At 68.7% G+C, this 55,824-nt stretch carries 54 protein-coding genes and 1 pseudogene (2 of these 55 running past the window's edge); 27 read left to right on the top strand and 28 right to left on the bottom strand.

Annotation, left to right across the window (positions count from 1 at the left end; all coding sequences use genetic code 11):
• The 4 genes from ABT313_RS23535 to ABT313_RS23520 form a co-directional block, all read left to right on the top strand.
• A protein-coding gene (locus tag ABT313_RS23535) for a pilus assembly protein TadG-related protein (RefSeq protein ID WP_350857533.1) crosses the window boundary here: on the top strand, positions 1-92 show its final stretch. Its footprint begins 586 nt before the window's first position; only the last 92 of its 678 coding nucleotides appear in the window; its start codon lies beyond the left edge, outside the window; it ends in the stop codon at positions 90-92.
• A 20-nt stretch (positions 93-112) separates the two neighbouring features.
• Entirely contained in the window at positions 113-754 is a 642-nt protein-coding gene (locus ABT313_RS23530) for a hypothetical protein (RefSeq protein WP_350857530.1), read from the top strand.
• A 112-nt stretch (positions 755-866) separates the two neighbouring features.
• A complete protein-coding gene (locus ABT313_RS23525; protein ID WP_350857527.1) occupies positions 867-1,811 on the top strand; it encodes a hypothetical protein in 945 nt (314 codons plus the stop codon).
• A 21-nt stretch (positions 1,812-1,832) separates the two neighbouring features.
• Positions 1,833-4,826 (top strand): AfsR/SARP family transcriptional regulator, encoded by a 2,994-nt coding sequence (locus ABT313_RS23520; RefSeq protein WP_350857524.1) that lies wholly within the window; start codon positions 1,833-1,835, stop codon positions 4,824-4,826.
• A 51-nt stretch (positions 4,827-4,877) separates the two neighbouring features.
• Here the strand turns inward: ABT313_RS23520 and ypfJ are convergent, their stop codons facing one another.
• Positions 4,878-5,783 (bottom strand): KPN_02809 family neutral zinc metallopeptidase, encoded by a 906-nt coding sequence (ypfJ, locus tag ABT313_RS23515; RefSeq protein WP_350857521.1) that lies wholly within the window; start codon positions 5,781-5,783, stop codon positions 4,878-4,880.
• 64 nt (positions 5,784-5,847) lie between these two features.
• On the opposite strand from ypfJ, the gene ABT313_RS23510 reads away from it, so the two are divergent.
• Positions 5,848-7,446: an ABC-F family ATP-binding cassette domain-containing protein gene (locus ABT313_RS23510; protein WP_350857518.1), complete on the top strand. Its 1,599-nt coding sequence runs from the start codon at positions 5,848-5,850 to the stop codon at positions 7,444-7,446.
• 25 nt (positions 7,447-7,471) lie between these two features.
• Positions 7,472-8,242, top strand: a complete 771-nt coding sequence (locus ABT313_RS23505; RefSeq protein WP_350857515.1) for an enoyl-CoA hydratase/isomerase family protein — start codon at positions 7,472-7,474, stop codon at positions 8,240-8,242.
• On the opposite strand, the gene ABT313_RS23500 is transcribed toward ABT313_RS23505, so the two are convergent.
• Genes ABT313_RS23500 through ABT313_RS23490 form a run of 3 tightly spaced genes read right to left on the bottom strand, consistent with a single transcriptional unit; the run spans position 8,239 to position 9,454 of the window.
• On the bottom strand, positions 8,239-8,682 hold the full coding sequence (locus ABT313_RS23500; protein WP_350857512.1) for an SRPBCC family protein: 444 nt from the start codon (positions 8,680-8,682) through the stop codon (positions 8,239-8,241). The genes ABT313_RS23505 and ABT313_RS23500 overlap by 4 nt on opposite strands.
• A complete protein-coding gene (locus tag ABT313_RS23495) occupies positions 8,679-9,017 on the bottom strand; it encodes an ArsR/SmtB family transcription factor (RefSeq protein WP_350857509.1) in 339 nt (112 codons plus the stop codon). The genes ABT313_RS23500 and ABT313_RS23495 overlap by 4 nt, the downstream gene beginning before the upstream one ends.
• A complete protein-coding gene (locus ABT313_RS23490) occupies positions 9,014-9,454 on the bottom strand; it encodes an SRPBCC domain-containing protein (RefSeq protein ID WP_350857507.1) in 441 nt (146 codons plus the stop codon). Before ABT313_RS23490 ends, ABT313_RS23495 begins: the two co-directional genes overlap by 4 nt.
• A 130-nt stretch (positions 9,455-9,584) precedes the next feature.
• Between ABT313_RS23490 and ABT313_RS23485 the strand changes: the two genes are divergently transcribed.
• Together ABT313_RS23485 and ABT313_RS23480 are read left to right on the top strand one after the other, a co-directional pair.
• Positions 9,585-11,483, top strand: coding sequence for an ABC transporter ATP-binding protein (locus tag ABT313_RS23485; RefSeq protein WP_502884012.1), 1,899 nt, complete (start codon positions 9,585-9,587; stop codon positions 11,481-11,483).
• Complete coding sequence (locus ABT313_RS23480) at positions 11,483-11,659, top strand: hypothetical protein (protein ID WP_350857504.1); 177 nt, start codon at positions 11,483-11,485, stop codon at positions 11,657-11,659. Before ABT313_RS23485 ends, ABT313_RS23480 begins: the two co-directional genes overlap by 1 nt.
• Here ABT313_RS23480 and ABT313_RS23475 read toward each other — a convergent pair.
• The 3 genes and pseudogenes from ABT313_RS23475 to ABT313_RS23465 form a co-directional block, all read right to left on the bottom strand.
• Complete coding sequence (locus ABT313_RS23475) at positions 11,600-12,154, bottom strand: hypothetical protein (protein ID WP_350857502.1); 555 nt, start codon at positions 12,152-12,154, stop codon at positions 11,600-11,602. The genes ABT313_RS23480 and ABT313_RS23475 overlap by 60 nt on opposite strands.
• 67 nt (positions 12,155-12,221) lie before the next feature.
• Positions 12,222-12,899: pseudogene (gene uppS, locus ABT313_RS23470) on the bottom strand (polyprenyl diphosphate synthase).
• Positions 12,900-12,976: 77 nt separating this feature from the next.
• Entirely contained in the window at positions 12,977-14,053 is a 1,077-nt protein-coding gene (locus tag ABT313_RS23465) for an ATP-dependent DNA ligase (protein ID WP_350857499.1), read from the bottom strand.
• Positions 14,054-14,257: 204 nt separating this feature from the next.
• Here ABT313_RS23465 and ABT313_RS23460 point away from each other — a divergent pair, with 204 nt between their 5' ends.
• The 5 genes from ABT313_RS23460 (at position 14,258) to ABT313_RS23440 (ending at position 16,711) form a co-directional block, all read left to right on the top strand.
• Positions 14,258-15,184, top strand: a complete 927-nt coding sequence (locus ABT313_RS23460) for an FHA domain-containing protein (protein ID WP_350857497.1) — start codon at positions 14,258-14,260, stop codon at positions 15,182-15,184.
• A gap of 44 nt (positions 15,185-15,228) precedes the next feature.
• Positions 15,229-15,528: a hypothetical protein gene (locus tag ABT313_RS23455; RefSeq protein WP_350857494.1), complete on the top strand. Its 300-nt coding sequence runs from the start codon at positions 15,229-15,231 to the stop codon at positions 15,526-15,528.
• Positions 15,525-15,938, top strand: a complete 414-nt coding sequence (locus ABT313_RS23450; protein ID WP_350857491.1) for a MerR family transcriptional regulator — start codon at positions 15,525-15,527, stop codon at positions 15,936-15,938. The genes ABT313_RS23455 and ABT313_RS23450 overlap by 4 nt, the downstream gene beginning before the upstream one ends.
• Positions 15,935-16,270, top strand: a complete 336-nt coding sequence (locus tag ABT313_RS23445) for a YnfA family protein (RefSeq protein ID WP_350857488.1) — start codon at positions 15,935-15,937, stop codon at positions 16,268-16,270. Before ABT313_RS23450 ends, ABT313_RS23445 begins: the two co-directional genes overlap by 4 nt.
• A gap of 150 nt (positions 16,271-16,420) precedes the next feature.
• Positions 16,421-16,711 carry a hypothetical protein gene (locus tag ABT313_RS23440; protein ID WP_350857485.1) on the top strand — a complete coding sequence of 97 codons (291 nt, stop codon included), beginning with the start codon at positions 16,421-16,423 and terminating at the stop codon, positions 16,709-16,711.
• A 503-nt stretch (positions 16,712-17,214) separates the two neighbouring features.
• On the opposite strand, the gene ABT313_RS23435 is transcribed toward ABT313_RS23440, so the two are convergent.
• Positions 17,215-17,967, bottom strand: coding sequence for a phytanoyl-CoA dioxygenase family protein (locus tag ABT313_RS23435; protein ID WP_350857482.1), 753 nt, complete (start codon positions 17,965-17,967; stop codon positions 17,215-17,217).
• A 107-nt stretch (positions 17,968-18,074) separates the two neighbouring features.
• On the opposite strand from ABT313_RS23435, the gene ABT313_RS23430 reads away from it, so the two are divergent.
• Positions 18,075-18,866 carry a helix-turn-helix transcriptional regulator gene (locus ABT313_RS23430; protein ID WP_350857479.1) on the top strand — a complete coding sequence of 264 codons (792 nt, stop codon included), beginning with the start codon at positions 18,075-18,077 and terminating at the stop codon, positions 18,864-18,866.
• On the opposite strand, the gene ABT313_RS23425 is transcribed toward ABT313_RS23430, so the two are convergent.
• From ABT313_RS23425 to ABT313_RS23405, 5 genes are all read right to left on the bottom strand, one after another.
• Entirely contained in the window at positions 18,810-20,684 is a 1,875-nt protein-coding gene (locus ABT313_RS23425; RefSeq protein ID WP_350857476.1) for an ABC transporter ATP-binding protein, read from the bottom strand. The two genes, ABT313_RS23430 and ABT313_RS23425, sit on opposite strands and share 57 nt — an antisense overlap.
• A 1-nt stretch (position 20,685) precedes the next feature.
• On the bottom strand, positions 20,686-21,513 hold the full coding sequence (locus ABT313_RS23420) for an ABC transporter permease (protein ID WP_350857473.1): 828 nt from the start codon (positions 21,511-21,513) through the stop codon (positions 20,686-20,688).
• Complete coding sequence (locus ABT313_RS23415; RefSeq protein WP_350857470.1) at positions 21,510-22,505, bottom strand: ABC transporter permease; 996 nt, start codon at positions 22,503-22,505, stop codon at positions 21,510-21,512. Before ABT313_RS23415 ends, ABT313_RS23420 begins: the two co-directional genes overlap by 4 nt.
• Positions 22,506-22,509: 4 nt before the next feature.
• Positions 22,510-24,180, bottom strand: a complete 1,671-nt coding sequence (locus tag ABT313_RS23410; protein WP_350857467.1) for an ABC transporter substrate-binding protein — start codon at positions 24,178-24,180, stop codon at positions 22,510-22,512.
• Positions 24,181-24,259: 79 nt separating this feature from the next.
• Positions 24,260-25,255: a LacI family DNA-binding transcriptional regulator gene (locus ABT313_RS23405; RefSeq protein ID WP_350857464.1), complete on the bottom strand. Its 996-nt coding sequence runs from the start codon at positions 25,253-25,255 to the stop codon at positions 24,260-24,262.
• Between the two features lie 145 nt (positions 25,256-25,400).
• Here ABT313_RS23405 and ABT313_RS23400 point away from each other — a divergent pair, with 145 nt between their 5' ends.
• Positions 25,401-27,857 (top strand): beta-galactosidase, encoded by a 2,457-nt coding sequence (locus tag ABT313_RS23400; protein ID WP_350857461.1) that lies wholly within the window; start codon positions 25,401-25,403, stop codon positions 27,855-27,857.
• Positions 27,854-28,939, top strand: coding sequence for a Gfo/Idh/MocA family protein (locus tag ABT313_RS23395; RefSeq protein ID WP_350857458.1), 1,086 nt, complete (start codon positions 27,854-27,856; stop codon positions 28,937-28,939). Before ABT313_RS23400 ends, ABT313_RS23395 begins: the two co-directional genes overlap by 4 nt.
• A 1-nt stretch (position 28,940) precedes the next feature.
• On the opposite strand, the gene ABT313_RS23390 is transcribed toward ABT313_RS23395, so the two are convergent.
• Positions 28,941-29,906: a zinc-binding dehydrogenase gene (locus tag ABT313_RS23390; protein WP_350857455.1), complete on the bottom strand. Its 966-nt coding sequence runs from the start codon at positions 29,904-29,906 to the stop codon at positions 28,941-28,943.
• 92 nt (positions 29,907-29,998) lie between these two features.
• Here ABT313_RS23390 and ABT313_RS23385 point away from each other — a divergent pair, with 92 nt between their 5' ends.
• The gene (locus tag ABT313_RS23385) at positions 29,999-31,219 is read left to right on the top strand and encodes an ROK family transcriptional regulator (RefSeq protein ID WP_350857452.1); all 1,221 of its coding nucleotides are present in this window, start codon (positions 29,999-30,001) and stop codon (positions 31,217-31,219) included.
• A 29-nt stretch (positions 31,220-31,248) separates the two neighbouring features.
• On the opposite strand, the gene ABT313_RS23380 is transcribed toward ABT313_RS23385, so the two are convergent.
• From ABT313_RS23380 to ABT313_RS23355, 6 genes are read right to left on the bottom strand one after another with little or no spacing between them, the layout of a single operon-like run.
• The gene (locus ABT313_RS23380; RefSeq protein WP_350857449.1) at positions 31,249-32,583 is read right to left on the bottom strand and encodes a GH1 family beta-glucosidase; all 1,335 of its coding nucleotides are present in this window, start codon (positions 32,581-32,583) and stop codon (positions 31,249-31,251) included.
• On the bottom strand, positions 32,580-33,521 hold the full coding sequence (locus ABT313_RS23375) for an aldo/keto reductase (RefSeq protein WP_350857446.1): 942 nt from the start codon (positions 33,519-33,521) through the stop codon (positions 32,580-32,582). The genes ABT313_RS23380 and ABT313_RS23375 overlap by 4 nt, the downstream gene beginning before the upstream one ends.
• Positions 33,518-34,294 carry a VOC family protein gene (locus ABT313_RS23370; RefSeq protein ID WP_350857443.1) on the bottom strand — a complete coding sequence of 259 codons (777 nt, stop codon included), beginning with the start codon at positions 34,292-34,294 and terminating at the stop codon, positions 33,518-33,520. Before ABT313_RS23370 ends, ABT313_RS23375 begins: the two co-directional genes overlap by 4 nt.
• A gap of 10 nt (positions 34,295-34,304) precedes the next feature.
• A complete protein-coding gene (locus tag ABT313_RS23365) occupies positions 34,305-35,126 on the bottom strand; it encodes a carbohydrate ABC transporter permease (RefSeq protein ID WP_350857440.1) in 822 nt (273 codons plus the stop codon).
• Positions 35,123-36,085, bottom strand: coding sequence for a carbohydrate ABC transporter permease (locus tag ABT313_RS23360; RefSeq protein ID WP_350857437.1), 963 nt, complete (start codon positions 36,083-36,085; stop codon positions 35,123-35,125). The genes ABT313_RS23365 and ABT313_RS23360 overlap by 4 nt, the downstream gene beginning before the upstream one ends.
• Positions 36,086-36,089: 4 nt before the next feature.
• Complete coding sequence (locus tag ABT313_RS23355) at positions 36,090-37,388, bottom strand: ABC transporter substrate-binding protein (RefSeq protein WP_350857434.1); 1,299 nt, start codon at positions 37,386-37,388, stop codon at positions 36,090-36,092.
• 105 nt (positions 37,389-37,493) lie between these two features.
• Here ABT313_RS23355 and zapE point away from each other — a divergent pair, with 105 nt between their 5' ends.
• The 4 genes from zapE to ABT313_RS23335 all read left to right on the top strand — a co-directional run bounded on the left by zapE (position 37,494) and on the right by ABT313_RS23335 (position 40,602).
• On the top strand, positions 37,494-38,504 hold the full coding sequence (gene zapE, locus ABT313_RS23350) for a cell division protein ZapE (protein WP_350857431.1): 1,011 nt from the start codon (positions 37,494-37,496) through the stop codon (positions 38,502-38,504).
• Positions 38,505-38,749: 245 nt separating this feature from the next.
• On the top strand, positions 38,750-39,067 hold the full coding sequence (locus ABT313_RS23345) for a hypothetical protein (protein WP_350857428.1): 318 nt from the start codon (positions 38,750-38,752) through the stop codon (positions 39,065-39,067).
• A gap of 14 nt (positions 39,068-39,081) precedes the next feature.
• Positions 39,082-39,951, top strand: coding sequence for a PPK2 family polyphosphate kinase (locus ABT313_RS23340; protein ID WP_350857425.1), 870 nt, complete (start codon positions 39,082-39,084; stop codon positions 39,949-39,951).
• Between the two features lie 45 nt (positions 39,952-39,996).
• Positions 39,997-40,602, top strand: coding sequence for a DUF998 domain-containing protein (locus ABT313_RS23335; RefSeq protein WP_350857422.1), 606 nt, complete (start codon positions 39,997-39,999; stop codon positions 40,600-40,602).
• Between the two features lie 2 nt (positions 40,603-40,604).
• On the opposite strand, the gene ABT313_RS23330 is transcribed toward ABT313_RS23335, so the two are convergent.
• Together ABT313_RS23330 and ABT313_RS23325 are read right to left on the bottom strand one after the other, a co-directional pair.
• Entirely contained in the window at positions 40,605-41,699 is a 1,095-nt protein-coding gene (locus ABT313_RS23330; RefSeq protein WP_350857419.1) for a Clp protease N-terminal domain-containing protein, read from the bottom strand.
• A complete protein-coding gene (locus tag ABT313_RS23325; RefSeq protein ID WP_350857416.1) occupies positions 41,699-41,926 on the bottom strand; it encodes a ribbon-helix-helix protein, CopG family in 228 nt (75 codons plus the stop codon). The genes ABT313_RS23330 and ABT313_RS23325 overlap by 1 nt, the downstream gene beginning before the upstream one ends.
• A 52-nt stretch (positions 41,927-41,978) precedes the next feature.
• Between ABT313_RS23325 and solA the strand changes: the two genes are divergently transcribed.
• Entirely contained in the window at positions 41,979-43,103 is a 1,125-nt protein-coding gene (gene solA / locus ABT313_RS23320) for an N-methyl-L-tryptophan oxidase (protein WP_350857413.1), read from the top strand.
• Here the strand turns inward: solA and ABT313_RS23315 are convergent.
• The 5 genes from ABT313_RS23315 to ABT313_RS23295 form a co-directional block, all read right to left on the bottom strand.
• Positions 43,100-43,894, bottom strand: a complete 795-nt coding sequence (locus ABT313_RS23315) for a sirohydrochlorin chelatase (protein ID WP_350857410.1) — start codon at positions 43,892-43,894, stop codon at positions 43,100-43,102. The genes solA and ABT313_RS23315 overlap by 4 nt on opposite strands.
• Complete coding sequence (locus ABT313_RS23310) at positions 43,891-45,177, bottom strand: sulfate adenylyltransferase subunit 1 (RefSeq protein ID WP_350857407.1); 1,287 nt, start codon at positions 45,175-45,177, stop codon at positions 43,891-43,893. Before ABT313_RS23310 ends, ABT313_RS23315 begins: the two co-directional genes overlap by 4 nt.
• Positions 45,177-46,076: a sulfate adenylyltransferase subunit CysD gene (gene cysD / locus ABT313_RS23305; protein ID WP_350857404.1), complete on the bottom strand. Its 900-nt coding sequence runs from the start codon at positions 46,074-46,076 to the stop codon at positions 45,177-45,179. Before cysD ends, ABT313_RS23310 begins: the two co-directional genes overlap by 1 nt.
• A complete protein-coding gene (locus ABT313_RS23300) occupies positions 46,073-46,756 on the bottom strand; it encodes a phosphoadenylyl-sulfate reductase (RefSeq protein ID WP_350857401.1) in 684 nt (227 codons plus the stop codon). Before ABT313_RS23300 ends, cysD begins: the two co-directional genes overlap by 4 nt.
• Positions 46,757-46,898: 142 nt before the next feature.
• Positions 46,899-48,590 carry a nitrite/sulfite reductase gene (locus ABT313_RS23295; RefSeq protein ID WP_350857398.1) on the bottom strand — a complete coding sequence of 564 codons (1,692 nt, stop codon included), beginning with the start codon at positions 48,588-48,590 and terminating at the stop codon, positions 46,899-46,901.
• Positions 48,591-49,004: 414 nt separating this feature from the next.
• Between ABT313_RS23295 and ABT313_RS23290 the strand changes: the two genes are divergently transcribed.
• The 5 genes from ABT313_RS23290 (at position 49,005) to ABT313_RS23270 (ending at position 54,467) form a co-directional block, all read left to right on the top strand.
• Positions 49,005-49,574 carry an ArsR/SmtB family transcription factor gene (locus tag ABT313_RS23290; RefSeq protein ID WP_350857395.1) on the top strand — a complete coding sequence of 190 codons (570 nt, stop codon included), beginning with the start codon at positions 49,005-49,007 and terminating at the stop codon, positions 49,572-49,574.
• On the top strand, positions 49,571-50,764 hold the full coding sequence (locus ABT313_RS23285; RefSeq protein ID WP_350857392.1) for an MFS transporter: 1,194 nt from the start codon (positions 49,571-49,573) through the stop codon (positions 50,762-50,764). The genes ABT313_RS23290 and ABT313_RS23285 overlap by 4 nt, the downstream gene beginning before the upstream one ends.
• Positions 50,765-50,846: 82 nt before the next feature.
• A complete protein-coding gene (locus ABT313_RS23280) occupies positions 50,847-52,631 on the top strand; it encodes a glycoside hydrolase family 9 protein (protein ID WP_350857389.1) in 1,785 nt (594 codons plus the stop codon).
• Positions 52,632-52,641: 10 nt separating this feature from the next.
• Positions 52,642-53,235 carry a hypothetical protein gene (locus ABT313_RS23275; protein ID WP_350857386.1) on the top strand — a complete coding sequence of 198 codons (594 nt, stop codon included), beginning with the start codon at positions 52,642-52,644 and terminating at the stop codon, positions 53,233-53,235.
• Entirely contained in the window at positions 53,232-54,467 is a 1,236-nt protein-coding gene (locus ABT313_RS23270; protein ID WP_350857383.1) for an amidase, read from the top strand. The genes ABT313_RS23275 and ABT313_RS23270 overlap by 4 nt, the downstream gene beginning before the upstream one ends.
• A 951-nt stretch (positions 54,468-55,418) precedes the next feature.
• On the opposite strand, the gene ABT313_RS23265 is transcribed toward ABT313_RS23270, so the two are convergent.
• On the bottom strand, positions 55,419-55,824 hold the 3' portion of the coding sequence (locus ABT313_RS23265; protein WP_350857380.1) for a GbsR/MarR family transcriptional regulator. It continues 65 nt past the right edge of the window; only the last 406 of its 471 coding nucleotides appear in the window; the start codon falls outside the window, past its right edge; it ends in the stop codon at positions 55,419-55,421.

Genomic DNA, 55,824 nt, shown 5'->3' with positions numbered 1-55,824 from the left:
ACACCAACTCGTCGCCGCCGCCGACCGGCGAACCGTCCGGCCCGCCGTCCAGTTCGGGGCCGCCGTCGTCCACGAAGCCGCCCGGCCGCTAGAGATCAAAGGATTGCCTCTCGTGCGTAGGTTTGCCCTCCCCGCCTTGCTGGCCGGCGTCCTGCTGCTGAGCGCCTGCAGCAAGAACTCCAACGACGGCACCCTCCCGGTCCCCGCCGGCGGCTCCGACACGAGCTCGTCCTCCGACACCCCGTCCACCGAGCCGACCGAGCCTTCGAGCGCGCCCACCCAGCCCGCGACGACCGCCAAGCCGACCACGACGGCGAAGGCGCAAATCATCATCAAAGCCGGGAACTTCGCCTCGAACCCCGCCGTCCAAGGCCTCGTGACCAGCTACCCGCTCTACTTCCAGGCTCTCGTCTCGAAAGACGACACGGTCCTGAGGAAGAAGTTCCCGTCGTTCTTCTACTCCGACGTGTCGCAGGGCATCTACGACGCCCAGCGCAATGGCTGGATCATGAAGCCGCCGGGCAGCGTCGTCGTCGTTGGCGCCAAGCGCACGGCCGACGGCACGGTGGCAGTGCAGACCTGCCGCTCCCAGACCACGCAGTATTGGGACCCGAAGGGGAAGGCGTGGACGGTGGTGACGCCGAACGGGTCCGCGGAGGTCATTGAGATGATCCAGACCGGCGTCGGATGGCTGCCCTACCGGCTGGCCACGCCGAAGGGCGTCGACTGCGCCCGGGTGCACTATCCGGCCTAGACCTGAACCGGTGAATTCACATTCCGAATAGGTGACGGGGCACTGAGCAACGGGCATGATGCACCTGGTCGAAGATAACCTGCCGAAGAGCTGTCGAGTCTGGGGAGTGAGGATGCAGAACCGAGTAGGCCGTGGGCTGCTGGTCCTGAGTGCCGTACTCGCATTACTCATGGTCGGCCCGGCCACCACGGCGTCCGCCGAGACGATCCAGACCGGCACGTCGGTGTGCAGCATGTACGTCAACTCGATCGGTTTCGGCGCGTACTGCAGCAACGGCGCGGCCTATGTGGGGGGTGGAGACCCGCCACCGACGTGGCGCAAGCGGCTCGCCGGCCGACCCTTCATTCCGTGCCGCGACTTCGACATCCCGGACGGCATTCGGCTCCCGAAGGCTCCGGACGGCAAGAAGTGGGTGATGCGGATCACGATCACCGACTACAACCTCGACACCTACGACGGTGGCGACAACGCCCACCTCGAGCGCGCTTATGTCCCGGTAGGCCCGGTGGAGGAGGCGCAGTGCCCGTTCCCGAATTACATGGCGCCGTTCTGGCATGACTTCAGGAGCGACTATCCGCCGCCGGCGCTGGTTGTCATGCCGACGTACACACCGCGCGTCAACGTTCCCGCCTTCTTCTCACTGACTCCGAAGAGTTCGAAGGTCGAAGCAGACAAGGTGGCGAACCCGGGAGAGTACAGCGGCTACATCGACCCGACGCACAACCTGACGATGCGCGGCCTGGTCGTCGAGATGACGGTCGATCCGGGTGACGGGACCAAGCCCTTCAAGTGTGCGATGGGTGTGACTCCGGAGGACGATCCGGACGGGTATGACGAGACGCAGGATCCGTTCCATCAGATCAACACGTGCAAGCACACATACGAGCGATCCAGTGCGAACCAGCCCGACGACATGTACACCGTGAAGCTGACCATCACGTGGGAAGTGTCGTACTGGGTCGGTAAGGGCGCAGGCGGCTGGCAGCCGATCGGGCAGGCGAATGTGACAGCAGTACAGCGGCTTCCGGTTCAGGAAGCGCAGGCCATTGGTGGCTGATGGTGGGGGTATGGAGGAGCGATGGTAAGGACGAATGAGCCGGTGCGTGCGGCGCGGTTGCCGCAGCGGCGGGCGGGGAGTCCGGGCGCGGACCGGTTGAAGGGGTTCGTCGCGCTGCTCGCGATCCTCGCGATCGTCGGCGGTGTGCCGTACATCTTGCTGCGGTTCTTCGGTACGCCGTGGCCGGACAAGATGCCGACCAGCAGCATGCTGTTCGACGAGCTGAGCATCCGGACCGTCCTCGGCATCATCGCGTTCTTCATCTGGGTCGCCTGGCTGCACTTCGTGGTCTGCCTGATCGCGGAAGCGGTCGCCGAGATCCGCGGGCACGGGTTGTCGCCGCGGATCCCGTTCGGCGGCGGTTCGCAGACGATCGCGCGCCGGCTGATCGGCACCGTCGTACTGATCGCCGCCGGCGCAGGCGTGAGCCTGCCGGTCGCGAGCGCGGTCACCACGGCGGGCCCAGCCGCCCCGACGTCCGTGTCCGCGCGGCACGAGAGCTCGACGTCGCAGTTCCGTCAGACCGAGGCCGCGAGCAAGATCCTCGCGGGCAACCAGAAGACGACCACCGGCGTACGGACGAACCACGACCACCACGGTCAGGTCATCAAGTACACCGAGGTCCGTCCGCCGCAGGGACGCAACTACGACTGCCTGTGGGACATCGCGGAGCGGTACCTGGGCGAGGGTCGCCGGTACAAGGAGATCTACGACCTCAACAAGAACAAGCTGCAGCCCGACGGCCGCCGGCTGACCAACCCGGATCTGATCATGCCGGGCTGGCAGGTTCGCCTGCCGAGCGACGCGAAGGGCCCGGGTGTGCACACGGTGCGGGTCAGCATCGACGACCGCACCGGCAAGACCACGGTCAGCACGAAGACCACCACCGAGACCCGCACCGCCGTCAAGCCCACGGTCAAGGCGAAGACCGAGACCAAGACCGGCGGCAAGACCGAGACCGGAGCTCCGACCCGGTACTCCGAGCAGGGCATCGAGCCGGGTTCGTCGGTCGTCATCGGGACCAGCCAGAGCGACCCGGGCGCGAAGAACGTCAAGCCGGGGGAGCCGAGCGTTTCCGTCGAGCCGCACGTTCCGGGGACCGGGCAGTCCGCGCAGGGCGAGCCCGCCGGCGGCGGCATCCAGGTGCCGGAGGCCACGCCGGTCGCAACCGACGACGGCGGTATCAGCCTGCAGCAGGCCGGCATCTACGGCTTCGGTGCGGCGTTGCTCGCGGCCGGTCTGGCGCTGGCGCTGAAGCGGCGCCGCGGCTGGGCGCAGGGTCCGGGCCCGAAGGCTGCCGGTCACCGGCAGACCGAGGTCGGCCTGCGACTCGCGTCCGATGTTCCGACCGCGCAGTTCGTCGACAACGCGCTGCGCAAGCTCGGCGCCGACATGACACAGCAGCAGCGGCCGATGCCGAAGGTCGTCGCCGCGCTGGTGACCGACCGGGCGCTGACCCTCGTGCTCGACCCGTACGAGGCGCAGCCCGAGCCGCCGGGTCCGTGGCAGGCGATTGCCGAAGGCACCCGTTGGACGCTGCGCCGCGCGTACGGTCCGACCGGCGAGGTGAACGCGCCCGCGCCGTACCCGACGCTCGTCACTGTCGGCCAGAACGCCGACGGCGCCACGGTGCTGATCGACCTCGACACCGCGAACGGGATCGTCTCGTTCGGCGGCGTCACGAACGCCTCCCGCGACGTGGTCGGCTCGCTCGCCGTCGAGCTGGCGACCAACCTGTGGTCCGAAGGTGCGCACATCAGCATGGTCGGATTCGGCGACGACCTGTCGTCGCTGGCGCCGTCGCGACTGAGCTACTGGATCCGTCTCGACGACGCGATGGGCGAAGTTGCCCGGCGTACCGAGGCGCAGGTGCAGGCGTGCCAGCGACGCAACGTCGACTCGGTCGCGGACGCCCGGATGTCGCACCCGGACGCGGCGCTATGGGGCTCGGAGATCATCTTCGTGTCCGCACCGCCGTCGCCCGAGGAGCAGGACCAGCTGAACCGGCTGGCCGCGGACGCGCAGCGCAGCATCGCGGTCGTCGTGGTCGGCGACGTGATCAACTCGCCGTGGCGGTTCGTCGTGGACGAGAAGAACCAGGCCGTCTGCCGGCTGCTCGGCCTCGAGGTCGACGCGCACAGCGTCAACCCGGAGCAGTTCGCCGACCTGGTCGCGCTGTTCGACGCGGCCGAGGTGGACGCGCGCGACAAGCGCCGCGCGGAGCAGGACATGCCGGCGTACGAGTTCTCGACCACCGACCTCAGCCAGCCGGCTCCGGTCGAGGTCGACCTGCTCGGTCCGGTCGAGGTCGACGCTCGCGGTGTGATCGACGACGGCCGGGTCTCGCTGTCGACGGAGATCATCGCGTTCCTGGCCAGCCAGGACTACGGCGTACACCCGAACGTGCTCGCCGGTGCGATCTGGCCGCGCGGCATCAGCGAGGAGCTGCGGGACGCCGCGCTGGAGCACACCCGCCGCTGGGTCGGGGTGGACGCGATGTACGCCGACGAGTCGGGCCGCTGGATGCTGAACCGCAGCGTGGTCCGGGTCGACTGGGACGTGTTCCGGACCCTGGCGAAGCAGGCGACGATGGTGGACGACCCGCGTGGTCCGCTGTCGACGGCGCTCAGCCTGGTCCACGGCCCCGCCTGGTCGAACCTGCCCGGCGGCCGCTACTCGTGGCTCGCCGCGTCCGGGATCGAGCGCCGGATGGCCGAGGCCGTCGTCGACGCCGCCCTGCGGCTGGCCGAGGCGTCCCTCAGCCACAACGACGGCAACCTGGCCCGCACGGCCCTCCAGACCGGCCTCAGCTTCTCGCCGGCCTCGGAGGAACTGTGGCGAGCCACGCTCCGCCTGGCCTCCCACTTCGGTACGACGGCCGACGTCACCAACGTCGCCGGCCAGATGTACGCCGCCCTCACCAAACACGGCGCCCCCCGCGGCCCGGAAGCCGAGACCGACGCCCTCGTCGACGAACTCCTCCCCGGCTACCACCGCCCCGCCCAGGTCGCCTGACAGCTCCAGCACGAAGAACCCGCCCGGCAGCGTTGCTGCCGGGCGGTTCTGTTAGAGCGGGTTGGCGGACCAGGTGTCGCAGGCGGTCATGTCGCCGGAGTCCATGCCTTTCTGGAACCACTTCATGCGTTGGGCGGCGGTGCCGTGGCTGAAGGACTCGGGGGTTACCTGGCCCTGGGTCTTCTGCTGGATGCGGTCGTCGCCGACGGAGGCGGCGGCGTCGAGGCCGCGGGCGATGTCGTCGTCGGAGAGCTCGGTGATGAGCGGCTGGCCGCTCTTGTTCGGGACCGTGGTGGCGTGGTTGGTCCAGATGCCGGCCAGGCAGTCGGCCTGGAGTTCGGAGCGGACCGAATCCGAGGACGGGCCGTTGCGGGTCTTGATCCGGTCGAGGATGCCGTACAGGTTCTGGATGTGGTGGCCGTACTCGTGCGCCACGACGTACGCCTCGGCGAACTCGCCGCCGCGGGCGCCGAGGTCGGTCTGCAGCGTCTCGAAGAAGCCGAGGTCGAGGTACACGCGCATGTCCGGCGGGCAGTAGAACGGGCCGACCGCGCTGGTGGCCGGGCCGCAGCCGGTGTTCACCGAGCCGTCGAAGACCCGCATCGGCGCCCGGGTGTACTTCTTGCCGCGCCGGGGCAGCTCCGCGGCCCAGAAGCTCTCGATCGAGTTCTGGTAGAAGACGAACCGGCAGTTCGAGTTGGCCTGCAGGTCGGTGCCCTTCTTGCAGGCGCTCAGGTTGCCGGGTGCCGTGTTCTGCGAGACCGGTTCGTCGGCGCTGCCACCTCCGCCTGGCAGGCCGCCGGTCAGCAACAGGATGACGACCAGCAGGATGATGCCGCCGATGCCGCCGCCGACCGGGATCATCCCGCCGGGCAGCCCGCCGCCACGTCCGCCGCCGCTCCCGCGGGTGTCCTCGACACCGCTGGTGTCGAGATCCGCGTCCGGATTGAATTTCATGCCACATACACTAGATGAGCAAACGCGGCTGAAGCTCTAGCGAAAAGGACCCCTGCGAACCCCGATGATCACTGTTTCCAATCTCGAGGTTCGCGTCGGTGCCCGGCAGTTGCTGGCGCCTGCGTCGTTCCGGGTCGGTCCCGGCGACAAGGTCGGGCTGGTCGGCCGCAACGGCGCCGGCAAGACGACCCTCACGAAGATCCTGGCCGGTGAAGGCCTGCCCGCCAGCGGTTCGGTGACCAAGTCGGGCGAGATCGGCTACCTGCCGCAGGACCCGCGCACCGGCGACCTCGAAGTACTCGCCCGGGACCGGATCCTGTCCGCGCGCGGCCTCGACGACGTCGTACGACGCCTGCGCAGCGCCGAGAAGTCGATGGCCAGCGCCGACGAGAAGACCCGCGCCAAGGGCATGCGCCGCTACGAGCGCGCCGAGGCCGACCTGCACGCCGCCGGCGGGTACGCCGCGGAGTCCGAGGCCGCCCGGATCGCGGCCAACCTCGGCCTCCCGGACCGCGTCCTCGGCCAGCCGCTGGCGACCCTGTCCGGCGGTCAGCGCCGCCGCGTCGAGCTGGCCCGGATCCTGTTCGCGCAGGCCGAGACGCTGCTGCTCGACGAGCCGACCAACCACCTGGACGCGGACTCGATCATCTGGCTGCGCGACTTCCTCAAGTCGTACGCCGGTGGCGTGATCATGATCAGCCACGACGTGAACCTGCTCGAGGAGACCGTCACCCGGGTCTTCCACCTGGACGCGAACCGGGCCGAGATCGACGTCTACAACGTCGGCTGGAAGGCGTACCTGACCCAGCGCGAAACCGACGAGCGCCGGCGTAAGCGCGAGCGCGCGAACGCCGAGAAGAAGGCCGACCAGCTGGTCAGCCAGGCGAACAAGATGCGCGCCAAGGCGACCAAGGCCGCGGCGGCCCAGCAGATGCTCCGCCGCGCCGAGCGGCTGATGTCCTCGCTCGAGGACGAGCGCCAGGCGGACCGCGTCGCGAAGATCTCGTTCCCGACGCCGGCCCCGTGCGGCAAGACGCCGCTGATGGCGCGCGAGCTGTCGAAGTCGTACGGCTCGCTGGAGATCTTCACCGACGTCGACCTCGCGATCGACAAGGGCTCCCGCGTCGTCGTGCTCGGGCTGAACGGCGCCGGCAAGACCACGCTGCTGCGGATCCTCGGCGGGATCGAGAAGGCCGACACCGGCGAGATCGTCGACGGCCACGGCCTCAAGCTCGGGTACTACGCCCAGGAGCACGAGACCCTCGACGTGAACCGGACCGTGCTGGAGAACATGAAGTCCGCCGCTCCGGACCTGAACGAGACGCAGGCCCGCAGCGTGCTCGGCTCGTTCCTGTTCACCGGCGACGACTCGGACAAGCCGGCCAGCGTGCTGTCCGGCGGCGAGAAGACCCGGCTCGCCCTGGCGACCCTGGTCGTGTCGGCGGCGAACGTACTGCTCCTCGACGAGCCGACCAACAACCTGGATCCGGCCTCACGGGCCGAGGTGCTGAACGCGATCCGCTCGTACACCGGCGCGATCGTCCTCGTCACCCACGACGAGGGTGCCGTCGAGGCGCTGGAGCCGGAGCGCGTCGTACTGCTCCCGGACGGCGTCGAGGACCTCTGGTCGAACGACTACGCAGACCTGGTCTCGCTCGCCTGATTACTTCCGAGTAATATCCGGTGCCATGACGGATCTCGGACTGCGGTTCTCGGTGGACGGCCCGGTTGCGCGCGTGGTGCTGGACCGGCCGGAGGTGCGCAACGCGCAGACGCCGGCGATGTGGAGCGCGCTGGCCGACTTCGGTACGTCGTTGCCGCCCGAGGTGCGCGTGGTCGTGGTGTCGGGGGAGGGGCCGTCGTTCTCGGCCGGCCTCGACCGCCGGCTGATGGTGGGTGCTCCCGTCGACGGCCAGGAGCCGCTGCTCACCCTCGGCGCGAAGCCCGAGCCCGAGCTGCTGGAGCTGATCGCCGCGTTCCAGGGCGGGTTCTCCTGGCTGCGGCGCCCGGAGGTCATCAGCATCGCGGCGGTCCAGGGGCACGCGGTTGGCGCCGGGTTCCAGCTCGCGCTGGCCTGCGACTTGCGCGTGGTGACCCCGGATGCCCGCTTCAGCATGCGCGAGCCCGCGCTCGGCCTGGTCCCCGACCTGGGTGGCACGCAGCCGCTGGTCCAGCTCGTCGGCTACTCGCGGGCGCTCGAGCTGTGCGCGACGTCCCGCTGGGTGGAGGCGGCCGAGGCGCGGGAGATCGGTCTGGCGAACCTCGTCGTACCCGCCGAGGAGTTGGCGGCGACCGTGAAGGACCTCACCGACGCGCTGCTCGGCCCGCTGCCGGGTGCGATCCGCGAGACGAAGGCGTTGCTGCTCGGTGCCGCGGACCGCACCTACGAGGACCAGCTGAAGGCCGAGCGCGAGGCTCAGTCGCGGCGACTGAAGGAGCTCATCGCCGCGCTGGGCTAGTGCCAGTTGCTGACGAGTACGTCGTTCGGCGCGGGCTCGCCCTTGCCGGTCTCGACGTACTGCTTGAGGCTCATCAGGAACGTGGCCCACTTGGTGCTGCAGTGGTACATGAACTCGACGGGCTCACGCCAGCCCGCCTGCTTGAAGAGCACGATCGTGTACTCGTCGGTCTGGGAGAGCTCGAAGGTCACGTGGGTGCCGATCCATTCGTCGGGGCCGCCAACGACCTCCCAGTGGACGAGCTCGCCCGGGGTGGTTTCGAGAACCTTCATGTCGAACCCGTCGCCGCCCGCGGTGGCGAAGCGGAACGCGATGACATCGTCGACGTCGCCGGTGGTGTCCTCGGTCCACCAGCCGGCCAGGCCGTCGAGGGTGGTCAGTGCGGAGTACACGTCCTTCGGGGACGCGATGATGCCTACGCGGTGCAGGATGTCGTTCATTGCTGTGCCTCATCTCTGGTTTTCTGGATCGTCTCGGCGATCCGCTTGATGCGCTGCAGCCGCCGGTCCCAGGCGTCGGTGACGTCGGTCAGCTGGTTGATCGCGCGGGCGAGTTGCGACTCGTCCACGGTGTAGCGGCGTTCGCGTCCGGACGGTGCGGAGTGCACCAGCCCGGTCCGCTCTAGTACGGCGAGGTGCTTGGCGACTGCCTGGCGGGTGACGGGCAGCTGGTCGCTGAGGCTGGTCGACGTACCGCCGCCGTCGGCGAGCAGCAGGTCGAGCATCCGTCGCCGGGTGGGGTCACCGATCGCCGACCAGAGCTCGTCGTCGATCACGGCCGGTTCGCCAGTCCTTCGGCGTACGGCGTGAGGCGGGGCAGGAAGTAGTTCCAGCCGCTGGTGTGGTCCTCGAACTGGGCGTCGGACTTGGCGGCCTCGTCCCACCCGGTCTCGGCGAACCGGACGAGGGTGCCGCCGTCGACCGGAACGAGGTCGAAGGTCACGAGCAGCGAGTTCTCCGGGGTAGCGGTCTCGCCGTCGTAGTCCCAGCGGAAGGTGAACCGGCGCGGCGGCTCCGCCTCGACCACCGTGACCGGCACGACCAACGTGTCGTCGGCCTGCCGAAAGCCGACCGTCCCGCTGGCGCCGGCGACCGGCTTGAGGTCAACCTCGTCCGGCCACCACTCGCGCAGGTGCTCCGGCGAGCTGACCACCTCGTAGACCACCTCCGGGGTAGCCTCCACCCGAATCTCCCGCTCGATGCTTCTGGCCATGACCCTCATCCTTTCGCAACCTTTTGTTGCACATGACTGTAGCTGACGGGTCGGCGGATGCGCAACCATAAGTTGCGGGAAGCGTGGATGGGGCTCAGGCGTTGGCAACGTTCAGACAGGGAGGAGCGGGATGTCCGGAATGATGCGTCCCCCGATGGGCGCGATGGGCTGGCGGCGGCAGGACGCGTCGATCGCCGGGCAGAAGCTGGCGAAGGGCACGCTGCCGCGGATCGCGCGGTTCGCGAAGCCGTTCCGCTGGCACATCGCGGCGTTCCTGCTGCTGGTGATCGTGTCCGCGGTGCTGGTGATCGCGTCGCCGCTGCTGTTCAAGAAGATCGTCGACGACGGGATCTCGAAGGGCAACGCGGGCCTGGTGACCGCGCTGGCGCTGGTGGTCGCCGTACTCGCGGTCTTCGAGGCGCTGCTCGGCCTGATCCAGCGCTGGTTCTCGGCGCGGATCGGGGAGGGGCTGATCTTCGACCTGCGGACGCGGGTGTTCACGCACGTCCAGCGGATGCCGATCGCGTTCTTCACCCGCACCCAGACCGGTGCGCTGGTGTCCCGCCTCAACAACGACGTCATCGGCGCCCAGCAGGCCTTCACCTCCACGCTGTCCGGCGTGGTCTCGAACATCATCAGCCTGATCCTGGTCGTCGGCGCGATGCTGGCCCTGAGCTGGCAGCTGACCGTGGTCGCGATCCTGATGCTGCCGATCTTCCTGATCCCGGCGCGGGTCCTCGGCCGCCGGCTGGCCGCGATGACGCGTGAGCAGATGAATCTGAACGCCGAGATGTCGACCGCGATGACCGAGCGGTTCAGCGTCGGCGGCGCGTTGCTCGTCACGCTGTTCGGCAAGCCGCAGCTCGAGACCGCGGACTTCGGCGAGCGCGCCGGCCGGGTCCGCGACCTGGGTATCCGGATCGCGATGCTCGGTCGGGTGTTCTTCACGGCACTGACGCTGGTCGCGGCGCTGGCGACGGCCCTGGTGTACGGCGTGGGCGGCAACCTCGCCGTACGGCAGACGCTGACCGTCGGGACACTGCTCGCACTCGTCGCGCTGCTCGGCCGGCTCTACGGGCCGCTGACCGCACTGTCGAACATCCGCGTCGACGTGATGACCGCGCTGATCTCGTTCGAGCGTGTCTTCGAGGTGCTCGATCTCGAGCCGATGATCAAGGACGCGCCGGACGCGGTCGACGTACCCGACGAAGCAGCCGGCGTCGAGTTCGAGCATGTGGCGTTCGCCTATCCGACCGCGGAGCAGGTCTCACTGGCCAGCCTCGAGGCCGTCGCCGTACTGGACAAGCGGGTCTCGGCCCAGGTCCTCGAGGACGTCAGCTTCGTCATCCGCCCCGGCCAGATGGTCGCGCTCGTCGGCCCGTCCGGCGCGGGCAAGACCACGATCACCAACCTGGTCGCACGGCTGTACGACGTGACCGGGGGAGTCGTCCGGGTCGGCGGCAAGGATGTCCGCGACGTCACGCTGCAGTCGCTGCACGACACGATCGGGTACGTCACGCAGGACGCCCACATGTTCCACGACACGATTCGCGCCAACCTGCTGTACGCCAAGCCGGACGCGACCGAGGACGAGATGATCGGCGCGCTCACCGCGGCCCAGATCTGGGATCTCGTCTCCGCCCTGCCGGACGGTCTCGACACGGTCGTCGGCGACCGCGGTCACCGGCTGTCCGGTGGCGAGCGGCAACGACTCGCGATCGCCAGGTTGTTGCTGAAGGCACCGAAGATCGTCGTACTCGACGAAGCGACCGCACACCTGGACTCCGAGTCGGAGGTCGCCGTTCAGCGCGCGCTCGACACCGCGCTGGAGGGGCGCACCTCGCTGGTCATCGCGCACCGGCTGTCGACCGTGCGGGACGCCGACCTGATCCTGGTCGTTGACCACGGCAACATCGTCGAGCGCGGCACGCACGAGCAGCTGCTCGCCGCGGGCGGCGAGTACGCTGATCTGTACCACACGCAGTTCACAGAATCCGGTGCAGTGTCCGGCACGGCGGCAGGTGTCTGATGATCAGGTTCGGGCTCGTTCTCGCAGCGGGGTACGCCGGCTTCAAGCTCGCGTACCACTCCGAGGACGGCCGCCACTACGGCCGCACGGGTGAGCGTGCGGTCAGGACGACGCTGTCATTGCTGATCGCGAGTCTCGCCGGCGGCGTCACCTACGCGGCCCTGCTGTCGCACTGACGCGACCTTCTCGGTGTCGTGCTCGAGCAGATGGAGCACGGGGACGCCGAGATGCCGGCGCGCCGAGTTGGTCCAGTCCAGATGGAAGAACTCGGCCACGATGTGCGGGCGGGTCAGGATGATGACCTCCCGCCCCTGGGCCTGTTGCACGGTCGCGACCAGGGCGTCGATCGGCCGCTCGTGCGAGATCCCGCCTTCGGCGTGCTGGCCGAGGTCGCGGAGCCGCTGGACGCTGCGCCCGCTGCAGCCCTTGGCCTCGGTGTCGATCGCCTTCTGGGCCTCGGCGAGGTCCTCACGCTGACCGGCTAGTCCAGGCCCGTAGAGGTCCGCGGTGCCGAGCGCGCTGATCGAGGCCTCGACGCCGGCTTCGGCGTTGTGGCATGGCACGAGCACGTGGTACGTGACCGGCTCCGGCATGTCGTTGTGCAGTTCGACGACGCGTTTCGCGTCGGGCTCGGACAGTTCCTGTTCGACGAGCAGTACGACGTCGTACATCGCGCAAACCTCCGATGCTTACCAGTCGGTATACCTCCCATAGTGCCCCGAACCGGTCCGAAAATGTTCAACTGGAACGTTGCAGTTTGCGTCTGCCGTAGGTCCTGAGGGCGCGGAGCAGATCGACCTCGCGGAACGCGGGCCAGTACAGGTCGCAGAACTCGATCTCGGAGCGAGTTGCCTGCCACAGCAGGAAGTCCGACATGCGTAGCTCGCCGCTGGTCCGGATCACCAGGTCGGTGTCCGGCAGGCCCGGCACGTAGAGATGCCGGCCGATGTCCTCCTCGCTCAATGAGTCTGCGACGTCGTCGAGTCACCGGCCGTTGGCCGCGGCCTCGTCGAGCAGCGACCGGACGGCGTCCACAAGCTCGAGCCGTCCGCTGTAGCCGATCGCGATCGTGAGGTCTCCCGCCTCACGACCCCGGCTGAGCTCAACCGCTTCCTTCAACGCCCGAGCTGTTGAATCAGGCAACAAATCCAGCTGGCCCGCCAGGTGCAGTCGCCAGCGATGGTCGCGGCGGACATGATCCGCGAGGACGGTCTCGGTCAGTTCCATCAAGTAGCCGACCTCACCTGACTCCCGCTTACGCAAGTTGTCGGCCGACGCGACCCAGGCGGTGACACACCGGACCCCGGCATCCGCACTCCATTGCAGGAACTGCTCGAGATGCTTGGCGCCGAAGCGGTGACCGACACGCACGTCGTCGTAGCCGGCTCCGCGCGCCCACCGGCGGTTGCCGTCCATGACGATCGCCACATGTTCAGGCCGCGGTAGTCGGGCGAGCTGACGGCGCAGTCGCGCGTTGTAGATGCTGTAGAGCATCAGCGTTGCGCGCTCGAGAGGACGTCGGCCAGGTCGAACTTCACCGGCTCCTCCAGCTGCTCGTACGTGCAGGACTCCGGTGTGCGGTCCGGACGCCAGCGGACGAACTGCGCGGTGTGGCGGAAGCGGATGCCTTCCATGTGGTCGTAGCGGACCTCGACGACGAGCTCCGGCCGCAGCGGGACGAACGACAGGTCCTTGCCGGCCTGCCAGCGGCTGCCTTCCGCGTTCCGCGGCGTACGGACGCCTTCCTCCTGTTTCGCCCACGCCCACGGGTGCTCGTCGAAGGTCGTGACGAGCGGCTGCATCTCCTGGAACAGCTCCTTGCGCCGCTCGAGCGGGAACGCGCCGATCACGCCGACGCTCGCGAGGGTGCCGTCCTCGTTGTAGAGCCCGAGCAGGAGCGAGCCGATCCGGTCCTCGCCGCTCTTGTGCACGCGGTAGCCGGCGACGACGCAGTCCGCCGTACGCTCCGGCTTGATCTTGAACATCGTCCGCTTGTCCGGGATGTAGGTCCCGTCGAGCGGCTTCGCGATCAGCCCGTCCAGGCCGGCGCCCTCGAACTGCTCGAACCACTGCGTGGCGATCTCGTGGTCGGCCGTCGCGGGGGTGACGTGGATCGGCGCCTTCACGCCGGCGAGCGCGTCGATCAGCGCCGTACGACGCTCGGCGAATGGTCGCTCCATGTAGTCGTCGTCACCGAGCGCGAGCAGATCGAACGCGACGAACCGGGCCGGGGTCTTCTCGGACAGCATGTTCACCCGGCTCGCGGCCGGGTGGATCCGCTGTTGCAGCACCTCGAAGTCGAGCCGGTCGCCGGACTCGCCGATCACGATGATCTCGCCGTCGATCGCGCAGCGCTCGGGGAGATTCGCCTTCACCGCCTCGACCAGCTCGGGGAAGTACCGCGTCATCGGCTTCTCGTTCCGGCTGCCGATCTCCACCTCGTCGCCGTCGCGGAAGATGATCGACCGGAATCCGTCCCACTTCGGCTCGTAGCTCATCTCGCCGCGCGGGATCTCCTTCACCGGCTTGGCGAGCATCGGTTTCACCGGCGGCATGACAGGCAGTCGCATCCCTGCATTCTGTCCCACCCCACCGACAGTCTCCAGCAACGCCTCTGGTGGACAGTGAACCTGACCGCCACGGACAATGAGGTGTATGACCCTACTGATGCCACGCCTCCGGCGCGGCGGGTCATGGGGCTGTGACTCCCGGTCTTCCCTCGTCGCTCCGGTCGCTTCGCTCCCTACGCTCCTCAGTCCAGACCGGGAGGCCCCATGACCTCCGTGCCGGTGGAGGGGACGCGTCCGTCGGACGCGGAGCGCGACCGCGCCCTCGCCGTACTGCGCGACGGCGCCGGCACCGGGCGACTGTCGCACGACACCTTCATCCGCCGGATGAACTTCGTCCTGCGAGCCCAGAGCCGCGGCGAACTGGCCGACGCCATCCGGGACCTCCCACCCACCGAACCCCGCCTCCGCACGTGGACCCGCGCATTCCGCGCCCAACTGCCCCGCCTGAAGGTACAGCGCCCCACAACCCCGAACGCCCGAACCAGCGCCCACCCCCACAACCCCACCGCCTACGGCGGTACCGCCCCGACCTACCGTCCGTCGGCCCATGACGCCTCGGCCTACGGTCCGCCGGTCTCGGACGGCCCCGCCTCGGCCTACGGGGCGGCTGCCCATGGCGGCCCGGCCTCGGCGTACGGAGCGGGTGCCGACGGCCGCCTGGTCCCGGGCGGACGGGCAGGGGAGCGCCCGCAGTACCCCGCCTACGGTCCTGCCGCCCATGGCGGCGCGGCTGGGACGGCGCAGCCGGCGCGGGTTGCGCCGCGCGCGTCGCGTGGTGCCCGGTTTGATCCGGTTGGGGTTGTTGCCTCGTGGCTCGACAGGCTGCCGCAGGTGAGCTTGGTGCGGCCGACGGCCGCCGTACCGCTGCCCGGTCTGGCGCTGCCCGCGCCGGGCTCGCCGACGGTACGGATCGGGCGCGCCGCCGGTGCGACGCTGCGGATGCCCGACGAGTCCGTGTCGCGGCACCACGCCGAGCTGCGGTACGTCGACGACGGCTGGATGCTCCGCGACCTCGGCTCGATGAACGGCACCACCGTCAACGGTCTCCGCATCACCACCACGGTCCGCGTCCGGCCGGGGGACCGGGTCAGTTTCGGCGCGGTCGCGTACGTGCTGACGTGGACCGGCTGACGGGCTTGCATCCGGTACTTGGGTACAGGTTTACCGTCGATCTCATGGACGATCTGATCTGGGCACCCGACGCCTGCACGTTGCCGACCGCGGAACGCCCGTTCCGCGTCGCCGAGTTCGACCAGCTGTTCGCCGAGCATCTCCGCGGTTCCGACCGCGTGGACGCGCAGACCCTCGAGCTGACCCTCGATCCCGCATCCCGCGCGACTGTCGAGGACCTCACCGCCCGCGAGACCGAATGCTGCTCGTTCTTCACCTTCACGCTGACCTCGGACGCCGACCACCTGCTGCTGCGAATCACAGTCCCACCCACGCAAACCGCCGTACTCGACGGACTGCTATGAGATCGAGCGAGCTAGCCGCCGCAGCCGGCGTCAACCTCCAGACCCTGCGGTACTACGAACGCCGCGGCCTACTCGACGAACCCGCGCGCAGCCTCGGCGGGCACCGCATGTACCCGTCGGAAGCGGTGACGACGTTGCGAGTGATCAAGGCCGCCCAGCGACTCGGCTTCACGCTCACCGAGGTGTCCGACCTGCTCGACACTGCCCGCCACCGCCACGCCCAAGGCGAGGGAGCCGGCCTGCAGACCCGCGCCCGCGAGAAGCTGACGGACGTGGAAGCCAAGATCGCCGACCTGACGGTCATCGCCGAGACCCTCCGAGCCGGCATCGCAGCCGGCTGCGACGACCTAGAGACTTGCGCCGGCAACCCCAACTGCCCCCTCCCGTTCCCCGAGATCGGCCGCCCGTGACGGTTCTGAAGTCTGTCCTGTTGTTCGTGCTAGCGGCGGTGGCGGAGATCGGCGGCGCCTGGCTCATCTGGCAAGGCTGGCGCGAACATCGCGGCATCCTCTGGATAGCCGCCGGAATAGTTGCCCTAGGCGCCTACGGCTTCGTGGCCACCTTCCAGCCCGACCCCAACTTCGGCCGAATTCTGGCAGCCTACGGCGGCATCTTCGTAGCCGGCTCCCTAACCTGGGCAGTCATAGCAGACCACTTCAAACCCGACCGCTACGACCTCCTGGGCGCCGCAATCTGCCTCCTCGGCGTCGCCGTCATCATGTACGCCCCCCGCAACAGCTAGTCCAGGATGCGCTGGAACAGGCGGCGTACCAACTGAAGGCGGGCCCCGGCGAGGACCGGAAGTTCGTGCTCTCCGGCGGATTGACCCCGCAGTACGCCAAGCTGCGACGAGGCTCGGGCGCTGCGCCCGCGCGGAGTCTGGGGGAGCGTCGTGGGGGTTGATGTGGTACTGAACGCGGTCAGTCAGCCGGGCACGAGTTCGAGGCGGCGGCGATTGACTCGGCTCGACGGCGTAGCAGATTCGGGCGACGGGTTCGCTGGGATCTGTGGGCGAAGCAAGCTGCCGATGCTGCGCCGGATCGATCCGTACGGCGATCTGGTTCTCACCTCGGCCGAGATGCCGCAGTTCCTCGACGAGGTGGAGATCGAGCTGCAGCTGCCGGCCGTCGACGAAGGACGCACATCACCTCGCCGCGCGCTGCGCGACGGAGCCGTCGACTGAACTCCGCCTCCAAGGTACGGCAGGACCGATGCGCATGCTGACATTCCGAGGTCGCGCAGGCCAACCTGCAACCGGGCCGGAGGTGGACGACGACGGGACTTGGGGAGGATCGTGTACCGAATTGGGTAGACGATCTTCCCCAACCTCGCTTTCCCTACGGCGCCGCCGTGCTTCGGCAGACGTTGAGGCGGACCGCCACCACTCAGCAAACCTGCGGAACCGGCGTCGAAGAGAGGTGGCGCGGGCCTGAGGCCACCGGGCTACCTTCGGTTGGTGAGTGGCTCACGTCCGAACCACGCCTTAGCCGAGGCGCTTGCTGACGTAGTTCTGCTGCCGTCCGTGCCGTTCCGGTCGAGCACCGCACCGGCTCACCTCTTGCGGCACGGCACCTAAGCCAGCCACCAGTCCAAATCTCTTCTCTTCTTGTTCTTTCTTCAACCTCCCGCTCTAAGGGCTAGCCTCGACTTCTGAATAGCACTCTTCTGAACGCCCTCTACTCTTCTTCAGCGGTCGGCGATGTTTTGGCCGGATTTGAGGAAGGGGTCGAAGGAGCCGTGGGCGCCCTGGCCGTCTTTGGAGGGGATGATTTCTTTGGAGTATTGGGCCAGGTAGACGCGGCGGTGGCGGTCGGTTCGGTTGGGGCCGCTGCGGTGGATGACGACGCTGGAGAAGACGACGATGGAGCCGGCGGGGGCGGTCATCGGGAGGCCGGGGTCGGGGCCGAAGTAGCAGACCAGGTCGTTGAGTTCGGGGTCCTGGATGTGCTTGATGTAGGACCGGATGCCCGAGCGGGAGTACGGCAGCAGGTAGACGGAGCCGTTCTCCTCGGTGACGTCGTCCAGAGCGATCCAGCAGGTGAGGTACGGCGCGTGGTCCTCGTGCACGTAGCCGGAGTCCTGGTGCCACGCGAAGGCTGTGTCGGGGTCGCCGGCCTTGATCACGTACTGCTCCCAGAACAGCCATGCGTCGTCGCCCAGCGTCGCCCGGCAGATCTCCGCCATCGTGTCGCTGAACAGGAACTGCCGCAGCTCCGGCCGGTCCTGGTAGATCATGCTGCTGAAGTACCGCTTGCCCCGGTGGTTGATCCCGAGCGAGTCGGTGCCCGCGGCATCCATCGCGGCGTCGAGCTTGTCGATCGAGTACTGCGCTCCGCCGCGCAGCAACTCGAGCTGTTCGTCGGTGAGCACCCGCTCCAGCACGAAGTACCCCTCGTCGCGGAACTGGGCCAGGTGCTCGGGCGTGACCAGGTCGTTCATGGCGTCCTCCGGTGAAATCGGCTTACCGGAAACGCTAGGCGCGCAGCACCCGGCGAAGAATGTCTGACCGCGACCCGGACATGAACATTTTGGCGTAGCCTGCGCCAATGAGTCAGCGCACGATCGTCACGATCGCCGAGGGGCCGGAGACCAGGCTCGGTCGGCTGGTGCTTGCGGGCGAGGTGATCGACTCCGAGCCGATCATGTCGTCCGCGCTCCGGGTGATGGACGGCTACGTGTTGTCGGTGCTGATCGATGGCGAGGGCAACTATCGCGACGCCGACGGTCGGGCCGAGCGCATCACGGCAGGCGCTCACACGATCGTGCCGCCCGGGTTCCCGCACACGTACCACACCGATCCGGGGGAGCGGTGGACCGAGCTCTTCGTCGTGTTCACCGGCCCGCTGTTCGACTCGATCCAGCACCTGTCAGGTCCGGCAGGTCCTCGGTACCCGGTCCCGCTGCCGGCGATCGAAGCACTCCGCACCGTACTGCGAGCACCGCCCAAAACCCGTCGCGCCGCCGAACACCAGTTGGTGGCGCTGGCCGACTGGCTCGTCGACGTGGAGGACACCGCGGACGACGTGAGCATGGAGATTCTGGACGCGATGGGCCGCCTCGCCGACGATCTCACCGCAAGCACGGACCTCAGAGCAGTAGCGGCCGAGGCCGGCCTGAGCTACGACACCTTCCGCCGCAGATTCGCCAAACAGGTCGGCCAGACGCCGGCCGCGTTCCGCAGCGAACGACGCTTGCAGGCTGCGGCAACGCTGCTACGCCTGACCGACCTCACCCACCGCGAGATCGCCCGGACCCTCGGTTTCGCGGACGAGTTCCACCTGTCACGCCGATTCCGCGCGCAGTTCGGTGTCTCCCCGCGCGACTACCGCCGTACCTGAGGCGCCGGGCCGGGGGATCGCCGCGAGCAGCTTCCGGGTGTACGGATCCTTGGCCTCACCAATGACCTGCAGCGTCGGACCGCGTTCGACCATCACGCCCTCGTTGAGCACCATCACCTCGTCGGCCAGCAACCGCGCGCTGAGCAGGTCGTGGGTGATGTACAGCATGGCGATGCCACGATCGCGCACCAGCTGGTCGAGCAACGCGATGATCTCCGCGCGGATCGACACGTCCAGCATCGAGATCGGCTCGTCCGCGATCACCACCTCGGGCTCGGGCGCCAGCGCCCGCGCGATCACGACCCGCTGACGCTGCCCGCCGGACAGCTGATGCGGCAACTTGTCCAGGTACTGCGCTGCCGGCGACAGCCCGACCGTCTCGAGCAACTCGCCCGCCCGCACCCGCGCCGCGGCCCCGCTCAATCCGAGGTGGTTGCGCAACGGCCGGGACAGCGCATACGCCACCGTCCGCGTCGGATTCAAAGCCGAGAACGGGTCCTGGAACACCAACTGCACATGCCGCCGGTACTTCCGCAGCGCCCTCCGCCGCAACCGCCCGACCGAGGTGTCGCCGAACCAGATCGCTCCAGTTGTCGGACGCTCCACACCGGTCAGCATCCGCGCGATGGTGGTCTTGCCCGACCCGCTCTGCCCGACCAACGCGGTCACCTGCCCCGGCCGCAGCCCGAACGACACGTCGTCGACGGCCGTGGTCCCAGTCGTCCGAAGCCCGCGCCGGCTCCGGTACACCTTGCTGATCCCGTCCACCACCAGCACAGGCTCCACGTCGGCCAGCTCGGACCGGCCGGCCTCGAACACCTGGTCCCGCGGCGCTGCGGTGTTGTCGAGCGCTGCCCGGTCGCCCATGGACTCCTCGACGAGGATGCACCGGACCTGACCACGCCCCGCGGGCAGCAGATCGGGATGCACGGTCCGGCATTTGTCCACGGCGACCGGGCAGCGCGGCTGGAAGAGGCAGCCGGCGTACGACTGCGACAGGTCCGGCGGGCGCCCCGGGATGAACTCGACCTCGACGACCTCGTCGCGCGGATCGGCGTACGAGCCGAGCAGACCGGCGCTGTACGGATGCAGATGCCGCGACACCATCTCCTCAGCCGGCTGGTCCTCGACGATCTCCCCGGCGTACATCACCATCACCCGGTCGGCCAGCTCCATCACCGTGCCGAGGTCGTGGCTGATGAACAGTACGGCGAACCCGAGCCGCGCCTGCAGCACCCGCAACCGGTCGAGGATGTCGCGCTGTACGACGACGTCCAGCCCGGTCGTCGGCTCGTCCAGCAGCACGAACCGCGGCTCCAGCGCCAGGGCCAGCGCGAGCGCGACCCGCTGCTTCATCCCGCCGGACAGCTCGTGCGGGAACCGGCTCAGCACCGACCGGTCCAGCGACACCATCTCCAGCAGCTCGCCGGCCCGCGCCCCGACATCGCCGTCGGCGCCGTGCGCCTCGAAGGTGTCAGCGAACTGCCGGCGGATCGTGATCACCGGGTTCAGCGAGTTCATGCTCGACTGGAAGACCGTGGACAGGTCGACCCAGCGCAACGACCGCAGCTCGTCCTCGGAAACGGTCGTCACATCCCGGCCGTCGAAGACGATCGACCCGCCGGTGATCGCGGCCGGCTTGTCCAGCAGCCGCAGTACGGCGTTGCCGAGCGTCGACTTGCCGCACCCGGACTCGCCGAGCAGACCGACGAACTCGCCGTCGCGGACCTCGAAGCTGACCCCGTCCACGGCCCGTACGGCGGCCGAGTCGCGCGGGCTGTACGTGACGCTCAGGTCGCGGACCTCGAGCAGCGCCATCTCAGTCCTCCCTCAGATGTGGGTTGCTCAAGGCATCGATCCCGAAGTTCATCAGCGTGAACGACGTGATCAGCAACGCCAGGACCAGGCCGGGCGCCACCAGCCACGCCCACTGCCCGGTGGTCAGCGCGCCGCCGAGGCTGGCCTGGTTGAGCATCGTCCCCCAGCTGACCGTCTGCGGATCGCCGAGCCCGAGGAACGCCAGGCCCGCCTCCGCACCGATCGCGCCAAGGGCAGCGCCCATGAAGCCGACCACGATCAGCGAGATCATGTTCGGCACGATCTCGAACGCGATGATGCGGGCCGTGCTGTCGCCGGCGAACTTCGCCGCGGTGATGTAGTCCCGCGTCCGCAGCGTGATGATCTGCGCGCGCTTGATCCGGGCGCCGTACGCCCAGCCGGTCACGGTGATCACGACGATGATGAGGCCGAGGCCCTTCACGGGCGCGTACCCGGCCAGCACCACCATCAGCGGTAGCACGGGCACGACGAGGCCGAGGTTGATGAAGAACGACAGCACCTCGTCCACCACACCGCGCAAGTATCCGGCGGTCAGACCGACGGCCATTGCGATCAGCGTGCTCAGTACGCCGGCCACTAGCCCGACGACGAGCGACGTACGAGCGCCGTACACGAGCTGCGAGAACACGTCCTCGCCGCGCGCCGTCGTACCGAGCCAATGCGCGCCGGACGGGCCCGCGGAGGCCGCGAAGTCGGAGTCCCGCGGACCGTACGGCGCGATCACCGAGGCGAACACCGCGATCAGGATGAACGCGGCGAGCATGATCATGCCCGCGCGGCACTTGCGGTTGCGCCACAGGATCGTCATGGCGCCTCCGCCCGTCGCACCCGCGGATCCAGGAACCCGTACGTGACATCGGCGAGGAAGTTCGCGATCAGTACGCCGATCGTCGTGAACAGGAACAGCGCCTGCATCAGCGGATAGTCCTTGTTCGACACGGCTTCCAGCAGCAGCCGGCCGAGCCCGGGGTAGTTGAAGATCGTCTCGACCAGCACGGTCCCGCCCAGCAGCCCGCCGAGCGCGATCGCGAACCCGGTGACGTTGGGCAGGATCGCGATCCGCGCGCCGTACGTCAGCGCGATCCGTCGCCGCGGCAGACCCTTCGCCCGGGCCAGGCGTGCGTAGTCCTCGCCGAGCGTCTGCACCATGTTGTTGCGCATCCCGATGATCCAGCCGACCGGCCCGGTGATCAGCAAGGCCAGCGCCGGCAGCACGCTGTGCTGGAACGCGTCGGAGAAGAACAGCCAGGTCCAGCTCGGACTGCTGCCGCCGCCGTACCCGCCGCCGTCGGGGAACCAGTTCAGCGTGATCGCGAACACGAAGATCAGCACCAGCGCGATCCAGAAGAACGGCAGCGTGCCGACGAACGTCGAGCCGAGCGTGATGACTGAGTCGACCCGCGAGTTACGCCGGTACGCCGCCCACGCGCCGAGCAGCGTGCCGATCGCGAACGAGGCGATCTGGGTGACGCCGACCAGGATCAGCGTCCACGGCAAGGCGGTCGCGATCATCGAGGTCACGGAGTACGGGTAGTACGAGTACGAGACGCCGAACTGCCCGTGGACGACGGCACCCAGATAGTCCCAGTACTGCGAGAGCAGGTTCCCGTCCCGGGTGCCGAGCATCTTGCGGATCGCGGCCAGCTGGACCGGATTGACCGCCTGCGTATTGCCCTGGAGCCGCGACAGCAACGCCTGGGCGGGATCCCCCGGCTGGAGCCGGGGGATCAGGAAGTTCAGCGTCACCGCGGCCCACAACGTGGCCACGAAGAAGCCGGTCCGCCGGAGGAAGTACAGCATCGCCTCAGCTCCCGGCCGGGACCAGGTGGGTCAGCACGACCTGCCCGTTACCGCCGTCGGCGTACGGGTCCTCCGCACTCGGCCAGCCCTCGGCCTTGGTGGTGTCGTACTGGAACCACTTGGCGCCGTACCAGATCGGGATCGTCGGCACCTGGTTCATCATGATGTCGACCAGCCCGGCGACGGCTTCCTTCTGGGCCTTCTCGTCCGGCGAGACCTGCAGCGTGTGCAGCAGTTCGTCGGTCTTCGGGTCCTGCCAGCGAATCTCGTTGCTGGCCGCTTTCTTGCCGATCGGCGCGGTCCGTGCGCTGTTCAGCGGGTCGGCGAAGTTCGCGTACATGTTGCAGCCGCCGCCGAAGACGCCGAACGTCATGTCGTAGTTGCCGGTGGCCCGGTCCTGGTTGTTGGCGTCAGGTGTCGGCGTGTCCTTGGAGACGGTCATGCCGAGCGCCTGGAGGTTCTTGATCAGGATGTCGGCGGCCGCCACCCAGTCGACGTACGACCCGGGAACCTTGAAGCTGAACGAGATCGGCTTGCCGTCCTTGCCCAGACGCCGGCCCTTGCTGTCCTTGGTGTAGCCCGCCTCGGTCAGCGCCTTGTCGGCCGCCGCGGCGTCGTACCCGATCCGGCCCTCATCGGCGAGACCCTGCGGCAGCCAGTCCTTCTGACCTGGTACGACGAGGCCGCTCTGGCTGGCCTGTGTCACGTACCCGAGCTGCGCCTTGTCGATGACCTGCTTGTCGTCGAAGGCGGTCGTCAGCGCCTTGCGGAACCCGACGTCGTTGAACGGAGCCTTGGTCAGGTTCATGTACACACTGATGACGCCACCAGGCGCGTACCAGTAGTGGTGGTGCTTCGGGTCGCGGTCGACGTACGCCTTCTTGATGTCCTGGACGAACATCGCGTTGGTGTCGTACTCGCCGCGGCTCAGCTTGAGCTGCTCGACCTGCCCGCCGGCGTCGGCCTTGTTGAACCGGAGCTCGTTGACCTTGATCTTGTCGGCCTGCCAGTAGTCCGGGTTGCGCTCGACCACCAGCTGCCGCGGGTTGAACGACTTCAACTTCATCGGACCGGTGCCGACCGGCGCGGTCGCGTTCACGAACGTGGTCGGGTCGGCGACCTTCGACCAGACGTGCTCCGGCACGATCTTCACGCCGCTGACCTGCGTGAACGCCGAGGCACCGGGCTGCTTGAACGAGAAGGTGACCTTGTCGTCGCCGTCGGCCTTCACCGACGACAGGAACGTCCACACCCCTTGGGTGTCGAGGACGTCGAACTTCTTCAGCATGTTGAACGTGAACTCGACGTCCTTGGCCGTGAACGGTTGCCCGTCGTTCCACTTGACCCCGCTGCGGATCGTGTAGACCAGCGTCTTCGGGTCGGACCACTGGTACGCCGTGGCGAGCCAGGGGATCGCCTTGCAGCTGTACGTCTCGACGTACATCAGGCTCTCGTAGATGTAGTCGGCCGCACTGAGCTTGGTCGCGTCGAGGTACGGGTTGTAGTTGGCCTTCGGCGTGGTCCCGCCGCCGAAGTCGCCGTAGTTGAGGAAGTCGATCATCCCGGTGTCGGCGGACGACTTCTGTTCTCCTTCGGTGCCGGTACATCCGGTGAGCAGTAGTGCGCTGCTCGCTGCCAATGCGACGAGTGTCTTGCCCCAGGGTCGTCTGGTCATCCGGGAGTCCTCCATAAGGGTGTGTGGCGGTTTCCCCCTATCCCCGTTTCCCCTCCGGTAGCGCTTCAGGCCGGCAGGATCAGCGCGCACCTCCGCAGCCGCAGGACTCGCGCAGGACGAGCTGGGTCGGCAGGATGATGTCGCCGGGCTCCTGGTCCAGCGGCTCGGCCAGCAACCGTGCGGTGGTCGCGGCCAGCTCGCGGATCGGCTGCCGGACCGTCGTCAGCGCGGGGCGCGCCAGCGAGGCCATCGGCATGTCGTCGAAGCCGGTGATCGCGATGTCCTGCGGCACTCGCAGCCCGCGGCCGAGGGCGCTCAGCAGCAGGCCGAGCGCGGTCTCGTCGTTCGCGCAGACCACGGCGTCCGGCCGATCTGTTGCATCGAGCAACTGCTCGGCGGCGATCGCGCCGTCGGACTGCTGCAGGCCGACGCGGATCGGCTCGGACGGCGGTTTGCGGCGGGCCGACTTGTGCGCCGCGAGGAACGCCTCCCAGCGGGCCGTCACGTCGGGCGAGCCGTCCGGCATGCCGACGAAGGCGAGCCGGCGATAGCCGTGGTCGACCAGCAGATGGCGGGTCAGGGCCTTCATGTTGTCGTTGGCAACGCTGACCGAGGCCTGCGCGGCACCGGCTTCGCTGGCCATCACCACCACGCGGATCTGCGCCGCGATCTTGGCGATGGTCTCGTCCGAGACGGTGCCGCCGTGGATGGCCATCCCGTCGACACGGTCGGCCAGGTCGAGCACGGTTGCGTCGGTGTCGGCGCGCGAGTGCGACGCGAGCACGAGCACGCTGTCGCCGGTCTCGAGTGCTTCGGCCTCGAAGCCCTGGATCAGCTCGGAGAAGTACGGGCCCGAAAGTCCCGGAAATACAAGGCCCAGCGCGCCGTGGCGACGCTCGGCGAGTGCGCGGCCGAAGTGGCTGGGCTTGTAGCCGTGCTCCTCGATCACCCGCAGCACGCGCTCGCGGAGCTCGGGGGAGACCGGCACCGTGCCCCGCGACACCCGCGACACGGTCGCGGGCGAGACGCCGGCCATCTCGGCGACCCGGCGGAGGGTGACACGGCTGTTGCCCATCGGCTGAACTCCCGTTACGGTTGAAACCGGTTTCATGAGACCGGTTTCACGACCATAACCACGACCGTGCCGCAGAGGCAACAGCTCGCGGCGCGGCGCCCGATCTGGTGAGGACGTGCTTGTGAGGAACCCTCGAACGATACGGTTGGAGCGGCGCCGGCTCCTGGTGGACGGCGTACCGCGGATCCTGATGGCCGGCGAGGTCCACTACTTCCGGCTGCATCGCTCTGCCTGGGCTGATCGCCTCGACAAGCTCGTCGCGGCCGGGTGCGATGCGGTCGCCAGCTACATGCCCTGGCTCGTGCACGAGACAGCCGACGGCGTCGATCTGACCGGTGAATCCAGCGAGTATCGCGACCTGGTCGGCTTCCTGGAGTTGGCGGCGGAGCGGGATCTGCTGGTGATTGCCCGGCCTGGTCCGTTCGTGATGGCCGAGTTGAAGAACGAGGGTCTCCCGTTCCGGATCTATCGCGAGCATCCGGACGCCGTACCGCGGGGATGGGACGGCAAGCCTGCGGAGACTGCGACGCTCGACTATCTCGAGCCCGGATATCTGGCTGAGGCCGAGCAGTGGTACGCCGCGATCATGCCCGTGCTGGCGGAACGCCTTGTTTCCAAGGGCGGACCGGTGGCCGCGGTGCAGCTCGACAACGAGGTCGGGATGCTCTCCTGGGTCACGAACACGCCGGAGCTGACGGACCGCACGTTGGCCGACCTGGCCGTCTGGGCGTTTCGGACATGGGGGCGTGAGGGCAGCATCGCGCGGTACGGCGCCGATCCGGACGATCCGGACGGCTGGGCGGCGCAATGGCGGGCCGGCGGGACGGTCGACGGTACGGCGGCGCAGCAGTTGGCGCTGCATCATGATCTGGGCGCGCATCACCGCGACCGCTATGCGCAGTACCTGCTGCGGTTGCGGGAGGTCGCGATCGCGAACGGAGTCGACGACGTACCGTTCCTGGTCAATCTCCACGGGACGTACGCCGGTCGCGGACGGCATTTCCCGATCGGGATCAGCCAGCTGTCGAAGTCGTACGCCGGGGTGCCGCAGATGACCTCGGGCTCCGACCACTACATCGGCGAGCTCACGGTCGAGAAGGTGCCGGACCTGTATGTGATGAATGCGTTCATGGCGGCCGTCCATGACGTCGACCAGCCGATCACGTCGCTGGAGTTCGAGGCCGGGACGGGCGACTACGGCGAGGACCTGAGTTCGCTGACCAGTCCGGAGACGTCGGAGCTGAAGACTCGGCTCTGCGTTGCTCAGGGCAACCGGTTGGTCAACTACTACTTGTTTGCCGGTGGCCACAATCCGCCGCTGGACGTACCTGTTGGCGATGGCAACGACCGGATCGCCTTCACCGGTGAGCGACACGGGTTCGCGGCCCCGGTCGATCCCGAGGGCCGGCTGAGTTCGACGTACGCCGGGACGGCCTCGGCCGTGCGCGCCGTGCGGGGCGTCGAGCACCTGCTGGCGGGGATGGACGAGGAGTACGACGAGATCGTCCTCGGCTACGTGCCGGATCACTACCTGACGGAGTACTGTCACCCGTCGGCGACGGCACGCCGGGAGCAGGTGGGTGAGCTGGAGCGATACCGGGGGATGGGGCCGCGGGACATCCTCGCTCGTGCGCTGCTGCTCGGCGGGTATTCGTTCCGGGCGGTAGACCTGTCCGCGGCGCCTACCTCGGCCGGCGCTTCGCTCGATCCCGCGGGACCTGCGGTCGCACTCGCGACACCGCCGGTGCTCGGCCGGGCGATCCAGGAGCGGCTGGCTGCCTTTGTCCGGGCCGGTGGCCGGTTGCTGTTGCACGGGCGGGTGCCGGTCGCGGACGACGACGGTGCGCCGTGCACGATCTTGGCGGATGAGCTCGGGGTGAAGGTCGGCGCCACCGTCGAAGGCACACCACGCTACTTCCCGTCGGTGCGCGCGACCGCCTGGGCAGGCGATCGGCCGGAGGTTCGCGTGGGCATGCTGGAGTACCTGGTCAGCGATGGCGAAGTGCTGGTCGAAGACGTGGCCTCCGGGGCGCCGGTTGCCGTGGACCTGCCGGTCGGCCGGGGTGAGCCGGTCGGTGGTGACGTGCCTGGCGGTGGGGGCGGTGGGCGAGCGGTCGTGCTGGCGTGCGACTACCCGTGCCACCTCGACTTCTGGCGGCTGCTGCTGGAGCGCCTCGGCGTCCGGCGCCGGATAGTTGCTGAAGGCAACACGCCGGGCCTGGTCGTGACGAGCACGGCCGACTCCGATGGGCAGCGGTTGGTGCACCTCATCAACGTCGCACCTGTCGCGCAGTCGTTCTCGCTGACGGTGGGTGGGGTGGCGCTCGAGCTCGGGCTGGGTGCCCGCGAGGGGCTCGTCCTGCCGTTCGACGTACGGCTCGACGACGCCGTACTGCGTTGGTCCACCGCGGAGCTCGACGGCCGGGGCGACGGCTCGACCGTACTGCTCCGGCGTACGTCGGCAGCGGGCAGCGCACTGATCGAAACCACGCGGGAGGTCGCCGTGGACGACAACGCAACCGCGGCTCGCGGCGAGCAGGGGTGGCTCATCACCTGGCCCGCCGACGGAACCACCGACCGTCTGACTGTGAGGCTCTCATGAATATCGGCGTACTAGGACTTGGCAGTGTCTTCTCCGGGCCGTACGCAAGCCTGATCACCAAACTCGAGCAGGAAGGTCGCGTCCGCCTCACCGCCGGCTACGACCCCGATCCGGCCAAGCGGTCCGTGGCGGCGGAGCGGTTCGGGATGGACACGTCGTACAGCGCTCCGGCCGAACTGTTCGATGATGTCGACATCGTGCTGGTCCTCACGAGCATGAACCAGCACGGCTCGCTCGCCCGCGCGGCGCTCGAAGCCGGCAAGCACGTACTCGTCGAGAAGCCGATGTCGACCTCGTTGGAGGAAGCCCGCGCGCTGCTCGACACGGCCGCGGAAGCGCCCGGCCTGCTCGTCTGCGCGCCGCACATCGTGCTGTCGCCGACGTACCAGGAGATGCACCGGCGGGTCAGCGCCGGCGAGATCGGCGACCTCCATCTGGCCCGGGCCCGGTACGGCTGGTCCGGGCCGTGGTGGGGACGCTGGTTCTACGAGTCCGGGGGAGGGGCGCTGTTCGACCTCGGCGTTTACAACCTCACGAGCCTGTGCGGGTTCTTCGGCCCGGTACGTCGGGTGACCGCGATGGTCGGCACCGCCGTACCCAAGCGCGAGGTCAACGGTGAGCTGGTCCCGTCCCGCGCCGACGACAACGCTCACATCGTCCTCGACTTCGGGCAGGCGAGGTTCGCGTCGATCGCCACCGGGTTCACCATGCAGCAGTACCGCTCGCCTGCGATCGAGCTGTACGGCGCAACCGGCGTACTCCAACTCCTCGGCGACGACTGGGCCCCGAACGGCTTCGAACAGTGGTCGAACGACCGCGGTTCCTGGGAACTCGTCGGCGAGCGAGCCCCCCACTGGCCCTGGACCGACGGCCTACGCCACCTGGTCGACTCCATCGAATCAGGCACCCCGACAATCACCCGCCCCGAACACGCCTACCACGCCCTAGAAGTAATGCTCGCCGCCAAACAGTCCTCCGCGGAGGGCCGGGTAGTAGACGTAACCAGCCCCTTCCCACTTCTCACCTACAACACCCCCACCCCAAACCCCTCCCACCCAACCCACGACCCCCGCACCTCCTGAGTCACGGGAGCAGGATGACCTTGCCGGTGGTTGCGCGTTCTTCGAGGGCGCGGTGGGCGGCTGCGGCGTCGGACAGTGGGAAGGTAGTGGTGAGCGCCTTCCAGCGGCCCGAGATGGTTTCTTCCAGGGCGGCCGACTCGAGTTCACGTAGCTGGCGGGCGAGTTTGGCGCCGATGGCCCAGCCGGCGGTCAGGCCGCGACTCATCAGGTCCTGGTGGGTGAATTCGATCGCCCCGCCGCCCGACCAGCCGAACATGAACACCCGCCCGCCGACCCCCAGCAACTCGAACGCCTGTTGCCCGTTCGGCCCGCCGACCCCATCCAGCAGCACCGTGATCTCGGGCCCGTCCTTCAACGCCGCCGCCCACTCCGGATCCCGATAGTCCACCGCGTACTGCGCCCCCAGCGACCGCACGAGCTCGACCTTCTCGGGACCGCCGGCCAACCCGATCACGGTCGCCCCGACATTACGAGCCGCCTGCACGAGGTAGCTGCCGATCCCACCCGCAGCAGCAGTCACGAGTACGACGTCGTCCGCCGTCAGACGCGCCTGCCGGAGGATGCCGGCCGTCGTCCGCCCCGTCCCGATCGCCGCGACCGCCTGCGCTGCGTCCACGTGGTCGGGAATCTCGTAGAGCGACTCGACCTTCGCCACCGCCCGTTCGGCGTACCCGCCTGGCACCATGCCGAGATGAACCACGACCCGTTTGCCGACCCACGACGAGGAGACGTCCGGCCCGACCGCGCTCACCCGGCCGGCGACCTCGCGGCCCGGGATCGTCGGCAGCTCCGGCACCGGGATCGGGCTGCCGCCCGTCGTCCCCGCGCGGATCATCGTGTCGACGAGATGGACCCCGGCCGCCTCCACCTCGACGAGCACCATGCCGTCGGAGAGCGCCGGCTCCGGCACCTCTTCGTAGCGCAGGTTCTCCGCCGGACCGAACGCGTGCAGTCTGATTGCCTTCATGCCGGCCAACGCTAGAACCTCGACAATGGTTGAGGTCAACCACTGCCACTTCCTTACGTTGTGTACTAAAGTGCGATCCGAGGGAGGGTGACGTGGCGAAGATTCTGAGAGGTGCGACCGCGCAGGAGACCCACAGCGCGATCCTGGACCTGATCCGCTCCAGTGGCACGGTCACCCGCGTCGACCTCGCCGACCGGTCCGGGCTGACCGGTGCGTCGATCTCCCGCGTGGTCAAGCGACTGCTTGCCGACGGCCTGATCATCGAGACCGGGTACGGCGACCCGACGGGCGGCAAACGTGCCACGCTGCTGCAGTTCAACCCCCGCGCCCGGCACGCCGTCGGTATCGCGGTCGACACCCCGAGCACGACGTACGTCGTCACCGACATGAGCGGGCGGGTGATCGAGCAGCTGTCGTCGCGGGGGATCGGGAAGGACGCGCCGGCGACAGCCGTGCAGCGGATCACGGCCGAGCTTGAGGACCTGATCGTGAAGGCGGAGATCGAGCCGTCGACGCTGGTCGGCGTCGGGGTCGCGCTGGCCGGGCGGCAGGGGCGCGGCGGCACGCGGCTGCTGCGGACGGACTCGGAGAAGTACGCCTGGGAGCCGTTCGCCGTACGGGACACGCTGAAGGAGGCGATCGACCATCCGATCGTGGTTGAGAACGACTCCACCTGCGCCGCGATCGGCGAGTTCTGGGCGGGCAAGATCCCGTCGGTGAACGACTTCGCCACCGTCTACATGGCTGCCGGGTTCGGCCTCGGCCTGGTGACGAACGGCGACGTGTACCGCGGCTCGTCGTCGAACGTCGGCGAGATCGGGCACATGGTGCTCGACGTGAACGGCCCGCTGTGCTGGTGCGGCGGCCAGGGCTGCCTGGAGAGCCTGGCCGCACCCGCCGCCGTGGTCGCACGCGCCGGTGAGGACGAGCAGTTGGCGGACAAGCTCGGTCTCCGCGGCCGCCGCCTGTCCACCCGCTCCGACTTCGCGAAGATCGCCCGCCTGGCCGCGGCCGGCGACCCGCGCTGCGTCGAGCTGATCGAGGAGTCCGCCACCTATCTGGCCAAGGCGCTGCTCTCGATCACCAACCTGCTCGACCTCAACCAGATCATCCTCGCCGGCCCCGGCTTCAGCGAGGCCGGCGACATCTACGTCCGCATCGCCGCCCAGGAACTCAACCGCCTGTCCTTCGTCCGCGCCATGCACCCCACCCGCGTCGAGCTCTCCAAACTCGGCCCCAGCGCCGCCGCACTAGGCGCCGCCTCCCTCGTCCTCCACACCCAACTAACCCCCCACCAGAACACCCGCGCCTAAGCCACCCCCAGCCGCCGCGCCCCCTACCCCTAGCTGAGGTGGTTTTTGAGCCAGCGGGCGCTTTTCTTGAGGGTGCGGGTCTGGGTGGTGTAGTCGACGTACACGATGCCGAAGCGGCGGCTGTAGCCCCAGGCCCACTCGTAGTTGTCCATCAGTGACCAGACGAAATAGCCCTTGAGCGGGAAGCCCTCGGCCACCAGGTCCTCGCACACGGTGATGTGCTGCTTGATGTAGTCGAGCCGTTCGTCGTCCTCGACGCCGCCGTCCTCAGTCACCGCGTCCGGGTACGCCGCGCCGTTCTCCGTCACGTACAACGGCAGTTCGGGCGCGAGCTTGTTGATCGTGACGAGGATGTCGCGCAACCCGCTCGCCTGGATCGGCCAGCCCATCTGCGTGCGGGGCAGCCCGGTGTCCACGGCGACGACGTTCTCGCTCCCCGGCTGCGTCGACGCGACCGGCGACGAGATCGGTCCGTCCGGCGCGGCGACTGTCGTCGGGCAGTAGTAGTTCACGCCGATGAAGTCGAGCGGCGCCGCGATCAGGGGCAGATCGGCTTCCTGAGCAGCGAACCACGACGTCATCCCGGTGTCTTCCAGTACGTCGGCCGGGTACCGCCCGGACAGCAACGGCTCCAGGAAGAGACGGTTCCGCAGCCCGTCGATCCGGCGCGCGGCGTCGCGGTCGGCGGGGGAGTCGGTCGCGGCGTGGATCGGCGCCGGGTTCAGCGCGATCCCGTACGACGAACCCTCGGAGCGGATCGCGTCGAGCGTCAGCCCGTGCCCGAGCAGCAGGTGGTGCACGGCCTTCAGCGCGTCGGCGCCCTCGGTCCGGCCCGGGGCGTGCTCGCCGTTCCCGTACCCGAGGAAGGCCGAGCACCACGGCTCGTTCAGCGTCATCCAGTGCTTGACGACGTCGGACAGCCCGTCGTGCACCAGGACCGCATAGTCGCGGAACCGCTCGGCCGTGTCGCGGTTCAGCCAGCCGCCGGCGTCCTCCAGCGGCTGCGGCAGATCCCAGTGATAGAGCGTCGCGTACGGCGTGACTCCGTTCTCCAGGCACGCCTCGGCCACCCGCCGGTAGAAGTCCAGCCCGGCGGCGTTCGCGGCACCCGATCCGCCCGGCACGATCCGCGGCCACGCGATCGAGAACCGGTAAGCGGTCAGCCCGAGATCCGCCAGCATCCGGATGTCCTCGCCGAACCGGTGGTAGTGGTCGTCGGCCACGTCACCGTTGGTGCCGTCCGCGATCTTGCCCGGGGTGTGCGCGAACGTGTCCCAGATACTCGGGCCGCGCCCGTCGGCGGAGACCGCGCCCTCGATCTGGTACGACGCGGTCGCCGCGCCCCAGGTGAATCCGCTCGTCACGTCGTCTCCTTCTCAACCCAGTACTGCCTGTCCGGGAGTAGGCTACCTAACCGGTTAAGCAACTCGTCCGGGAGGTCCACGGCCACCGCTGTCTCGAGCGCGTCGACCCGGGCCGGCTTGGTGATGCCGACGACCGTGCCGGCGATGCCCGGCTCGTCCACCGAGTGCCGCAGCGCCGCGGTCGCGAGGTCGAGGCCGTACTCCTGGCACGCCTTGTCCATCTCGGCGACCGCCTCCAGCACGGCCGGCGGCGCCTCGCGGTACGCGTACTTCGTCGCCCCGGCCGGATCGGCGAGGATGCCGCCGCCGTACACCGCCGCGTTCACCACCCCGATGCCCTCGGAACGAGCCCGCTCGAAGATGCCGAGAGCCGAGTGGTCGACCAGGCTCCACCGGTTGTGCACGAGCAGTACCTCGAAGCCGCCGAGATCCAGGTAGCGGGACAGCTCGCGGGTGTCCCCGCCCGCCAGTCCGACGTGCCCGATCTCGCCGTCCGCGCGCAGCTGCATCAACGTGTCGACCGCGTCCCGCATCGAGTCGAAGTCATGCCACTCGGGATCGTGCAGGTAGACCAACGGCAGCTCGTCCAGCCCGAGCCGCTCCTTGCTCTCGGCCACACTCTTGCGAACCCGCGCGCCCGAGTAGTCCCCGTCGCGGGCGTCGACCTTGGTCGCGACCAGGAAGCCGTCCGGCAGCCCGCCGTGCTCGCGAATCGCCAGCCCGATCCGCAGCTCGCTCTCGCCGTCGCTGTAGCCGTTCGAGGTGTCGATCCAGGTCAGCGGGCTGTCGAACACGCGCAGTACCAGGTCGATCGCTTCCTGCCGCGTCACGTCGTACCCGAACACCGCGGGCATGCTGCCTAGTCCACTGCCGCCGGCGCAGACAGCGGACACGGTCAAGCCGGTCGAGCCGAGCGGGCGGAGCCAGTTTTCTGTCATACCTCGGAGCCTACGGCGAATGCGAACCCGTCGCTGTCGACGTAGACCTTTGTCCCATCCGCGGCCGTCTCGGCCGGCAGGTCGGCCGGGTCGCCCACGAGTTCGGCGTACGCGAATCCGGCGACGTCGAGCTGCGGAGCACGCGAGCTCTTGCCGACCTCGTAGGTGAACACTTCGAGGACGGTGTCGCCGCCCTTCAGGTAGCCGATGTGGAAGCCGCGCTTGTCGTGCGGCTGCTCGATCGTGCCGATGAACGAGAAGCCGTAGTTCCGGTCGTAGTACGCGCTGGTGGCTTCCCGGTCCTCGATCGTCACCGCGACATGGTCGAACCGCGGCCGCGACGGTACGCCGAGCGCCCGCTCACGCGCGACCCCGTCGGCGTCCAGGACCTCGGCGTACTGCAGGTCGCCCTGGATCATCTCCAGCAGCGTGCCGTCCGGGTCGTAGAAGAAGCAGATCCGGACGTTGCCCTCGGCATCGAGCGGGTCGAGCTTGAACTCGACCCCGGCATCCTTGACCACGGCAGCCCGCTCGTCGATCCGGTCGACCTTGAAACCGATGTGCCGGAAGCCCTTCTGCAGGTCGTCCGGCGACCACGTGCTCTGCTCCCGGCCGTTGCCCACGGCCCGTAGTTCGACGGTCGCGGTGACGGCGTCCAGCACGGCGCGCTCCGGCGTGACCTCGCCGGCGACGGACAGCTCCAGGAACCTGGTGTAGAACTCCACCGAGCGGGCGACATCCGTGCAGTTGACGACGACGTTCTTGATCGGCATATGACCTCTCTCAGTTCTTGACGGCGCCGAGCATCATCCCGGCGACGAACTGCCGCTGCATCCGGACGTAGACGATGACGACCGGTACGACGGACAGCGTGAGGCCGGCGGTGAGGGCCGGCCAGTTCGTGGAGTACTGGCCCATCAGCGTGAACAGCACCGGCTGCAGGGGGAGTGCGTCGGTGTTGCGCAGGACGGTGTTGGCGATCAGGAACTCGTTCCAGGTCGAGAGGAACTGGAAGATCACCACGGTCGCGATCCCGGGGCGGGTCAGCGGCAGGATCACCCGCCGGAAGATGGTCAGCTCGCTGCCGCCGTCGACCCGGGCGGCCTCGATCAGCTCGTCCGGCAGGGTCTGGAAGAACGCCCGCATCAGGAACATCGCGAACGGCGCCGACCCGGAGATGTACAGCACCAGCAACCCGGCCTGGCTGTCGAGCAGACCGAGCGACTTGAGCTCGAGGTACAGCGGGATGATCAGCGCCGTCGACGGCATCATCAGTGTGGTCAGCAGCAGGACGAAGAGCGTGTTGCGGAACGGGAAGTCCAGCTTCGCGAACGCGTAACCGCTGAGCGTCGCGAAGATCAGCACGCCGATCACGGTGACGGACGTGATCCAGACGCTGTTCCAGAAGTGCAGCGGGAAGTCGATCGACGTCCACGCGTTCTTGTAGGCGACGCCGGTGAAGTTCCGCGGGATGATCGGGCCGTTGAAGATCGTGTTCTGCGCGCGCAGCGACGTCAGCAGCATCCACACGAACGGGAACGCCATCAACAAGCAGAACGGCAGCAGCACGAACGTCGCGAACGATTTGCCGAGCCAGCGATTCATCGGTCCGCCCTCCGCGTCAGCCAGAGCTGGGCGATGACCGCGAGCGTGCAGAGCACCATCGTCACGACGCTGAACGCGCTCGCGTAGCCGAGCTGCGGGATCGAGCCGGACGTCGACCCGAACGCCAGCGAGTACAGATACGTGCCGAGTACTTCGCTGCCGTGGTTGGGCCCGCCGCCCGTCATCACGAAGATCACGTCGAACGCCTTGAACCCGTTGAGCAGACCCAGGCTGACGATCAGGCCGGTGACGATCCGCAGACTCGGCACCGTGATGTGGCGGAACTGCTGCACCGTGTTGGCGCCGTCCATCTCGGCGGCCTCGTACAGGTTCGGGTCGATGCTCTGCAGGCCGGCGAAGTAGATCAGCATGTTGAAACCGAGCCCGCCCCAGACCGTCACCACGACGATCGCCGGCAGCACGGTCTTGTGGTCGGCCAGCCACGGATGCTGCAGGCTGTCCAGACCGATTGCCCCGAGCAACCGGTTGAGCGTGCCGATGTTCGGGTCGTAGATCAGTTTCCACAGCACCGCGGACACGACGAACGACACGATGCCCGGGATGAACAGGATCGTCCGTACGACGACGCCGACCTTCGACCAGACCACGTTCACCAGCACCGCGGTGACGAGGCCGAGGAACGTCAGGATCGCGGTCGTCACGCCGGTCAGCACCAGCGTGACGATCAGCGCCCGGCGCGCCACCGGATCGTGCAGCATCCGGCTGTAGTTGTCGAAGTGCACGAACCGCGGCGACCCGAACCCGCCCCACGAGGTCAGGCTCAGGTACGCCGTGTAGAGGATCGGCCAGAGCACGAACGCCAGGAATAACGCGAACGTCGGCCCGATGAACAGGTACCCCGCGATCCGCTGCGACCGCCGCAACGGCGACCCGAACCGGGACGACGTCCGCCCGGCGGACCGTCGTACGACGTCGTGCCGGGAGAGCGTTGTCGCCATCCGATCAGCCGCCCTTGGCGTTCAGGACCGCCTGCTGCATCGCCTTCGCGACCGCGGCCGGCTCGCCGGTGCCGTCGAAGATCTTCGCGAGCGGATCGCCCGCCGCGACCGAGCCGGGGCCGAACGGGATGTGCGGGCACCCGTCGCCGTCGAGCAGCCACGACGTCATCTGCTTCATGATCGGTAGCTCGATTCGGGCCGCGGCGCTCTTGGTGGCCGGCATCGAGTTCGAGTCGTTCATCGTGGGGGAGTACTGCTCCGCGGAGTACATGAACTTGAGGAACTCCAGCGCGGCGTCCTTGTTCTTGCTGTTCGCCGCGACCGCCCAGCCGGCGCCGGCCTGGTTCGCGGTCCAGTGCCGCTTGCCCGGTGCGATCGCGGGCGTCTTCATCACCTTGTAGAGCTTGTTGAACGCCGGTGTCGCGTCCTTGGTCAGGCCCTGCGGGGTCCAGCTGCCGTTGAACAGCATCGCGGACTTGCCGGTGTAGAAGATCTGCGGCGCCTGGTCGCCGCTGGTGCCCGTCGTTCCGGGCTGGAAGACGCCGCCCTTGACGATCCTCTGCTGCAGTTCGATCGCCTGGATCACCTTCGGATCCTCGTACGTCGCGCCGTCCTTGAGCTGGTCGAGCTTCAGGTAGTACGTCGGGTCGTCGGCGACCTGCGTGATCAGCGGCAGGAAGAAGTCGAGCGAGCTCGTCGTCGGGTTGCAGCTCAGCGCCACCGGGAACTTGCCGGTCGCCTTGATCTTCGCCGCCGCCGCGATCAGGTCGTCCCAGGTCTCGATGCCGTCTTCCTCGACGCCGGCCTTCTTCAGCATGTCCGGGTTGTAGAAGATGCCGAACGTCTGTGCCATCCAGCCGACCGCGTACTGCTTGCCGTCCAGGGTGTACTCCTGGTTGGCCGAGTCGAAGAAGTCCTTCAGGAAGTCGTCGCCGAGCTCCTGCTTGAGGTCGGCGGAGATCCCGCCGGTGCCGTAGGTCAGCGCCCGCGTGTGCGGCGCGAAGATCTCCGGTACGTCGCCGCCCGCGACCGCGGCCTGCAACGCCGGCAGGTACTGGTCCGGGGTGCCGAAGATCCGGTTCTCGATCTTGATGTTGCTGTGCGCGGCCTCGAACGCGCTGATCAGCTTGGGGAACTGGTCCTCCTGGTCGTTGTACCACGACCACATCCGGACCACGGCCTTCCCACCGCTCGTGGTGCCGCCGCTGTCACTGCCACCGCAAGCCGCGAGCGCGGACCCCAGGCCGAGGGCGCCCACTGCCGTCTTGAGAACCGTCCGCCGCCGCACGTGCTGTTCGCCCATCGGAGACTCCTCATCGATCGCCTACCAACTTCCTAACTGAAAGTAAGAAAGCGGTCAAGGTCGCAGCTGAGTTTCCGGAGATTTCCCTGCTTTAGGGTTGTCCGCATGGTGATCCGGTTGAGCGAGCAATGGCCGGAGGTGAGCCCCGACCGGCTGCTGTCGGAGTGCGTTCCTCCGCCGCGGTTCGCCGATGCTCGCTTCTCCACCTACCAGCCGAACCCGGACGAGCCGTCGCAGTCCGAGGTCTTGGCTGTTCTGACGGATCGCGCCGCGAAGCTGGCCTCGCCCCGGCAGACCTCCACGCTCTGGTCCAGACTCCGCCGGAAGGCCCCGGACCCAGGTAAGCAAGGCATCTACTTGGACGGCGGTTTCGGCGTCGGCAAGACCCACCTCCTGGCGTCGCTGTGGCACGAGTCGGCCGGCCCGAAGATGTACTGCACCTTCGTGGAACTCACCAACTTGGTCGGCGCGCTCGGTCTGCGGACAGCGGTGGACGAGCTCTCGTCGTACCGCCTGATCTGCATCGACGAGTTCGAGCTCGACGATCCCGGCGACACGATGCTGATCTCCCGCCTGATCGGTCAGCTCGTCGACGCCGGCGTCGAGTTCGCGGCCACGTCCAACACGCTCCCCGACAAGCTCGGCGAGGGGCGGTTCCAGGCGGTCGACTTCCTCCGCGAGATCCAGGCGCTGGCCGCGCACTTCGACGTACGCCGGATCGACGGCCCGGACTATCGCCATCGCGGCCTCCCCGTCGCGCCGGACCCGTGGCCCGACGAGAAGGTCGAGCGGGAAGCCGCTGAGCGTCCTAACGCCTCCTGCGACCACTTCGTCGACCTCCACCGCCATCTGGCCGAGCTGCACCCGAGCAAGTACGGCGCGCTCCTCGACGGCGTCGAGACGGTCGCGATCACCGACCTCCGCTCGCTGACCGACGAGAACGTCGCCCTCCGGCTGGTGGTTCTCGCCGACCGGATGTACGACCGCAACCTCCCGCTCCTGGCCGGCGGCGTACCCCTCGACCAGATCTTCTCCCCAGACATGCTCAAGGGCGGCTACCGCAAGAAGTACCTCCGCGCGCTCTCGCGACTCATCGCGCTTGCTCGCGCGGCCTGAGCCCCGGACGTGCTTCCCTGAGGAGATGAGCCGTCGGACGATCTCGCTGGGGTTGCTGGTGGTGGCGCTCGGGCTCCTGTTCGCGGGCGGCTTCGTCCAGTTCGACGACACCTCGGGATTCGGCGACGAGCAATGGGTCTTGCTGCTCGGCGGGCTCGCCGTCGTCCCGGCACTCGCGTCCGTCGCGGCCGCCTGGCCGGATCCAAGGGCGCCTGCTGGAGTTTGCGACCGGTCTAGTTGCCTTCGTGTTGATCGCGAACGGCGTACAACCGGCGCCGGCGGTGGAAGCAGGAGCCGCCGCTCAGCCAGGACCGGGCAGGTGGCTGGTTCGTACGGCGGTGTACCTGTGCGGGACAGTCGTTGTGGTGTTGGTGGCGATCGTTGCCGGAGCTGACTACTACACGCGGACCGAGTGCACGGAGGACGGCGATTGCCTGGCTGTGCTCGGCGGGTTCGTATGGGGCGCGGTCGCCGTACTCGCCTGCGGCCTGGCCGTCCTCGTGATCGAGATCGGGTTGTGGCGGCGTCGGCGGCGCAAAACCGCTGAAGTCGGGGGTGGATGAGGCAGGATGTGGAAATGGCGAAGCAGAAGAAGGGCGAGAAGGCTGCTGCTGGGGGACTGCGGGAACAGTTGCGGGTGCCGGCCGGGCCGGTCGACCTGACGACGTACGACACGCGTGCGACGCCGGGCTTCGACGGCTCCAAGGACGACGGCAAAGTGGCGCTGGAGGGGCTCGGCGCCGAGGTCTCGGACTGGCAGGAGCGGCTGTTCGCCGAGGGGCGCAAGGGAGGCACCCGCAGCCTGCTGCTGGTGCTGCAGGGGATGGACACCTCCGGCAAGGGCGGCGTGATCCGGCACGGCGCGGGGCTGATGGACCCGCAGGGCCTGAAGATCACGTCGTTCAAGGCGCCGACGCCGGCCGAGAAGCGGCGCGGGTTCCTGTGGCGGATCAAGCAGGCGCTGCCGGGCGAGGGGATGATCGGGATCTTCGACCGGTCACACTACGAGGACGTACTGATCGCCCGGGTGCGCAACCTGGTGACGCCGAACGTGTGGGACCGGCGCTACGACCAGATCAACGACTTCGAGGCGGAGTTGGCCGCGCACGGTACGACGATCGTGAAGTGCTACCTGCACATCTCGCCGGAGGAGCAGCGCACCCGGCTCGAGGCGCGGCTCGACGACCCGACCAAGCACTGGAAGTACAACCCCGGCGACGTCGACGAGCGCCAGCTCTGGCCGGACTACATGGACGCGTACCACGCCGCGATCGAGCGCTGTAACACGTCCGAGGCCCCGTGGTACGTCATCCCGAGCGACCGCAAGTGGTACCGCAACTGGGCCGTCACGACACTCCTCCTGGAAACCCTCCGCGAGCTGAACCCGGAATGGCCGGTCGCCGACTTCGACGTAGAGAAGGAGAAGAAGCGCCTGGCAGCAACCTGACAAGAGGTAGGTGGCCGAGCCGTCGGGCCACCTACCGTTACGCCCATGGCATCGCTCCTGGCAGTCCTCGCCGTCCTGGGCATGGGCGGCTATTTCGCCGTCTTCGCTGCGTTCCATGTGCTGCCGACCGGATACCACCCGGTTCGCCATGCCGTCAGCGACTACGGCGTCGGCCGCTATGCGTGGTTGTTCCGTTGGGCGCTCGTGGCGTCGTCGGTCGGCATCCTCGCCCTGGCTGGCGGGCTCGCGCTGGAGCCCGGCACGCCGACAGTGACCGTGCTGCAGCTGGTCTTCCTGTTCCTGATCCCGGTGACACGGGTCGGCATGCTGAGGTTCCCGACCGATCTGGAGGGGCAGCGACTGACCCGCTCCGGGCGACTGCACTACCTGTTCGCGATTGCCGCCTTCGCGTTGACGTACTCCGCGATCGCGGAGATGACGCCCGAGCTCGGATCGTTCGGCGCGTGGGAGTCCGCGAGCGGCTTGCTCTCGGTGCTGCGCCTTGTTGCTCTGGTGTCGCTCGTCCTGCTGGTGATCGCGCTCGTTCCGCGGCTGCGGGTGGTGTTCGGTCTGTTCGAGCGGGCGTTCCTGCTGAGCACAAACCTGTGGTTCCTGACCGCTGGGCTCTGCCTGCTCGTCGAAGCTGCGTGAGGTCAGCTGTCGGGGTCGATTTCGTGGCGGCGGAGGAGGTCGCGGAGGTTTGCGACCTGCTCGTGCAGGCGCTCGTTCTCGTCCAGGAGCGCGTTGAGCTCGTGGATGAGGTGGTGGCGCCGTCCGTACGTCGTCCAGCTGGCGCCGGCGCTCTCGGTGAGCATGCCGGCGACGAGTGACTCGGAGCGCTCGCGGTAGGTCATCCGCTGTTCGAGCTTGCGACGTACCTGATCGATGTCGGCGGCAAGCTTCGTGATGATCTGGCCGCCGACGCCGTCCCGATCGTTGAGGACGCCGAGGAGCAGATGCTCCGGCCGGACCTGCTCCGCCCCGCGGGCCTTCGACTCGCCCCACGCGTACTCGAACGTGCTCTTCGCGCGCGGGGTGAACGGGATCGACCCCTCGGCCGCGCTGTTCCCGCGACCGATGATCTCGACCACCAGCTCCTTCACCGCCGGTGCGCTGATCCCGACGGCGTTCAGGACCCGCGCGGCGATGCTCTCGCCCTCGGTGATCAGTCCCAGCAGCAGATGCTCGGTGCCGACGTACGCGTGGTCGAAGCCGCGCGCCTCTTCCTGTGCGAGGACGATGACCCGCCTCGCCGGGTCGCTGAACTGCTCGTACATCCGAACTCCCCTCCACCATTCCTGCTCGACATCGAAGGTCAGCGTCTCCTCGTCGAGCAGCAGCTCGAGCCGGAGATCCTCCTGCAGGTCCTCGGCCTTCACCGGCCGGTGCTCGAGCCGGCTTCGGATGAAGGCCCCGGCCTCGCGATAGCTCGCCTCACCGGACGCGATCCGGTCGAGCAGCTCGTCGACGTCCGCGACCGGCTCCAGCTGCAACTCGGCCCGATTCAGCGACACGAACTGCAGCACAACCGCGACGGCGACCACCCGGTTGGCCGCGTCGAACGGCCGCGACCGCACCAGCCCCGCGAGCATCACGCCCGCCGATTCGGCCAGCCCGCCGGTCAGCCGGACGCTGTCCAGCACCCTCTCGACCGCGTTCAGGTCGGTCCGCAGTACGGCGTCCGCCGAGCTGCACCGCAGCACCCGGGCCGCGACCGCGAGCACGTCGTACGGACCGAGGTAGCGCATCAGTCGTCACTCCGGAGCCGCCGCAGGGACTCCTCGTGGCGGCTGAGGTTCTCCTCCAGCAGCCGGCTGAACCGGGTGTCCTGCCGGCGCTGATCGACCAGCGACGCGATCGCCTCCCGCGCCACATCGGACACCGACCGCCCCTCCACCGAAGCCACGGTCTGCAACCGCTCGGCCAACTCTGGATCAAGCCGCAGCAGGATGTTCTTGGTCGCGTCCTTCGCCATAGATATCAAGATATCACGCTATCGAGGGCCCAGCTTGTGAAAGGGTTGGGCCATGCGAGCGGATGTCGTGGTGGTGGGGCTGGGCGCGTTCGGGTCGGCGGCGTTGTGGCGGCTGGCGGCGCGCGGGGTGGATGTGGTCGGGATCGAGCGGCAGGGGATCGGGCATTCGTTCGGGTCGTCGCATGGGGCGACGCGGCTGTTCCGGGTGGCGTGTATGGAGCATCCGGGGCTGACCGCGATCGCGCGGAAGTCGCTCGCGTTGTGGACCGAGCTGGGATCGCAGACCGGGGCGACGTACGTCCGCCAGACCGGCTCGTTGAACGTCGGTGGTCCGGGGAGTCGTCCCGTGAAGGGCGCGCGGCAGGCGGCTGCGGACGCGGGTGCGCCGACGACCGACCTGTCGCATGACGAGCTGCACAGCCGGTTTCCGCAGTACAACCTGGCGGCTGAGGACGTCGCTGTGTGGGACCCGGGGGCGGGCATCTGCTACGCCGAGCCGACCGTACGGGCGCACGTCGCGGAGGCGCAGCGGCTGGGCGCGACCGTCTATCCGCACACGATGGTGACGGCGATCGAAGTCGGTCCGGACGAGGTGACGGTTCGTACGCCGACCACGACCGTCACCGCGGACCAGGTCGTGATCAGTACGGGCGCCTGGCTGAGCAAGCTCGTCCCGTCGGCGCCGCTGTCACCGCGCCGTACGCCGTTGTTCTGGTTCCAGCCGAAGGACCCGGCCTCGGATGCGTTCCGGCTGCCGAACTTCCCGGCGTTCATCTGGGAGTTTGCCGACGGCAAGGGACTGTGGGGACACGGCTCCGACGAGGACTTCGGCGTCAAGGTCGGTCTCGACGGCGCCGAACGCGACCGCGACGTCGACCCGGACGAACTCGACCGCTACATCCACCCGCGTAAGGACATCACCGAGCTGTCGGCGGCGATCGCGGAGGCGTTCCCGGAGCTCGACCCGGAGCCGGTCAAGCTGATGCCGTGCATGGTGACGGACTCGCCCGACGGCCAGTTCCTGGTGGGGCGGACCGACGAGCGCGTGGTGATCGCCGGCGGCGACAGCGGCCACGGGTTCAAGCACTGCGCCGGGGTGGGGGAGTTGCTGGCCCAGATCACGACGAAGGAGACGCCGTACGCCGACGCCTCCTTCGTTGATCCGCTCAGGTTCTAAGCAGTACGGACGAGCTCCGGGCGGGCGATGACCGGGCGTGGCGCCGGCTCCAGCGTGAGCAGGTCGAGACCCGCGACACCGTACCGGAGCAGGACCAGGCGAGCCACCTCGGCACTGACGCCGAGCGGCGCCGACACCGCGACCGCACCGGCCCGGCGCGACGTCGACTCGGCCCGGTCCGGGAGTACGCCGGGCGCCAGGAACAGCGAACCGACCGCGACGTGCCGACGGCCCTCCAGACGCCACTTGAGGACGGCCTCGGCCGGCGACGGCGACGCGGCGCAGACGAACGCGGCCGTCACCGGGAGCTTGTGCCGCTGACCCCACAGGCGCGCGAGCCGGGTGACGCTGGCGTTCGCGTGCGAGTCGCTCGAACCGGCGCACGCCAGCACCAGCGCGTCGAGCTCGCGGACGCGCCCGTCCTTGAGCTCGGCCCGCATCCGCCGGTCCAGTACGTCGAGCAGCGTGTCGTCGTACCCGAGGACGTCGGAGGCGATGATCCGCAGGTTCGGGAACCGCGACCGCGCCTCGTCGACGACGGCCGGTACGTCGATCTTCGCGTGGTACGCCGACGACAGCAGCAACGGCAGGACGACGACCTCTTCCACACCCTCGGCGGCGAGCTTGCCGATCACCTGGTACGGCGTGGGCGGGCAGTGGTCGAGGAAGGAGGCTTCGATCCGCAGGTCGTCACGCGTCTCGCGCAGGCACTTCACGAGCGAGTGGACGGTGGCGGCCGAGCGCGGGTCGCGGCTGCCGTGGGCGAGGATCACGAGCGCTGGAGCAGTCACAGCAGTTCCCCTTCTTCGTCGTCGATCATGCCGGCCGCGAGCGTCCACCCGTCGTGGGCGTCGATCAGCAGGAACGATCCGGTGATGGTGTTGCGGGAGTACGGGTCGGCGGCCAGCGGTGCGGCGATCTTGAGTTGCACCTTGCCGATGTCGTTCAGTGCGAGCTCGGTGGCGTCGATGACTCCGAGCGTGTCGAGGTCCAGCGCGCCGGTGATCTTGGTGACGATCGCCTGCGCGGTGGTGGTGGTGTGCTTGATCAGCACGCGGGCCCCGACGGTCAGCGGCCGGTCGGACAGCCAGCTGACGGTGGCGGCCAGTTCCCGGCGGGTGCCGGGGGAGGCGCCGGCCGCGACGATGACGGAGCCGCGGGCGACGTCGAGGTCGTCGGCGAGCCGGACGGTGACCGCTTCGCCGGCGACCGCGGACGGCCGCTCGACCACCGCGGTGGAGGTGGCGGTGACGACGGCGCGGTCGATCCCGGCGACCGACGTACGCCGGCCGGCCGGCAGCACGATCACCTGGTCGCCGACCGATACGGTGCCGGAGGCAACAGTTCCGGTGTAGCCGCGGTAGTCGCGGTACTCGTCGTCGGTCTGCGGCCGGATCACGTACTGCACCGGGAACCGCAGCGGCTGCTGGGAGTTGTCGATCCGCCCGGTCGCGTTCTCCAGGTACTCGAGCAGCGTCGGGCCGTCGTACCAGTCCGTTGCGGCGGACTTGTCGACCACGTTGTCGCCGACGAGCGCGGAGACCGGGATCGCCTGGATGTCCGCGATACCGAGCTGGTCGGCGACCTCGTTGACGTCCTTGGCGATCTTGGTGAACACGGCCTCGTCGTACCCGACCAGGTCGATCTTGTTCACCGCGAGCACGACGTGCGGCACCCGGAGGAGTCCGGCAACCGCGAGGTGGCGCCGGGTCTGCTCGAGTACGCCGTGCCGCGCGTCGACGAGGATGATCACCACGTCCGCGGTCGACGCGCCGGTCACGGTGTTACGCGTGTACTGCACGTGCCCGGGGCAGTCGGCCAGGATGAACGAGCGCTTGTCGGTCGCGAAGTACCGGTAGGCGACGTCGATCGTGATGCCCTGCTCGCGCTCGGCCCGCAGGCCGTCGGTCAGCAGCGCGAAGTCGAAGTCGCCGCCGCGGGCCTCGGAAACCGTCTTCACGTGCGCGATCTGGTCGGCCAGGATCGCCTTGCAGTCGTGCAGCAGCCGCCCGACCAGCGTGGACTTGCCGTCGTCCACCGATCCGGCTGTTGCCAGCCGCAACAGGGTGCTCATCAGAAGTACCCCTCTCGCTTGCGGTCTTCCATCGCGGCCTCGCTGGCCCGGTCGTCGGCGCGGGTCGCGCCGCGCTCGGTGATCTCGCTGGCCGCGACCTCGACCACCACGTCGGCAGCGGTCGTCGCGGACGACGCGACCGCTCCGGTGCAGGACATGTCGCCGACCGTGCGGTACCTCACCAGGCGCTGCGTGACCGTCTCACCGGCGCGCGGCTTCGAGTAGGGGCCGACGGCAAGCAGCATGCCGTCGCGCTCGAACACGTCCCGCTCGTGCGCGTAGTAGATCGTCGGCAGGTCGATGCCCTCGCGCTCGATGTAGTTCCAGATGTCGAGCTCGGTCCAGTTCGACAGCGGGAACACCCGGACGTGCTCACCCGGCCGGTGCTTGCCGTTGTACAGCGACCACAGCTCGGGCCGCTGGTTGCGCGGATCCCACTGGCCGAACTCGTCGCGCAGGCTGAAGATCCGCTCCTTGGCCCGGGCCCGCTCCTCGTCGCGCCGGCCGCCGCCGAACACCGCGTCGAAGCGGTGCCCGTTGATTGCGTCCAGCAACGGGATCGTCTGCAGCTGGTTCCGCGTCCCGTCGGTGCGCTCACGCAGCCGGCCGTCGGCGATGTAGTCCTCGACCAGCGCCACCTCGAGCCGCAGCCCGAGCTGCTCGACGACCGCGTCCCGGTACGCGAGCACCTCGGGGAAGTTGTGCCCGGTGTCGACGTGCAGGAGCGTGAACGGCACCCCGGCCGGCGAGAACGCCTTCCGCGCCAGGTGCAGCATCACGATCGAGTCCTTGCCGCCCGAGAACAGGATCACCGGCCGCTCGAACTCCGCCGCGACCTCGCGGAACACGAAGATCGATTCGCTCTCCAGAGCATCCAGCTCCGTCACGGTCGCGGTCATGTGTGCAGCCCGCATTCGACCTTGCCCGTGCCTGCCCAGCGGCCGCTGCGCGGGTCCTCGCCCGGGGCGACTCGCTGGGTGCACGGCTCGCAGCCGATCGACGGGTAACCGTCGTACTGCAGGAGGTTGACCAGTACGCCGTTGTCCGTGATATAGCTGTCGAGGTCTTCCTGGGTCCACGGCGCGATCGGGTTCAGCTTCACCATGTCGCGCTTCTCGTCGTACTCGACGACCGGGGTGTTGGCGCGGGTCGGCGCCTCCTCGCGGCGGATGCCGGTGACCCAGGCCTTGTAGCCGGACAGGTACCGGTTCAGCGGCTCGACCTTGCGCAGCGCGCAGCACTTGTTCGGGTCGCGGTCGTGCAGCTTCTCGCCGTACTCCGCGTCCTGCTCGGCGACCGTCTGCTTCGGCAGCGCGTTGATCAGGTGGATCGGCAGCGTCGCCGCCACCGCGTCCCGGGTCCCGATCGTCTCGGCGAAGTGGTAGCCGGTGTCGAGGAACAGTACGTCGACGCCCGGCGCGGCCTGCGCCGCCAGGTGGGGGAGCGCGCCGTCGGCCATCGACGCGGTGACCACGAGCTCGTCACCGAACGTCTCGCGGGCCCACGCAAGCACCTCCACGGCCGACGCGTCGGCCAGCCGCTCGTTCGCCTCCTCGGCGATCGTCTTCAAATCACTCATTCCACCGTCACCCGCAACCCGATCATCTTCAGCTGGAACACCCGTGCACACGGCCGGCACTCCCACGCGCCATGGCCTTCCTCGGAGGGCCTGAGGTCCTCGTCCCCGCAGTAAGGGCAATAAAGAGGTGCCGCACGCTCGCTCACTGAAGTGCCTCCTGGTCCGCTCGGGTGACCCACTGGGCGAACCGCTCGCCCTCGTTGCGCTCCTTGAGGTAGTTCCGGGTGACGCGCTCGACGTAGTCGGTCAGGTCGTCCGCGGTGACCTTGTGGCCGCGGAGCTTCCGGCCGAAGCCTGCGTCCAGGCCGAGGCCGCCGCCGAGGTGCACCTGGTACCCCGGCACCTGGTTGCCATTGGCATCCATCACCAGCTGGCCCTTGAGGCCGATGTCCGCGACCTGGATCCGGGCGCAGGAGTTCGGGCAGCCGTTCACGTTCACGGTGATCGGCACGTCGAGGTCGGGGATCCGCATCTCGAGCTCGTCGATCAGCTGGGCCGCCTTCGCCTTGGTCTCGACGATCGCCAGCTTGCAGAACTCGATCCCGGTGCAGGCCATCGTGTTCCGCCGCCAGGCCGAGGGCCGCGCCTGGAATCCGAGCGCGCCCAGTTCGGCGACCAGGGACTCGACCTGGGCCTCCTCGACGTCCAGCACGAGCAGCTTCTGCTGCGCGGTGGTCCGGATCCGGTTCGACCCGTGGGCCGCGACCACGTCCGCGACCTGCGCGAGCTTGGCGCCCGACACCCGGCCGACGACCGGCGCGACGCCGACGAAGTACTTGCCGTCCTTCTGCTTGTGCACGCCGATGTGGTCACCCTGGACGGCGGGAATCTCGGGCGCGGGTCCGTCGATCAGCTTCCGGTTGAGGTACTTGGTCTCCAGCACCTCGCGGAACTTCTCCACGCCCCAGTCCGCGAGCAGGAACTTCAGCCGCGCCCTCGTCCGCAGCCGGCGGTAGCCGTAGTCGCGGAAGATGCTGGTCACGCCCCACCAGGCCTCGGCGACCTCCTCGCGGGGGATCCAGGTGCCCAGCCGCTGGGCGAGCATCGGGTTCGTCGACAGGCCGCCGCCGACCCACAGGTCGAAGCCGGGGCCGTGCTCGGGGTGTACGACACCGACGAACGCGATGTCGTTCACCTCCGGGACGACATCGTGCGACGGGTGACCGGTCAGCGCGGTCTTGAACTTCCGCGGCAGGTTCGAGAACTCGTCGGACCCGATGTACTTCGAGACGATCTCGTCGATGGCCGGCGTCGGGTCGATGATCTCGTCCGCGGCGATGCCGGCGACCGGGCTGGCGATCACGACCCGCGGTACGTCACCGCAGGCCTCGGTGGTGTACAGCCCGACGGCCTCGAGCCGCTCCCAGATGGCCGGCACGTCCTCGATCCGGATCCAGTGCAGCTGGATGTTCTGCCGGTCGGTGATGTCGGCGGTGTCGCGCGCGTACGTCGTGGAGATCTCGGCGATCACCCGCAGCTGCTCGGCGGTCAGCTGCCCGCCCTCGATCCGGACCCGCATCATGAAGTAGCGGTCGTCCAGCTCCTCGGGCTCCAGCGTCGCCGTCTTGCCGCCGTCGATCCCGGGCTTGCGCTGGGTGTACAGCCCCCACCAGCGGAACCGGCCGCGCAGGTCGGCGGGGTCGATCGAGTCGAAGCCGCGGTGCGCGTAGACGTTCTCGATCCGGGCCCGGACGTTCAGGCCGTCGTCGTTCTTCTTGTTCTCCTCGTTCTTGTTCAGCGGCTCGCGGTAGCCGAGGGCCCATTGGCCTTCGCCCTTTCCCTTGCGCGGGCGGGCGGGTTTGCGGGCAGCCGGGGAGGTGACGCCAGCAGTCATCGGGGGCGTGTCCTTGTCCTAGTGACAGGTGCTCACCGGGGTGCGGCAGGATCGAAGCGTCGTCGGTTCGATGCGTTCCGCGCGGTGCGCACCCAGCGGTGATCGGGAGGGATCAGGGGGCCGTCGTTGGCCCGGGCATGGGGTCGCTGTCAGAACATCGAAGGACAACAGATGGCGCTGCGCATCCGCCCGAGGTCGACATGAATGCGACCTACGAGGTGGGTGGATCGGGCAGCGAGCATGTCCACAAGCGTCAGCGTCAGCGGCCGACTTTGCAACTGTCAATCCTGCATCCTGAGACCCGATCTCACGATGTGGCTAACTCTAGCAGTCTGGTCGAGATTGATCCGAGCGTGCTTCTGGTTCCACAAGAACTCTTGCACAAGAGTTCTTGTGGAAGCTACGGTGCTGTCCATGACACCCGCCAACCGCAGGACGGTGACGCCGTCCGTGCTCGCCGCGATCCACCATCCGCTCCGCCGGCGGATGCTCGACCTGATCCATCTCGACGGTCCGGCGACCGCCTCCCGGCTGGCCGAGGCGACCGGCGAGCTGGTCGGCAACATCAGTCATCACCTCAAGGTTCTGAGCGCGGCCGGCGTGATCGTCGAGGCTCCGGAGCTCGCCAAGAACCGGCGGGAGCGCTGGTGGAAGCTGGGCGACACGTCGTCGTACTCCTGGTCGATCGCGGACGCCCAGGGGGACCCGGCCGGAGAGCTGGTCGCGGCCACCGCCGAGGATCAGAACCTGGCCCATCACGTTGCAAAGGTGCGCCAGTGGTTCGACATCCGGTACGAGTTCGACGAGCCCTGGGTGCGGGCGGCGTACGCGACCGAGAGATGGCTCACATTGACGCCGGAGCAGCTCGTCGAGCTGAGCGAGCGGATCGAGGAGCTGGTCCTCTCCTACCACGACAATCCCGCCGAAGGTGAGGACGCCCACCGGGTCTTCTTCTTCGCCCACGCGGTCCCCGCCCGGCCATGAGCGCGACGGTCTTCCCGCCGCTCCGGAGAGACCGTCGGGTGCACGGATGGATCATGTCGGCCGCGGTCTCGCAGGCCGGCGACATGGCCTGGTACGTCGGCCTCGCGTGGAGCGCGGCCCAGGTCACGACCCCGGCCGGCGCCGGCCTGGTGATGGGCATCGGCGCCCTGCCGAAGGCCCTGGTCCTCCTGTACGGCGGTGCGCTCGCCGACCGCTTCGACGGCCGGCGGACGATGATCCTCGCCAACCTGGCCCGGATCGTCGTCCTCGCGGTCGCATCGGTCGTCGTCGCGGTCTGGGGGCTGTCCCTGGCCGCACTGCTCGTCGTGGCGGTCGTGTTCGGCGCGGTCGACGCGCTGTACACCCCGGCGTCCGGCACGTTGCCGCGGCGGATGGTCCGCTCGGAGGACCTGGTGAAGCTGTCGGCCGGTTCGCAGCTCGCGCAGCGGCTGGCGATCTTCGTCGGCGCGCCGCTCGGCGGTCTGCTGGTCGCGCACGGCGGGCTGGTCACGGTGATGGTCACGGATGCGATCTCGTTCGCGGTGATCGCACTGGCGCTGGCGTTCCTGGTGAAGCCGCGACTCCCGCAGCCGGTCTCGACCGGCGGCACGATCCGCGCCGACCTCCGGGACGGCTTCGGCTACCTGAAGCGGGACGGCCGGGCGCGGACGCTGGTGATCGCGTTCTCCGGGCTCAACCTGTTCGTCGGACCGATTCTGGCCGTAGGCCTGGTGCAACGCACGCATGCGGCCGGGTGGGGTTCGGCCTGGTTCGGGTGGTTCGAAGCGTGCGCCGGTATCGCGGCGGCGGTCGGGGCGGTGGTGGCGATGCGCTGGAAGCCGGCTGATCTGGCCCGGTCGGGTCTGCTTGTGCTGATCGTCCAGGCGGCCGGCTGCGCGATGATCGGACTGGTGCCGAAGTACGGGATCTTCGTCGCGATGGCGATGATCGGCTGCACGGCCGGGATCGCGTCGGCCCAGTTGTCGGCGGCGTTCCAGCAGTCCGTCGACCCGGTGTACCTCGGTCGCAGCTACAGCATCGTGAACCTGTCCGACGAGGCGATCATGCCGGTCGCGATGACCGGCTTCGGCGCATTGATCAGCATCTCGAGCATCCCGGTCGCGTGTGTCCTGGTCGGCGTCGCGTTCGCCGCGCTGGTGGCGTGGGCGGCGGTCCGGGTGAACCGCTGAGGTCTGTACTCCGGCAGGCCGGTGCGCTACCGTCCCGATGCAATAGGAAACTTTCCTAACGATTGGCCGGAGGGAGACAATCGTGGGATCCTGGCGTCGGGTCATCGCCGCGGTGGCGGCAGCGGGTTTGGTGGTGGGACCGGTGACTACGGCAGCAGCCGCACCGGGTGGTGCGGTGCGGGTCAATCAGCTCGGGTACGGCGCCTTCGACAGCAAGGCGGCGTACGTCCTGAGCCGTGGGGTCGCGACGCGATTCGCCGTCGTGGACCGGTACGGGCGGCGGGTGCTGAGCGGCTCGGTCGGTAAGGACGTGGGGGAGTGGAACGCGACGTACCCGCACGTCTATCAGCTGGATCTGTCGGCGCTGAAGGTGCCGGGGCACTACCGGGTCGAGGTGCCCGGGGTCGCCTCCGCCGGGTTCGACGTGCGGGCGTCGTCGGACCGCCTGCAGGCCGGTGCCAAGGACAAGGTCGTGCAGTTCTTCACGGCTCAGCGGGACAACGTCCATCGCAACGACGCGAAGGCGCTCGTCTACGAGATCCCCGAGTTCGTGGATCCGGACAGCGACCAGACGGTCGGTGAGCTGAAGCGCATCGGCGGTCCGGTCGACGTCACCGGCGGCTGGTACGACGCGGGCGACTACCTGAAGTTCACCCACATCGCGGCGTACTCGGAATCGTTGCTGTGGGCATCGGTTCGGGACAAGCCGGACAAGGCCGTGCTCGCCGAGGCGCGGCACGGGCTGGACTGGCTGGACAAGATGTGGGATCAGAAGACGCGCACGCTGTACATCCAGGTCGGCGTCGGTGCGGGCAACGACACCGAGACCTACATCGGCGACCACGACATCTGGCGGCTGCCGGGCGTCGACGACCACCTGACCGATCCGTCCGAGCGCTTCCTGCGCAACCGGCCCGTGTTCCGCGCCGCTGCGCCGGGCAAGCCGATCAGCCCGAACCTGGCCGGACGTACGGCGGCCGCGTTCGCGCTGGCCGCACAGGTCGAGCCGAACCGGGCGGACGCCCGCCGGCATCTCGAGACGGCCGCGCAGATCTTCGCGCAGGCCAAGACGACGAACGTCGGGCAGCTGGTGACGTCGTTGCCGTTCGCGTTCTATCCGGAGACGGCCTGGCGCGACGACCTCGAATTGGGTGCGACCGAGCTGGCGCTCGCGGCTCGGAAGCTGGGTGACCCGCGGGCTGGGGCCTGGCTGAAGCAGGCCGGCTACTGGGCTTCGCAGTACATCGCGCACGAGGCCGGCGGAGACACGTTGAACCTGTACGACGTGAGTGCGCTGGCGCACGCGGATCTTATCCGGGCTGCGCGGACCGATCGGCCGCTGGTTCGCGAGTTGGCCGGTGATCTGCGGGCGCAGCTGGAGATCGGTACGGCGCGTTCGGCGGCGGATCCGTTCCGGGCCGGCGCGCAGTACGCCGAGTTCGACGCCGTACCGCACACCTTCGGGTTGGCCACCACGGCCCGGCTCTACCGGGAGGTGACGGGCGACCGGCGGTACGACGCGTTCGGTCAGCAACAACTCGACTGGGCCTTCGGCGCTAACGCGTGGGGTGTGTCGTTCGTGATCGGCGTCGGGCAGACGTTCGAACGCTGTCCCCACCACCAGATCGCGAACATCACCGGGCACCGGCTCACCGGCGCGGTCGTCAACGGACCCAACTCGGCCGACCTGTTCACCGACGGGCTGGACGACTACCTCGACGGGATGACGCATTGCCCGCCGGACGCGTCCGACCCGTATGCGCAGTACACCGGTCACGACTCGCGGTACGTGGACGACGTACGGTCCTGGCAGACGGCTGAGCCGGCGGACGACTTCGCGGCGATCGCGGTCTACGCGCTGACGTAAACTCACGCGGGTGGCCGGCTGGGAAGACGTCGAGGAGTTCACCCTCGGCAACATCTCCCGCCCGGCCACCCGGACCCAGAACCGCATCGAGTTCGGCCCCAACGCGATCCGCGCCGTTCAGGGCCCGAACGACGACCGCGTCCTCGAGCCCTACGCGTACGTCGGTGCCGACCGCTCGCTGTACCTCGACGCCGACCTGACCCGGCTGCTGTGCCGCGTCGAGGCGACCGGCGAGCACTCCTGGGCAGTGCACGACGGCGACCGTGAAATCGGCGCTATCACCCGCCTGCCTTCGAACCGGCGTCTCGTGCGCCCCAACTGGCGGATCAACCAGCCGGGCCACCCCGAGATCGTCGGCCGCACCGAATGGCTGTCAGGCAGCCCCGGGCGCCTGGCCGCCAAGGCCGCGACCCGCCTGATCGCCGGCGTACTCGACGGCCTCACCGGCATCGGCGACGAAGGCGGCGACCAGCCCGCCAGGTCCCGCACCCTCGAATGGCGCACCGCCGACGAACTGGTGATGATCTCGAACTCCTCGATCCGCATCACCGTCGACTGGCTGGACCGGCGTCTTCCCTTCGCGTACACCCTCCTGGCCAAATGACCCGTCGGCGAACCGCGGTCGAGATCGCGCGTGCAGTTCGGTCCAGGGCTCTGAGCGCGGTGGACGTCGTCGACGAGGCCATCGCGGCGGCTGAGCGGCTGGATCCGGTGCTGCACTTCCTGGACGAGCTGGATGCTGCCGGCGCGCGGGCGGCTGCGATGCGGTTGCCGCCGGACGGGCCGCTCGCCGGCGTACCGTTCCTGATCAAGTCGCGTACGCCGCCGGACGCGCCGATCATCGCCCGACTGGTTGCCGCCGGGGCTGTCCCGATCGGATGGTCGACCCGCGCCCGGCCCGGCGCTCAATCCTTGACCTTCGGCTGGAACGGCGTCGACTACACGCGCAATCCGTGGGACCTCTCGCGGTCACCCGGGGGCTCGACCGCGGGCGGCGCGGCGGCTGTCGCGGCGGGCGTCGTACCCCTGGCAACGGGTGGCGACAGCGGTGGTTCGCTCCGCATCCCGGCCTCGTTCTCCGGCGTCATCGGCTTCAAGGGCACCTACGGCCGGATCCCGCGCCCCGGCGGACGTCCACTCGGGGGCCTTACGACGGCCGGCGTGATCGGCGCCGACCTCGACGACGTCGTCCTCGCCACCAGCATCGCCAGCGGACCCCACCGCCTGGACCCCACGGCCCTCCCACCGTGGCCGCCGCACGGCCTCGATGACTTTGAGCACCCGTCAACCACAACTGACCGCGCGTTGTGGTTGGTGGGCGCACAAAGACGCTGGCGGGTGGCTTATCGGTCGACGCTCGGGGTGTGTCCGGCTGAGGGGGCGGTCGATCGGGTCGTGCGGCAGCGGCTGGCGGCGGCTGCAGTGGAGGTCGTCGACGTGCCGTTGGAGTTGGCGCCGACTGAGGAGGCGTGGGCGGCGTTGTCCGATCTCGACAACGGTCGTGGGGCGGAGGAGGCGGCGGCGCGGCGGGCGCGAGCGGTGCGGGACTTCAACAACACGGCGCTCGCCGATCTGTTCAGCGAGGTGGATGCGCTGGTCACGCCGACAACGCTGACTGTTGCCCACGGCTACGATCAGCACGAGGAGAGCATCGTGACCGGCGATCCGTGCTGGGTGTTCAACGTGACCGGCCATCCCGCGGTGAGTGTCCCGGTCGGAAGGTCGGAGGGACTACCGGTGGGCGCGCAGGTTGTTGCGCCGCACGGGGCGGACGAGGTTGCACTCGCGGTGGCTCGCCTACTTCTGGTCGACCTGCCTCTGCCGCCGGTCCGCTGACCAGCGGGTGAGCCTTCGCCGAGACGTCGGCACCTGGCGGCGAGAGCGCCTTCGCCACGGTGCTGGCGAGGTCGACAGCCGAGGCCTGCTTGCGGTCCGGCCTGGTTTCGCCGCGGGCTGTCGGGGAGCGCAGCGGCTCCGGCTTGGTGAAGTCGGACATCGCGGCGACGACCGGCGGCGTATAGACCTCCTCGCGTACGGCGGTCGTCGGCGCGGCGGCCGGGGCCGGTGGCCGCAGGGCCTCGTTGAGCTCGGTGCGGAAGAACTTGACGAGCTCCTTCGCGCGGAGGATTCGGCTGCGGCGGAGGACGTGTTGCTCGCCGGCGAGCGACGCCTTCTCGCGCCAGCTGACGTCGAACATGATCCGGCCCAGCCGGAAGCCGGCGTTCGTCTCGCCATCGGCGTACCCCCGCGCATCTCCGTCGGTGAAGAACTCGCTGTAGAAGGCGCCCTCGTCCTCGAACTTCAGCACGTTCCAGGCCCGGAACTGATCCGTCGGCAGCTCACCCCGCACCCACGCTTCGTCCATCAGCGCGTGCGACTCGGCGTTGAGCGGCCGATGCCCGACGTACCGGTACTGCGGACGCTCGCCCCGCCGGCGTCGTTCGTACTCCGCGATGATCTGCGGCCACTCGTCCGCCGAGATCGCCCGCGCCAGCCTGGCTGCGAACGAGGTCCGCGCCCGCAGTTCGGACCGTGACGTGACGGGATGATCGGTCCGCCCGGTCATCGTCTCGAGCTTGTCCATCACGAACGTCTCGCCGTGCGGCCCGATCCGCCCCCACTGGGTGACCTTCAGCGACGGGCGGTCCGCGCCGCCGGTCAGTGTGTTGAGTGCACGTAGCGCGGCGATTCCCACCCGGTACAGCGGGACGCGGCGGCGCATGATGCGCGTCTCCCAGCGGGTTCGCTCGTCGCTGTCCAGCCACGCGGTACCGACGAGGTGCCGGCTCATCCGGGATGGTCCGCGCGCCAGTTCTTGATCATCTGTTCCATGTCGGTGTGGATGAACGCGAAGAAGTCCGCGGCCTCGGTCAGTCGGCGGGCGACAGGGGAGTCGGCGGGGAAGAGGCCGGCGCCGGAGCGGCTGGTCGCCTCCCATTCGCTCAGTGCGAGGTTGCGGCGCTCGAGGATCGCGGCGAAGACATCCTCCCGGATCCGGTAATGGTCCTTGCGCGACCCGGGCAGCCGCTCGCGCGAGATGAACGACACCTGCAACAACTGCCGGACGGCGCCGGACACCGCCGGCTGGCTGATCTTCAACGACTCGGCCAGCTCGGCCGCCGTCATCGTGCCGGTCGGACTGACCAGCATCGCGCCCATCACCCGGGCCGACATCGTCGGTACGCCGCTGTTC

This window comes from Kribbella sp. NPDC000426, from assembly GCF_040300265.1.
In the GTDB taxonomy this organism is placed as follows: Bacteria; Actinomycetota; Actinomycetes; order Propionibacteriales; family Kribbellaceae; genus Kribbella.
This window is presented reverse-complemented; position numbering and strand designations above follow the sequence as displayed.

Excerpts from the sequence above, each read along its gene's own strand:
- ABT313_RS23525 (WP_350857527.1), top strand. The coding sequence starts at position 867 with ATGCAGAACCGAGTAGGCCGTGGGCTGCTGGTCCTGAGTGCCGTACTC.
- ABT313_RS23520 (WP_350857524.1), top strand. The coding sequence starts at position 1,833 with ATGGTAAGGACGAATGAGCCGGTGCGTGCGGCGCGGTTGCCGCAGCGG.
- ypfJ (WP_350857521.1), bottom strand. The coding sequence starts at position 5,783 with ATGAAATTCAATCCGGACGCGGATCTCGACACCAGCGGTGTCGAGGAC.
- ABT313_RS23510 (WP_350857518.1), top strand. The coding sequence starts at position 5,848 with ATGATCACTGTTTCCAATCTCGAGGTTCGCGTCGGTGCCCGGCAGTTG.
- ABT313_RS23505 (WP_350857515.1), top strand. The coding sequence starts at position 7,472 with ATGACGGATCTCGGACTGCGGTTCTCGGTGGACGGCCCGGTTGCGCGC.
- ABT313_RS23500 (WP_350857512.1), bottom strand. The coding sequence starts at position 8,682 with ATGAACGACATCCTGCACCGCGTAGGCATCATCGCGTCCCCGAAGGAC.
- ABT313_RS23490 (WP_350857507.1), bottom strand. The coding sequence starts at position 9,454 with ATGGCCAGAAGCATCGAGCGGGAGATTCGGGTGGAGGCTACCCCGGAG.
- ABT313_RS23485 (WP_502884012.1), top strand. The coding sequence starts at position 9,585 with ATGTCCGGAATGATGCGTCCCCCGATGGGCGCGATGGGCTGGCGGCGG.
- ABT313_RS23480 (WP_350857504.1), top strand. The coding sequence starts at position 11,483 with ATGATCAGGTTCGGGCTCGTTCTCGCAGCGGGGTACGCCGGCTTCAAG.
- ABT313_RS23475 (WP_350857502.1), bottom strand. The coding sequence starts at position 12,154 with ATGTACGACGTCGTACTGCTCGTCGAACAGGAACTGTCCGAGCCCGAC.
- ABT313_RS23465 (WP_350857499.1), bottom strand. The coding sequence starts at position 14,053 with ATGCGACTGCCTGTCATGCCGCCGGTGAAACCGATGCTCGCCAAGCCG.
- ABT313_RS23460 (WP_350857497.1), top strand. The coding sequence starts at position 14,258 with ATGACCTCCGTGCCGGTGGAGGGGACGCGTCCGTCGGACGCGGAGCGC.
- ABT313_RS23455 (WP_350857494.1), top strand. The coding sequence starts at position 15,229 with ATGGACGATCTGATCTGGGCACCCGACGCCTGCACGTTGCCGACCGCG.
- ABT313_RS23450 (WP_350857491.1), top strand. The coding sequence starts at position 15,525 with ATGAGATCGAGCGAGCTAGCCGCCGCAGCCGGCGTCAACCTCCAGACC.
- ABT313_RS23435 (WP_350857482.1), bottom strand. The coding sequence starts at position 17,967 with ATGAACGACCTGGTCACGCCCGAGCACCTGGCCCAGTTCCGCGACGAG.
- ABT313_RS23430 (WP_350857479.1), top strand. The coding sequence starts at position 18,075 with ATGAGTCAGCGCACGATCGTCACGATCGCCGAGGGGCCGGAGACCAGG.
- ABT313_RS23425 (WP_350857476.1), bottom strand. The coding sequence starts at position 20,684 with ATGGCGCTGCTCGAGGTCCGCGACCTGAGCGTCACGTACAGCCCGCGC.
- ABT313_RS23420 (WP_350857473.1), bottom strand. The coding sequence starts at position 21,513 with ATGACGATCCTGTGGCGCAACCGCAAGTGCCGCGCGGGCATGATCATG.
- ABT313_RS23415 (WP_350857470.1), bottom strand. The coding sequence starts at position 22,505 with ATGCTGTACTTCCTCCGGCGGACCGGCTTCTTCGTGGCCACGTTGTGG.
- ABT313_RS23410 (WP_350857467.1), bottom strand. The coding sequence starts at position 24,180 with ATGACCAGACGACCCTGGGGCAAGACACTCGTCGCATTGGCAGCGAGC.
- ABT313_RS23405 (WP_350857464.1), bottom strand. The coding sequence starts at position 25,255 with ATGGGCAACAGCCGTGTCACCCTCCGCCGGGTCGCCGAGATGGCCGGC.
- ABT313_RS23395 (WP_350857458.1), top strand. The coding sequence starts at position 27,854 with ATGAATATCGGCGTACTAGGACTTGGCAGTGTCTTCTCCGGGCCGTAC.
- ABT313_RS23390 (WP_350857455.1), bottom strand. The coding sequence starts at position 29,906 with ATGAAGGCAATCAGACTGCACGCGTTCGGTCCGGCGGAGAACCTGCGC.
- ABT313_RS23375 (WP_350857446.1), bottom strand. The coding sequence starts at position 33,521 with ATGACAGAAAACTGGCTCCGCCCGCTCGGCTCGACCGGCTTGACCGTG.
- ABT313_RS23370 (WP_350857443.1), bottom strand. The coding sequence starts at position 34,294 with ATGCCGATCAAGAACGTCGTCGTCAACTGCACGGATGTCGCCCGCTCG.
- ABT313_RS23365 (WP_350857440.1), bottom strand. The coding sequence starts at position 35,126 with ATGAATCGCTGGCTCGGCAAATCGTTCGCGACGTTCGTGCTGCTGCCG.
- ABT313_RS23360 (WP_350857437.1), bottom strand. The coding sequence starts at position 36,085 with ATGGCGACAACGCTCTCCCGGCACGACGTCGTACGACGGTCCGCCGGG.
- ABT313_RS23355 (WP_350857434.1), bottom strand. The coding sequence starts at position 37,388 with ATGGGCGAACAGCACGTGCGGCGGCGGACGGTTCTCAAGACGGCAGTG.
- zapE (WP_350857431.1), top strand. The coding sequence starts at position 37,494 with ATGGTGATCCGGTTGAGCGAGCAATGGCCGGAGGTGAGCCCCGACCGG.
- ABT313_RS23340 (WP_350857425.1), top strand. The coding sequence starts at position 39,082 with ATGGCGAAGCAGAAGAAGGGCGAGAAGGCTGCTGCTGGGGGACTGCGG.
- ABT313_RS23335 (WP_350857422.1), top strand. The coding sequence starts at position 39,997 with ATGGCATCGCTCCTGGCAGTCCTCGCCGTCCTGGGCATGGGCGGCTAT.
- ABT313_RS23330 (WP_350857419.1), bottom strand. The coding sequence starts at position 41,699 with ATGCGCTACCTCGGTCCGTACGACGTGCTCGCGGTCGCGGCCCGGGTG.
- ABT313_RS23325 (WP_350857416.1), bottom strand. The coding sequence starts at position 41,926 with ATGGCGAAGGACGCGACCAAGAACATCCTGCTGCGGCTTGATCCAGAG.
- solA (WP_350857413.1), top strand. The coding sequence starts at position 41,979 with ATGCGAGCGGATGTCGTGGTGGTGGGGCTGGGCGCGTTCGGGTCGGCG.
- ABT313_RS23310 (WP_350857407.1), bottom strand. The coding sequence starts at position 45,177 with ATGAGCACCCTGTTGCGGCTGGCAACAGCCGGATCGGTGGACGACGGC.
- cysD (WP_350857404.1), bottom strand. The coding sequence starts at position 46,076 with ATGACCGCGACCGTGACGGAGCTGGATGCTCTGGAGAGCGAATCGATC.
- ABT313_RS23300 (WP_350857401.1), bottom strand. The coding sequence starts at position 46,756 with ATGAGTGATTTGAAGACGATCGCCGAGGAGGCGAACGAGCGGCTGGCC.
- ABT313_RS23295 (WP_350857398.1), bottom strand. The coding sequence starts at position 48,590 with ATGACTGCTGGCGTCACCTCCCCGGCTGCCCGCAAACCCGCCCGCCCG.
- ABT313_RS23290 (WP_350857395.1), top strand. The coding sequence starts at position 49,005 with ATGACACCCGCCAACCGCAGGACGGTGACGCCGTCCGTGCTCGCCGCG.
- ABT313_RS23285 (WP_350857392.1), top strand. The coding sequence starts at position 49,571 with ATGAGCGCGACGGTCTTCCCGCCGCTCCGGAGAGACCGTCGGGTGCAC.
- ABT313_RS23270 (WP_350857383.1), top strand. The coding sequence starts at position 53,232 with ATGACCCGTCGGCGAACCGCGGTCGAGATCGCGCGTGCAGTTCGGTCC.